Annotated in this window: 54 protein-coding genes, 1 pseudogene and 1 riboswitch (1 of these 56 only partly in view); of the genes and pseudogenes, 29 read left to right on the forward strand and 26 right to left on the reverse strand. The window is 70.6% G+C overall.

Translation table 11 applies throughout. The annotated features are described in order from the left end of the window. Positions 1-1,268: DUF222 domain-containing protein (locus ABZV93_RS27445; RefSeq protein WP_354941587.1), on the reverse strand; the 1,268-nt coding region annotated here is incomplete at its 3' end. A 103-nt stretch (positions 1,269-1,371) separates the two neighbouring features. Between ABZV93_RS27445 and ABZV93_RS27450 the strand changes: the two genes are divergently transcribed. The 5 genes from ABZV93_RS27450 (at position 1,372) to ABZV93_RS27470 (ending at position 7,712) form a co-directional block, all read left to right on the forward strand. Then, positions 1,372-2,322 (forward strand): nucleotidyltransferase domain-containing protein, encoded by a 951-nt coding sequence (locus ABZV93_RS27450; protein ID WP_354941589.1) that lies wholly within the window; start codon positions 1,372-1,374, stop codon positions 2,320-2,322. Between the two features lie 208 nt (positions 2,323-2,530). Continuing rightward, entirely contained in the window at positions 2,531-4,585 is a 2,055-nt protein-coding gene (locus ABZV93_RS27455; protein WP_354941591.1) for a beta-galactosidase, read from the forward strand. A gap of 63 nt (positions 4,586-4,648) precedes the next feature. Next, positions 4,649-5,677 carry an NAD(P)-dependent oxidoreductase gene (locus ABZV93_RS27460; protein ID WP_354941593.1) on the forward strand — a complete coding sequence of 343 codons (1,029 nt, stop codon included), beginning with the start codon at positions 4,649-4,651 and terminating at the stop codon, positions 5,675-5,677. After that, the gene (locus ABZV93_RS27465) at positions 5,674-6,546 is read left to right on the forward strand and encodes an aldolase/citrate lyase family protein (RefSeq protein ID WP_354941595.1); all 873 of its coding nucleotides are present in this window, start codon (positions 5,674-5,676) and stop codon (positions 6,544-6,546) included. Before ABZV93_RS27460 ends, ABZV93_RS27465 begins: the two co-directional genes overlap by 4 nt. Next, positions 6,543-7,712 carry an enolase C-terminal domain-like protein gene (locus ABZV93_RS27470; RefSeq protein ID WP_354941597.1) on the forward strand — a complete coding sequence of 390 codons (1,170 nt, stop codon included), beginning with the start codon at positions 6,543-6,545 and terminating at the stop codon, positions 7,710-7,712. Before ABZV93_RS27465 ends, ABZV93_RS27470 begins: the two co-directional genes overlap by 4 nt. Before the next feature lie 9 nt (positions 7,713-7,721). On the opposite strand, the gene ABZV93_RS27475 is transcribed toward ABZV93_RS27470, so the two are convergent. Then, a complete protein-coding gene (locus ABZV93_RS27475; RefSeq protein WP_354941599.1) occupies positions 7,722-8,330 on the reverse strand; it encodes a DinB family protein in 609 nt (202 codons plus the stop codon). Between the two features lie 365 nt (positions 8,331-8,695). Between ABZV93_RS27475 and ABZV93_RS27480 the strand changes: the two genes are divergently transcribed. The 5 genes from ABZV93_RS27480 to ABZV93_RS27500 all read left to right on the forward strand — a co-directional run bounded on the left by ABZV93_RS27480 (position 8,696) and on the right by ABZV93_RS27500 (position 13,690). Continuing rightward, a complete protein-coding gene (locus ABZV93_RS27480; RefSeq protein WP_354941601.1) occupies positions 8,696-9,748 on the forward strand; it encodes a glycosyltransferase family 4 protein in 1,053 nt (350 codons plus the stop codon). Positions 9,749-10,037: 289 nt separating this feature from the next. Then, positions 10,038-11,057, forward strand: a complete 1,020-nt coding sequence (locus tag ABZV93_RS27485; RefSeq protein ID WP_354941603.1) for a glycosyltransferase — start codon at positions 10,038-10,040, stop codon at positions 11,055-11,057. A 5-nt stretch (positions 11,058-11,062) separates the two neighbouring features. Continuing rightward, positions 11,063-12,067 carry a hypothetical protein gene (locus ABZV93_RS27490; protein ID WP_354941604.1) on the forward strand — a complete coding sequence of 335 codons (1,005 nt, stop codon included), beginning with the start codon at positions 11,063-11,065 and terminating at the stop codon, positions 12,065-12,067. Then, positions 12,064-13,536 carry a glycoside hydrolase family 130 protein gene (locus tag ABZV93_RS27495; protein ID WP_354941606.1) on the forward strand — a complete coding sequence of 491 codons (1,473 nt, stop codon included), beginning with the start codon at positions 12,064-12,066 and terminating at the stop codon, positions 13,534-13,536. Before ABZV93_RS27490 ends, ABZV93_RS27495 begins: the two co-directional genes overlap by 4 nt. 22 nt (positions 13,537-13,558) lie before the next feature. Beyond that, positions 13,559-13,690: a hypothetical protein gene (locus tag ABZV93_RS27500; protein WP_354941707.1), complete on the forward strand. Its 132-nt coding sequence runs from the start codon at positions 13,559-13,561 to the stop codon at positions 13,688-13,690. Between the two features lie 17 nt (positions 13,691-13,707). Here the strand turns inward: ABZV93_RS27500 and ABZV93_RS27505 are convergent. Beyond that, positions 13,708-13,923: pseudogene (locus tag ABZV93_RS27505) on the reverse strand (WhiB family transcriptional regulator); the annotation flags it as partial. 251 nt (positions 13,924-14,174) lie between these two features. Between ABZV93_RS27505 and ABZV93_RS27510 the strand changes: the two are divergent. Beyond that, positions 14,175-14,954 (forward strand): TetR/AcrR family transcriptional regulator C-terminal domain-containing protein, encoded by a 780-nt coding sequence (locus ABZV93_RS27510; protein WP_354941607.1) that lies wholly within the window; start codon positions 14,175-14,177, stop codon positions 14,952-14,954. A 23-nt stretch (positions 14,955-14,977) separates the two neighbouring features. Here the strand turns inward: ABZV93_RS27510 and ABZV93_RS27515 are convergent, their stop codons facing one another. The 7 genes from ABZV93_RS27515 to ABZV93_RS27545 all read right to left on the reverse strand — a co-directional run bounded on the left by ABZV93_RS27515 (position 14,978) and on the right by ABZV93_RS27545 (position 18,970). After that, positions 14,978-15,439 carry an MSMEG_6728 family protein gene (locus tag ABZV93_RS27515; protein ID WP_354941608.1) on the reverse strand — a complete coding sequence of 154 codons (462 nt, stop codon included), beginning with the start codon at positions 15,437-15,439 and terminating at the stop codon, positions 14,978-14,980. Between the two features lie 63 nt (positions 15,440-15,502). After that, the gene (locus ABZV93_RS27520; protein ID WP_354941609.1) at positions 15,503-16,081 is read right to left on the reverse strand and encodes a hypothetical protein; all 579 of its coding nucleotides are present in this window, start codon (positions 16,079-16,081) and stop codon (positions 15,503-15,505) included. Beyond that, the gene (locus tag ABZV93_RS27525; RefSeq protein ID WP_354941611.1) at positions 16,078-16,863 is read right to left on the reverse strand and encodes a hypothetical protein; all 786 of its coding nucleotides are present in this window, start codon (positions 16,861-16,863) and stop codon (positions 16,078-16,080) included. The genes ABZV93_RS27520 and ABZV93_RS27525 overlap by 4 nt, the downstream gene beginning before the upstream one ends. 71 nt (positions 16,864-16,934) lie before the next feature. Next, positions 16,935-17,495 carry a hypothetical protein gene (locus ABZV93_RS27530; protein ID WP_354941613.1) on the reverse strand — a complete coding sequence of 187 codons (561 nt, stop codon included), beginning with the start codon at positions 17,493-17,495 and terminating at the stop codon, positions 16,935-16,937. A 15-nt stretch (positions 17,496-17,510) separates the two neighbouring features. Next, positions 17,511-17,723 (reverse strand): hypothetical protein, encoded by a 213-nt coding sequence (locus tag ABZV93_RS27535; RefSeq protein WP_354941615.1) that lies wholly within the window; start codon positions 17,721-17,723, stop codon positions 17,511-17,513. Positions 17,724-17,729: 6 nt separating this feature from the next. Next, a complete protein-coding gene (locus tag ABZV93_RS27540) occupies positions 17,730-18,296 on the reverse strand; it encodes a hypothetical protein (RefSeq protein ID WP_354941617.1) in 567 nt (188 codons plus the stop codon). Then, on the reverse strand, positions 18,296-18,970 hold the full coding sequence (locus ABZV93_RS27545; protein WP_354941619.1) for a MauE/DoxX family redox-associated membrane protein: 675 nt from the start codon (positions 18,968-18,970) through the stop codon (positions 18,296-18,298). Before ABZV93_RS27545 ends, ABZV93_RS27540 begins: the two co-directional genes overlap by 1 nt. Positions 18,971-19,247: 277 nt before the next feature. On the opposite strand from ABZV93_RS27545, the gene ABZV93_RS27550 reads away from it, so the two are divergent. From ABZV93_RS27550 to ABZV93_RS27560, 3 genes are all read left to right on the forward strand, one after another. Next, entirely contained in the window at positions 19,248-20,069 is an 822-nt protein-coding gene (locus ABZV93_RS27550; RefSeq protein WP_354941621.1) for a phytanoyl-CoA dioxygenase family protein, read from the forward strand. Between the two features lie 115 nt (positions 20,070-20,184). After that, a complete protein-coding gene (locus ABZV93_RS27555; RefSeq protein ID WP_354941622.1) occupies positions 20,185-22,134 on the forward strand; it encodes an ABC transporter substrate-binding protein in 1,950 nt (649 codons plus the stop codon). Positions 22,135-22,216: 82 nt separating this feature from the next. Next, positions 22,217-24,154 (forward strand): multicopper oxidase domain-containing protein, encoded by a 1,938-nt coding sequence (locus ABZV93_RS27560; protein WP_354941624.1) that lies wholly within the window; start codon positions 22,217-22,219, stop codon positions 24,152-24,154. A 13-nt stretch (positions 24,155-24,167) separates the two neighbouring features. On the opposite strand, the gene ABZV93_RS27565 is transcribed toward ABZV93_RS27560, so the two are convergent. Beyond that, a complete protein-coding gene (locus ABZV93_RS27565) occupies positions 24,168-24,869 on the reverse strand; it encodes a DUF2267 domain-containing protein (protein ID WP_354941626.1) in 702 nt (233 codons plus the stop codon). Positions 24,870-25,062: 193 nt separating this feature from the next. Beyond that, positions 25,063-25,181: riboswitch (TPP riboswitch) on the forward strand. A 62-nt stretch (positions 25,182-25,243) separates the two neighbouring features. Next, positions 25,244-26,020: a DUF4118 domain-containing protein gene (locus tag ABZV93_RS27570; RefSeq protein WP_354941628.1), complete on the reverse strand. Its 777-nt coding sequence runs from the start codon at positions 26,018-26,020 to the stop codon at positions 25,244-25,246. A gap of 163 nt (positions 26,021-26,183) precedes the next feature. Here ABZV93_RS27570 and ABZV93_RS27575 point away from each other — a divergent pair, with 163 nt between their 5' ends. Together ABZV93_RS27575 and ABZV93_RS27580 are read left to right on the forward strand one after the other, a co-directional pair. Beyond that, positions 26,184-27,287 (forward strand): Gfo/Idh/MocA family oxidoreductase, encoded by a 1,104-nt coding sequence (locus ABZV93_RS27575; RefSeq protein WP_354941630.1) that lies wholly within the window; start codon positions 26,184-26,186, stop codon positions 27,285-27,287. A 141-nt stretch (positions 27,288-27,428) separates the two neighbouring features. Next, on the forward strand, positions 27,429-28,550 hold the full coding sequence (locus ABZV93_RS27580) for a Ku protein (RefSeq protein ID WP_354941632.1): 1,122 nt from the start codon (positions 27,429-27,431) through the stop codon (positions 28,548-28,550). Positions 28,551-28,625: 75 nt separating this feature from the next. On the opposite strand, the gene ABZV93_RS27585 is transcribed toward ABZV93_RS27580, so the two are convergent. Genes ABZV93_RS27585 through ABZV93_RS27605 form a run of 5 tightly spaced genes read right to left on the reverse strand, consistent with a single transcriptional unit; the run spans position 28,626 to position 33,308 of the window. Then, positions 28,626-29,159: a flavin reductase family protein gene (locus ABZV93_RS27585; RefSeq protein WP_354941634.1), complete on the reverse strand. Its 534-nt coding sequence runs from the start codon at positions 29,157-29,159 to the stop codon at positions 28,626-28,628. A gap of 22 nt (positions 29,160-29,181) precedes the next feature. Then, the gene (locus ABZV93_RS27590; RefSeq protein WP_354941636.1) at positions 29,182-30,552 is read right to left on the reverse strand and encodes an LLM class flavin-dependent oxidoreductase; all 1,371 of its coding nucleotides are present in this window, start codon (positions 30,550-30,552) and stop codon (positions 29,182-29,184) included. Continuing rightward, positions 30,549-31,334: an ABC transporter ATP-binding protein gene (locus ABZV93_RS27595; RefSeq protein WP_354941638.1), complete on the reverse strand. Its 786-nt coding sequence runs from the start codon at positions 31,332-31,334 to the stop codon at positions 30,549-30,551. The genes ABZV93_RS27590 and ABZV93_RS27595 overlap by 4 nt, the downstream gene beginning before the upstream one ends. After that, the gene (locus ABZV93_RS27600) at positions 31,310-32,152 is read right to left on the reverse strand and encodes an ABC transporter permease (protein WP_354941640.1); all 843 of its coding nucleotides are present in this window, start codon (positions 32,150-32,152) and stop codon (positions 31,310-31,312) included. The genes ABZV93_RS27595 and ABZV93_RS27600 overlap by 25 nt, the downstream gene beginning before the upstream one ends. Before the next feature lie 43 nt (positions 32,153-32,195). Then, the gene (locus ABZV93_RS27605) at positions 32,196-33,308 is read right to left on the reverse strand and encodes an ABC transporter substrate-binding protein (RefSeq protein ID WP_354941642.1); all 1,113 of its coding nucleotides are present in this window, start codon (positions 33,306-33,308) and stop codon (positions 32,196-32,198) included. 415 nt (positions 33,309-33,723) lie between these two features. Between ABZV93_RS27605 and ABZV93_RS27610 the strand changes: the two genes are divergently transcribed. The 3 genes from ABZV93_RS27610 to ABZV93_RS27620 all read left to right on the forward strand — a co-directional run bounded on the left by ABZV93_RS27610 (position 33,724) and on the right by ABZV93_RS27620 (position 38,016). After that, on the forward strand, positions 33,724-34,338 hold the full coding sequence (locus tag ABZV93_RS27610) for an NAD(P)H-dependent oxidoreductase (RefSeq protein WP_354941644.1): 615 nt from the start codon (positions 33,724-33,726) through the stop codon (positions 34,336-34,338). Positions 34,339-34,792: 454 nt separating this feature from the next. Then, positions 34,793-36,352 (forward strand): alpha-L-arabinofuranosidase C-terminal domain-containing protein, encoded by a 1,560-nt coding sequence (locus ABZV93_RS27615; RefSeq protein ID WP_354941646.1) that lies wholly within the window; start codon positions 34,793-34,795, stop codon positions 36,350-36,352. A gap of 92 nt (positions 36,353-36,444) precedes the next feature. After that, a complete protein-coding gene (locus tag ABZV93_RS27620; RefSeq protein ID WP_354941648.1) occupies positions 36,445-38,016 on the forward strand; it encodes a N,N-dimethylformamidase beta subunit family domain-containing protein in 1,572 nt (523 codons plus the stop codon). Positions 38,017-38,045: 29 nt separating this feature from the next. Here ABZV93_RS27620 and ABZV93_RS27625 read toward each other — a convergent pair whose 3' ends face one another. From ABZV93_RS27625 to ABZV93_RS27635, 3 genes are all read right to left on the reverse strand, one after another. Continuing rightward, positions 38,046-38,429, reverse strand: coding sequence for an SHOCT domain-containing protein (locus tag ABZV93_RS27625; protein ID WP_354941650.1), 384 nt, complete (start codon positions 38,427-38,429; stop codon positions 38,046-38,048). A 74-nt stretch (positions 38,430-38,503) separates the two neighbouring features. Beyond that, positions 38,504-41,152 carry a right-handed parallel beta-helix repeat-containing protein gene (locus ABZV93_RS27630; protein WP_354941652.1) on the reverse strand — a complete coding sequence of 883 codons (2,649 nt, stop codon included), beginning with the start codon at positions 41,150-41,152 and terminating at the stop codon, positions 38,504-38,506. 180 nt (positions 41,153-41,332) lie between these two features. Next, entirely contained in the window at positions 41,333-41,572 is a 240-nt protein-coding gene (locus tag ABZV93_RS27635) for a hypothetical protein (protein ID WP_354941654.1), read from the reverse strand. Between the two features lie 387 nt (positions 41,573-41,959). Between ABZV93_RS27635 and ABZV93_RS27640 the strand changes: the two genes are divergently transcribed. Together ABZV93_RS27640 and ABZV93_RS27645 are read left to right on the forward strand one after the other, a co-directional pair. Next, a complete protein-coding gene (locus ABZV93_RS27640) occupies positions 41,960-42,211 on the forward strand; it encodes a hypothetical protein (protein ID WP_354941656.1) in 252 nt (83 codons plus the stop codon). An 84-nt stretch (positions 42,212-42,295) separates the two neighbouring features. After that, complete coding sequence (locus ABZV93_RS27645) at positions 42,296-42,865, forward strand: hemerythrin domain-containing protein (protein WP_354941658.1); 570 nt, start codon at positions 42,296-42,298, stop codon at positions 42,863-42,865. A gap of 3 nt (positions 42,866-42,868) precedes the next feature. Here the strand turns inward: ABZV93_RS27645 and ABZV93_RS27650 are convergent, their stop codons facing one another. Then, positions 42,869-44,938: a heavy metal translocating P-type ATPase gene (locus tag ABZV93_RS27650; protein WP_354941659.1), complete on the reverse strand. Its 2,070-nt coding sequence runs from the start codon at positions 44,936-44,938 to the stop codon at positions 42,869-42,871. A gap of 59 nt (positions 44,939-44,997) precedes the next feature. Here ABZV93_RS27650 and ABZV93_RS27655 point away from each other — a divergent pair, with 59 nt between their 5' ends. Beyond that, positions 44,998-45,354, forward strand: coding sequence for a metalloregulator ArsR/SmtB family transcription factor (locus ABZV93_RS27655; RefSeq protein ID WP_354941661.1), 357 nt, complete (start codon positions 44,998-45,000; stop codon positions 45,352-45,354). 1 nt (position 45,355) lies between these two features. Here the strand turns inward: ABZV93_RS27655 and ABZV93_RS27660 are convergent, their stop codons facing one another. Further along, entirely contained in the window at positions 45,356-46,765 is a 1,410-nt protein-coding gene (locus ABZV93_RS27660; RefSeq protein ID WP_354941663.1) for an acyltransferase, read from the reverse strand. A 123-nt stretch (positions 46,766-46,888) separates the two neighbouring features. Here ABZV93_RS27660 and ABZV93_RS27665 point away from each other — a divergent pair, with 123 nt between their 5' ends. Then, positions 46,889-47,572: a hypothetical protein gene (locus ABZV93_RS27665; protein WP_354941665.1), complete on the forward strand. Its 684-nt coding sequence runs from the start codon at positions 46,889-46,891 to the stop codon at positions 47,570-47,572. 31 nt (positions 47,573-47,603) lie between these two features. Here the strand turns inward: ABZV93_RS27665 and ABZV93_RS27670 are convergent, their stop codons facing one another. Then, positions 47,604-48,011 carry a VOC family protein gene (locus ABZV93_RS27670; protein WP_354941667.1) on the reverse strand — a complete coding sequence of 136 codons (408 nt, stop codon included), beginning with the start codon at positions 48,009-48,011 and terminating at the stop codon, positions 47,604-47,606. 106 nt (positions 48,012-48,117) lie between these two features. Between ABZV93_RS27670 and ABZV93_RS27675 the strand changes: the two genes are divergently transcribed. Continuing rightward, entirely contained in the window at positions 48,118-48,618 is a 501-nt protein-coding gene (locus tag ABZV93_RS27675) for a GyrI-like domain-containing protein (protein WP_354941669.1), read from the forward strand. 11 nt (positions 48,619-48,629) lie between these two features. On the opposite strand, the gene ABZV93_RS27680 is transcribed toward ABZV93_RS27675, so the two are convergent. Beyond that, positions 48,630-49,622, reverse strand: a complete 993-nt coding sequence (locus tag ABZV93_RS27680) for a fructosamine kinase family protein (protein WP_354941671.1) — start codon at positions 49,620-49,622, stop codon at positions 48,630-48,632. A 106-nt stretch (positions 49,623-49,728) separates the two neighbouring features. Between ABZV93_RS27680 and ABZV93_RS27685 the strand changes: the two genes are divergently transcribed. From ABZV93_RS27685 to ABZV93_RS27695, 3 genes are all read left to right on the forward strand, one after another. Beyond that, positions 49,729-50,325, forward strand: coding sequence for a TIGR03086 family metal-binding protein (locus ABZV93_RS27685; protein ID WP_354941673.1), 597 nt, complete (start codon positions 49,729-49,731; stop codon positions 50,323-50,325). Positions 50,326-50,490: 165 nt separating this feature from the next. After that, positions 50,491-51,342, forward strand: a complete 852-nt coding sequence (locus ABZV93_RS27690) for a PHP domain-containing protein (protein ID WP_354941675.1) — start codon at positions 50,491-50,493, stop codon at positions 51,340-51,342. Positions 51,343-51,377: 35 nt separating this feature from the next. Then, entirely contained in the window at positions 51,378-51,896 is a 519-nt protein-coding gene (locus tag ABZV93_RS27695; protein ID WP_354941677.1) for a putative immunity protein, read from the forward strand. An 11-nt stretch (positions 51,897-51,907) separates the two neighbouring features. Here ABZV93_RS27695 and ABZV93_RS27700 read toward each other — a convergent pair whose 3' ends face one another. Together ABZV93_RS27700 and ABZV93_RS27705 are read right to left on the reverse strand one after the other, a co-directional pair. Beyond that, positions 51,908-52,903, reverse strand: coding sequence for a squalene cyclase (locus ABZV93_RS27700; protein WP_354941679.1), 996 nt, complete (start codon positions 52,901-52,903; stop codon positions 51,908-51,910). 444 nt (positions 52,904-53,347) lie between these two features. After that, positions 53,348-54,391, reverse strand: a complete 1,044-nt coding sequence (locus ABZV93_RS27705; RefSeq protein ID WP_354941681.1) for a hypothetical protein — start codon at positions 54,389-54,391, stop codon at positions 53,348-53,350. Positions 54,392-54,518: 127 nt separating this feature from the next. On the opposite strand from ABZV93_RS27705, the gene ABZV93_RS27710 reads away from it, so the two are divergent. Together ABZV93_RS27710 and ABZV93_RS27715 are read left to right on the forward strand one after the other, a co-directional pair. Continuing rightward, positions 54,519-55,082 carry a GNAT family N-acetyltransferase gene (locus ABZV93_RS27710; protein ID WP_354941683.1) on the forward strand — a complete coding sequence of 188 codons (564 nt, stop codon included), beginning with the start codon at positions 54,519-54,521 and terminating at the stop codon, positions 55,080-55,082. A gap of 127 nt (positions 55,083-55,209) precedes the next feature. Beyond that, positions 55,210-56,286, forward strand: partial view of a S8 family peptidase gene (locus ABZV93_RS27715; RefSeq protein ID WP_354941685.1) — the 5' end (the start) only. The gene runs 1,407 nt beyond the window's last position; the window shows 1,077 of its 2,484 coding nt (coding positions 1-1,077); its start codon is at positions 55,210-55,212; its stop codon lies beyond the right edge, outside the window.

Genomic DNA, 56,286 nt, shown 5'->3' on the forward strand with positions numbered 1-56,286 from the left:
CGCACGGTGGCGGCGGAGATGGGTGTGCCGTCGGTGCCGAGGTAGCGGGCTGATCCGCCGCCTCCGCATTTCGGGCACCCGTCGTGCGGGTCGATATTCGGTTGTGGGCTTTGGCCTGGTGTTCGGGGTGGTGGTATCCCGTCCCCGAGCGAACCTGTGTCGGGTGATGGCCGTTTCGGCTTACCTGCTTGTCCTCCTGGGCCTTCGTCTTGGCCTGCTGCCTCCCGCTGTGTCGGTTCACCGGCGTGGCCGGGGTTCTTGGCCGCGCTCTTGGCGGTTCTTGTCTCGTTGGTCTTGGGGGTTCCGTATTTGGGGTCGGTGCAGGGGCAGGTGCAGGGTCTGGGGCGGATGGGGGTGGCGGTGTCGTCGATGGTCCCCGCACCCGTGCCCTTCAGGAGGGTGTCGAGGGGGATGGTGACCGCGATCTGGGGTGGTCTGCCGCCGCGGACGGGTGCGGTGGAGGCGGCGGCGAGCAGGCCGAGCGCTTCGGCGAACGCGTCCCCGCGGCGCTGTTCGATGGGGCGTGTGTCGGGTTCTGGGCCTTTCTTGGGTTCGGCGAGGGGTTCGATGATCTTGCGGAGCAGTTCCATCTCCCACACCGGCAGCGTGATCCGCACCGACTCCGACTGCGCGATCCCGTTCGGGACGTAGCGAAGGGAGCGTTTCTGTTCGGCCTTGCGGTCCTTACGCTCCAGCTCCTCTCCCAGCAGCCGCTCGGCCTCTTCGGGCGCGATCCGTTCCAGCAGAGACTCGCCCAGCCTTCGCAGCTCGTCGGGGTTGTGGGTCCGGGCCGCCTCGATCAGGAACTCCTCACCCCGGTCCCGTTCATCGGCACCGACGTATCCGGGGAGTTTCTTGATCGCTTCGGCGATCACACCGGCCTGCCGGGCCGACACCACCCCCGCCGCAAGAGCCTCACCGGTCAGCCGGGCCTCCTTGTCCAGGACCCGGGCCAGCCCCACGGCAGCGGATGCTTCGCTTTGTGCGTACCGCTGTGCGGTGCGCAGGTAGACCGTGGCGTTCGGCGAGCCGGTCAGCTTCCCGATGTCACAGGCTTCGCCCTGGCGGACCAGGGCCAACTCCAGTGCTTCGAAGCGGGCCTTCTTCGCCCTCGCCCTGGCGAGCACCAACCCGCACTCCTCCGCAGTCAAAGAGCCCTTCGGGACCACCCACGCCTCATCCAGGAACGGGTCCACCGAGTCGAGCGCAGCCAGGATCCGATCGGCGGCACCGCCACCGGTCCAGGCACCCCACTCACTCGAAGACACGATCGAATGCTATCGGCCACCACCGACAACGCTTCTTCGTTCGCTCACGAGAACCCCTTACAGCCAACGTGATTCTGCGCACCGGCGCGGAGGCCCGAAGAGGATGCCCGAGATCGTGTGGACCGCACCGCGAGGAGAGTGGGAGGCTGCGTTCGTGAACGTACGCGAGGCAATGGCTCGGCGCGAGCAGGAGCGGACGCGGCTGACGGACCGGTTGACCCGGCTCCTGGCCGACGACCAGCGGGTGCTCGCCGGTTGGCTGCACGGCTCCGTCGGGCGTGGCGAGGCCGACGGGCTGAGCGATCTGGACGTCACCGTCGTGGTGGCCGACGATGCGATGGTGGCGACCACCGGAGGTCCCGGCCGGCCCACGACCTACGAGCAGGTGCGAACCTCCCCGCGTGGCCGGTTCGTGGCCGGCCTGGGACAGCCAACGCTGCTGACCGAGGCGCCGCAGAACGCGCCGGCCGGCGGTGCGTTCCTGTCGTCGTTCTTCTCCGGGGAGTACGGCCCGCACGGAATCGACGGGGAATGGATTCCCCGGTCCACCGCGGCACAGCCGGAGAACACGCTGCTCCTGCTCGACCGGCGCGGCACGACGGCGCCGGAGTCCCCGAGCCGGTCGGAACGCGGCTCCCACGAGCTGACCCCAGGACCGGCGCCACGGTCGCCCCTGGAGACGGCGGTCGCGGAGTACTGCTCGTTCTGGGCGATGCTGATGTGGGCCGGCAAGTACGCCGCACGCGCCGATCCGGACGGCTGCGCGACCCTGCTGGCGTACGCCGTTCGGTCGCTGGACGTGGTGACCCGGTTCGCCGGTGTCACGCCGCCCACCGCGCCCAGCGCCACCACCGGCCTCTCCGCGGCCGCGGTCGGCGAGCGGCTTCGGGCACAGGCCAGGTCACTGTGGCTGCTCGCCGACCGGATGGACGCACTCGCCCCGCGCCTGGACGAGCGTGACGTGGTTCTTCCCGAGGACGTGAGCTCGGCCGTCCGGCGGTACCTCCGTCTGGTCGAGGAGCTGGTCGGGGCGGGTGGTGGAGACGGCAGGTGAGACGGAGCGGGTGCTGTCCGAAGGCGGCCACCAGATCGGGACTCCCCGGAGCTGAGCACCGTTCCCCTGCGCGGGTTGAGGTTTCGCCGCCCACAGAAGCCGGAGCAACCGAAGGTTGACGTCCACCGGCCGATCGCGGTCTTTCCGTCGTACGAGGCGGGGATGGGAGGATGACCGCGATCGGCTCCACGGCGAAGGGATGGCAGGAATGGCGCAGGACGACGGCCACGTGGACGTGAACTTCGGTCAGGTCCTCTACGGCGCCGACTACAACCCCGAGCAGTGGCCGGACGACGTCTGGGACGAGGACGTCCGGCTGATGCGAGAGGCACACGTCACCACGGTGAGCGTGCCGGTCTTCGGCTGGGTGTCGCTGCAGCCGGACGAGGAGACGTTCACCTTCGAGTGGCTGGACCGCGTGCTGGACAAGCTCGATGCGCAGGGAGTGCGGGCCAATCTCGCCACCGCGACCGCGTCGGTCCCGGCCTGGGTGACCCGCCGCTACCCCGACGTGCTGGTCATGGACGAGGACGGCGTCCGCCGTCGGCACGGCAACCGGCACACGTTCTGCCCGTCCTCGCCGAACTTCCGCCGGTTGTCCACTGCTCTCGTCCGCGAGATCGCCACGCGGTACGCCGACCACCCGGCCCTGCAGCTGTGGCACATCGGCAACGAGTACGGCACGTTGTGCTACTGCGGCCTGTGCGCGGAAGCCTTCCGCGCATGGCTGCGCGAGCGGCACGGCAGTCTCGACCAGCTCAACCACAACTGGAACACCGCTTTCTGGGGGCACACCTTCACCGACTGGTCGCAGGTCGAACCCCCTGTCAGCAAGGGCGAACGCGCCGTTCAGGCGTTGCGCATCGACTGGCACCGGTTCGCCTCGGACGCTCTGCTGAACTGCCTGCGCGCCGAGGTCGCGGTGATCCGTGAGGTGACTCCGGACGTTCCGGTGACCACCAACCTGATGGGTGCGTTCTTCCCGCTCGACTACCACCGCTGGGCGCGCGAGCTCGACATCGTGTCGTGGGACAACTACCCGCGCCCGAACGACCCGCCGGAGACGGTGGCGTTCAACCACGCGCTGATGCGCGGCCTGCGGGAGGGGCAGCCGTTCCTGTTGATGGAGCAGAGCCCGTCCCAGCAGAACTGGCAGCCCTACAACTGGATCAAGCCGCCGGGCCTGCTGCGGCTGCAGTCCTACCAGGCGGTCGCCCAGGGCGCGGACTCGGTGATGTACTTCCAGTGGCGGCGTTCCCGCGGCGGCATCGAGAAGCTGCACGGCGCCGTGGTCGAGCACCACGGCCGCTCCGACGCCCGGGTCTTCCGCGAGGTGGCCGAGATCGGCCGGGAGCTGGAGGCCCTCGGCACTCGCACGACCGGCGGGCGGGTCGCCGCCCGGGCCGCGGTGCTGTTCGACTGGCCGACCTGGTGGAGTCTGCGGTTCTCCAGCGGCCCGAGCGTCGACCTGGACTACCTCGAGCAGTGCCGGTCGGCCTACACCGCCCTGCACCAGCTCGGCGTGCAGGCCGACGTGCTCGCACCGGACGCCGACCTCTCGGCGTACGACCTGATCGTGGCGCCGGTGCTCACCATGGTCGAGGAGCCGGTCGCCACCGCGATCGCCGACCGGGTACGCGCCGGGGCGACCTTCGTGGCCACGGCGTTCACCGGGCTGGTCGACGAGCACGAGCTCGTTCACCCCGGCGGCGCGCCCGGTCCGCTACGGGACGTTCTCGGACTGACCGTGGAGGAGACCGACGCGCTCCCGCCGGACCGGACGAACGCGGTCCGGCTCGGCGCCGATGTGGAAACGTTGCCGGCCGGCACCGAGCTACCCGCCGGGATCCTGTGCGAGCGGGTGTTCCTGGAGGGCGCGAAACCGGTCGGGGAGTACACCCGCGACTTCTACGCCGGCGAGCCCGCTCTCACCCGCAACTCCTACGGCCAGGGCCAGGCGTACTACCTGCCCACGCTGCTCACCGGCGACGGCCTGCGGCGTCTCCTCACCGCGCTGTGCACCGAGGTCGGTATCGGCTCCCCACTCGCCGGCGGCGCCCCGCCACCGGCCGGGGTGGAGGTGACCCGCCGGGTCGGTCCGTCCGGAGAGGGTGTGCTCTACCTGCTCAACCACGGCGCGACCGCCGGCAACGTGCGGTTGCGTCCGGGCGTGCACACCGATCTGCTCACCGGGCGGACGTACGAGGGTGAGGTGCCGGTGCCACACCGTGGCGTGCTGATCCTGGCCGAGCCGACCGGCTGACCGCTCGGCGCGAGGCGGTCGTGCCACGGGAGGTCACGGGAGCACGAGAGAAGGGGACGGGCGATGGCGTTCCGGGTCGGAATCACCCGCGACTTCCGCGCACCCGACGGGAGCATCGGCTGGGGTGACATCGGGCTGTCGGCGCTGGAACAGGTGCCCGGCGTGGAGTGGGAGTTCCTGCCCACCGAGACCGACGGGCTCGACGAACTCCCGGCCGAGGTGGTGGCGGCGTACGACGCCCTGCTGGTCCTCACCCCGCGGGTGACCGCCGCGTCGTTGACCGGCGCAAACCGGCTGCGGATCGTGGCGCGGTTCGGTGTCGGCTACGACAACGTGGACGTGGCCGCGTGCACCGACGCAGGCGTCGTGGTCACCATCACCCCTGACGGAGTACGCCGTCCGGTGGCGGTCTCCGCGCTCACTCTCCTGCTGGCGTTGACGCATCGGGTCCGGGTAAAAGACCAACTGGTGCGCACGGGGCGCTGGGAGGACAAGCTCGACCACCTCGGGGTCGGCGTCACCGGCCGCACCCTCGGCGTCGTCGGCTGGGGCAACATCGGCCAGGAGGTGTCCCGGGTCTGCTCCCCGCTGGGCATGCGCCGACTCGCGGCCGACCCGTACGCCGACGCGGCGGCAGCGGTTCGGGCCGGCGTCGAACTCGTCGACCTGGACGAGCTTCTGGACCACTCCGACTTCGTGATCCTCACCTGCGCCCTGACGCAGCACACGCGCGGCCTGATCGACGCCGAACGCCTGGCGAGGATGAAGCCGTCGGCGTTCCTGGTCAACGTCGCTCGCGGGCCGGTCGTCGACCAGCCGGCGTTGACGCGGGCGCTCGCGGAGCGGCGGATCGCCGGCGCCGCCCTGGACGTGTTCGACCCCGAGCCACCCTCGCCCGACGACGCGCTGCTCGCGCTGGACAACGTCCTGCTGGCTCCGCACGCGATCGCCTGGACCGACGAGCTCGCGCTCGGCAACGGCCGCAGCGCGGTGCAGGCGATCCTCGACGTGGCAGCCGGTCGCCGTCCCACCTACGTGGTCAACCCGCAGGCGTGGGCGCCGCCCGCCCCGAGCGAAGGAGCCGGCCGTTGAACCAGTCCGAGCACACCCAGCAGCATGAGACCGGGGCGCAGTCCGAGACCGGCGTGCACCGGGCGGTCCGCGCGGGGGAACTCGTGGTGGGCACCTTCGTGTTCGAGTTCGCCACTGCGGGCATCGGGCGGCTGGCGGCCGGCGCCGGCGCGTCGTTCGTCATCTACGACACCGAGCACACCGGGTGGACCTGGGAGACCATCGGCAGGCTGGTGGCCACGACGCGGGGCACCGGCGCCGACAGCTACGTCCGGGTGCCCACCACCGACCGGTCGGAGATCTCCCGGGCGCTGGACGTCGGCGCCCGGGGCGTGATGGTCCCGATGGTGGAGTCCGCCGACCAGGCGAGCACCATCGTGGCCTGGGCGAAGTACCCCCCGGTGGGGCAGCGCGGTGCGGCGTTCGGCCTGGCCCACGACGACTACGTACGCGGTGACGGCGCCGCCTACATGCGCCGGTCCAACGCCGACAACCTCGTGTTGACACAGATCGAGACCGCCGCCGGTCTGGCGGCCGTGGAGGAGATCGCCGCCGTCGAGGGCGTGGACGTCCTGTGGGTCGGGCAGTACGACCTGACCACCAGCATGGGCATCCCGGGGGAGTTCGGTCACCCCGACTACCTGGCGGCTCTGGATCGCGTCGCCGCGGCGGCCCGCAACCACGGCAAGGTGGCGGGCTTCATGGCCGGAAGCCCTGCCGAGGCGGCGATGCTGGCCGAACGCGGCTTCTCGATGTTCGCCTACAGCGGTGACCTGTGGATCTACCAGGATGCGCTCCGGGCCGGAATCCGCGAGCTGCGAGAGACGGCGCAAGCGCGGCTTGCGGGCGGGACTCGCGACGGCGAGACAGCCACCAGGGAAGCACCGTGAGGATCACCGACGTCCGGGTCGCCGAGGCACCGATCGGTTCCGGCTTCTCCAACGCCGTCATCGACTTCTCCTCGATGACCGTCTCGGTGGTGGCCGTGGAAACCGACCGGGTGGTCGACGGCGAACGCGTGGTCGGCTACGGATTCAACTCCAACGGCCGTTACGCCCAGACCGGCATCCTCACCGGGCGGTTGCTTCCGCGCCTGCGCGCGTGCCTACCCGAGCGGCTGGTCGACGCCGGCACCGGGCTGCTGGACCCAGCCGCCGCGAACGCGGTGATGCGGACGAACGAGAAGCCCGGCGGGCACGGTGACCGGGCCGTCGCGGTCGGCATCTTGGACATGGCGCTGTGGGACGCCGCGGCGAAGGCGGCCGGTCAGCCGCTGCACCGGTTGCTGCGGAGCCGCTACGGCCTGCCCACTCCGGAGGACGATTCGGTCTGGGTCTATGCCGCCGGCGGCTACTACTACCCCGACGGCACGGTCGGCTCCCTCCGGGAGGAGATCCGGCGCTACCTCGAGCTCGGCTACCGCGACGTCAAGATCAAGATCGGCGGTGCCTCGCTCGCCGAAGACGTCGAACGTGTCGAGGCGGTGCTCGACCTGCTGCCCGACGGTTGCCGGCTGGCCGTGGACGCCAACGGGAGGTTCGACCTGCCGACGGCGCTGGCCTACGCCGAGGCGCTGTCGGCGTACGACCTGAACTGGTACGAGGAGCCGCTGGACCCCTTGGACTACCTCGGCCACGCCGTGCTCGCCGAGGCCTACCCGGGCTCGCTGGCCACCGGCGAGAACCTCTTCGCGGTGCCGGAGGTCCGCAACCTCGCCCGCCACGCCGGCCTGCGCGCCGACCGTGACGTGCTGCAGATGGACCCGTCGCTGAGCTACGGCGTACCGGAGTACGCCGCGATGCTCTCCTGTCTGGACGGTGCCGGGTGGCCGCCGACGCGCTGCGTGCCGCACGGCGGCCACCTGTACAACCTCGCCGTGGCGGCGGCCTTCGGCCTCGGCGGGTGCGAGTCGTACCCGCGGGTCTTCGAGCCGTTCGGCGGCTTCGCCGACGACGCGCCGGTTGCCGGCGGCCGGGTCCGGCCGAGCGACCGCCCGGGCGTGGGCATCGAGGGCAAGGCCGACCTGCACCGTCTGGTGCGCGAGTTGTTCGACTGAAGCCCGCGGTCAGCCCATGCTCTTCGCGCCGTCCAGGGACTCCCGGATGATGTCGGCGTGTCCCGCGTGCTGGGTCGTCTCGGCGACGATGGCGAGCAGCGCCCTACGTGCGGACCACCGGGCGCCCGGCGCGAACCACGGCGCCTCCGGCAGTGGGTGCGAGGCGTCCAGGTCCGGCAGTGTCGCGATCAGTTCGTCGGTACGACGGGCGATCTCCGCGTAGTGGTCGAGCACGCCGGCCAGCGTCTCACCGGGCTGCATCCGGAACTCCTCAGACCACTGCGCGATGACCTCCTCGCTGTACTGCATGCTCGCCGGACCCTCGACGATGAACCGTGTCCAGTTCGCCTCCGACGAGGCCACGTGCTTGATCAGGCCGCCGAGGCACAGCACGCTCGCGGTGGTCCGCGTGGCTGCCTGCTCGTCGGTGAGGTCGCGGGTGGTGTAGCGCAGGAAGTGCCGGGCCTGGGCCAGGGCGGCCAGCAGGTCGGCCCGCTCGCCGGTGACGGACGCGGCGGAGGCGGCGGAGGCGGCTGCCGCAGCGGCGGATACAGCGTCGGAGGCAGAGGTGGAGGCGGAGCTGGAGGCGGAGGGCTGGCTGGTGGTCGAGGCGGTCATGGCGGCGATCCCTTCTTCGGTGGCGTTTGATCCCACGGTAGGAGCCCCACCGGCCACTTCCTGTCCTCAATCAGCGCGCTCCGGAAATCAGCTTCCGAGCGGGCCAGCCGACCTGGCCGATGTCACGAGGTGTCACCGTCGCCGCTCGGCCGAGGCTGGCGCCGCGCACAGCCGAACCATTGTTTGTGCCCTGCGGTACCGATGTCCAATCCACGTTCGGCCGAATTTTTGAATTGTGATTGCCGGGCACCGTCACGGCTTTTGTGGAACCCGCCTCGGGGCACTGCCCTGAACCCAGGGAAAGACCGCTTGACGCAGCCGGGAATTCCGCGGTGAGGGATCGCGGCGTACGTATTCTGTCCGCTATGCCTCTTCAGCCTCACCTTCACCAGCGCCCGTTGAAGGTCGCCGTTCTCGGCCCGGTGGCATGGCGGACACCGCCGCGTCATTACGGTCCCTGGGAACTCGTCACCAGCCTGCTCACCGAGGGGCTGGTCGCCCGCGGGCTCGACGTCACGTTGTTCGCCACCCTCGACTCGCAGACCACCGCCACGCTGGACGGGATCTGCCCGAACGGGTACGCGGAGGACCCCGGGCTCGACGGCCGGGTGTGGGAGGCGATGCACATCGCGTACGCCCTCGAACGCTCGGGAGAGTTCGACCTCGTGCACAGCCACCTGGACTGGCTGCCGCTGGCGTTCTCCGCCCACTGCCGGGCGCCGCTGCTCACCACCGTGCACGGCTTCTCCGGCCGCGGCATCCTGCCCGCCTACGCCCGTGCCCGGTCGTCGTACGTCTCGATCTCCGACGCCGACCGCGCGCCCGAGCTCGACTACGTGGCCACCATCCACCACGGCATCAACCTGACCGAACTCCCGTACTCACCCGACGGTGGCACCGGCCTGGTCGCGTTCGGCCGGATCCATCCGGACAAGGGAACCGCCGAGGCGATCGACGTCGCTCGCCGCGCCGACCTGCCGTTGACGATCTGCGGGATTGTTCAGGATGAGAGTTATTTCATCGAACGCGTCCGTCCGCACATCGACGGCGACCGGGTGCGCTACCTCGGTTCGGTGGGACCGAAGGACCGGGCGGAGATCCTCGGCAACAGCCTCGCGCTGCTGCATCCGATCTCCTTCGACGAGCCGTTCGGACTGTCGGTCGTGGAGGCGATGGCCTGCGGAACTCCCGTGGTGGCGTTCCGCCGGGGCTCGATGCCGGAGGTCGTCGACGACGGGGTGACCGGCTTTCTGGTGCACACCGTCGAGGAGGCCGTCCGGGCGGTGGGCGTGGTCGGCGCGCTGGACCGGGCGGCCTGCCGTAAACATGTGGAAGAACGCTTCGGAGTGGACCGGATGGTCGACGAATACGTGCGTGTCTACCGCGATATCGCCTCAACCGAGTTGAGCCCTTGGTAAATTCACAGGCGCCGAAGAGACCCGACCGGGTCCGGTGCAGGTTCGCGGAGGCCGATTTCGTAGGAAGGCGCCCCGCTGAACCCGTTTTTGTTGGCCTCGAGAAAGCCCGGGCCGGCTGGCGCCTTCCCCCGTGTGGCAGTAATTGCCGCCCGGGCGCATGAGCAGAAGGCACGGTATGGCTACCAGCTTTGGCTTCCTCAGTACCCACCCCCCGACGCAGTGCGGTCTGGCGACCTTCAACTGCTCACTCGCCGCCCAGCTCACAGCGGGTGGCGTCGGCGGTGGGATCGTGCGGGTTCTCACGGAGGGTGACGATCGTCGCGCCTCGCCGGGTGTCGTACACACCTGGTCGGCCGCCCACGCCACCGGCTGGCTGGGTGCTGCCTCGGCACTGAACCAGTTCGACGTGGCGGTGATCCAGCACGAGTACGGCATCTACCCCGGCCCCGACGGCCAGGACGTTCTGCCGCTGCTGCGACGACTGCGGGTTCCGAGCATCGTGGTGCTGCACAGCGTCCTGACCAACCCGAGCTTCCGGCAGCGGATCCTGCTCGAGCAGATCGGTTCGATGGCCGACGCGGTGGTCACCATGACGCAGGCCGCACGCGACCGCCTGGTGGCGGGGTACGCCGTGGACCCGGCGAAGGTGACGGTCATCCCGCACGGCGCGCCCGAGTACGTCACCCGGCCGACCGAGGCCCGGACGGCACCACACCTGCTCACCTGGGGCCTCATCGGGCCCGGCAAGGGCATCGAGTGGGCGTTGCAAGCGCTGCCACACCTGCGCGACCTCGACCCGCGGCCGACCTACACCGTGGCCGGCCGCACCCACCCGAAGATCCTGGAACGCGACGGCGAGGCCTACCGCCGCGGCCTGCAGCGGCTGGGCGAGGAGCTCGGCGTGGCCGACACCGTCACTTTCGACGCGGTCTACCGCGACACCGAGTCGCTGAACCGGCTGATCCGGTCCGCCGACGTGGTGGTGCTGCCCTACGACTCCCGCGAGCAGGTCACCTCCGGCGTACTCATCGAGGCGGTCGCGGCGGGCATCCCCGTGGTGGCGACGAGCTTCCCGCACGCGGTGGAACTGCTCGCCGACGGCGCCGGCCTGGTGGTTCCGCACCAGGACCCCGTGGCCCTGGCGGCGGCCGTCCGGCGGATCCTCACCGAGCCCGGACTGGCCGGCGGGATGGTCGGCGCGAGCACCACCTCGACGCTGAGCTGGCCGGCGGTGGCCGAACGGTACGACACCCTGGCCAACCGTCTCCTGGCCGCGCGGCGTTACACCGCGGCGGCGCTGCCGTCGTGATGTCCGTGATCGCGCCCGCGCCCTCGTTCAGCCACGTCATCCGGATGTCGGACGACACCGGGCTGTTCGAGCATTCTCGCAACGCCATCGTGCGCCGTGAGCACGGTTACTGCACCGACGACGTGTCCCGCGGGCTCGTCGTCACCAGCCGCGAGCCGGACCCCTCGGAGGAGGTGGTCCGGCTGGCGGAGATCTACCTCACGTTCCTCACCCACGCCCAGGACCACACCGGCGCGTTCCGCAACCGGCTGGGTCACGACCGGCGGTGGAGCGACCGGCCGGCCCTCGGAGACTGGTGGGGGCGGGCATTGTGGGGTCTCGGCACCGCCGCGGCCCGCAACCCCGCTCCATGGATCCGCAAGGAGGCCATGATCGCCTTCGACCTCGGGGCCACCAAGCGGTCCTGGGCGGTGCGCGCCATGGCGTTCGCCGGACTCGGCGCGGCCGAGGTGCTCCGCGCCCACCCTGACCACAAGGGTGCGGCGGCGCTGCTCGCGGACGCCGCCAAGGCCGTGGGCGGCCCGGGCGAGGACCCCGACTGGCCGTGGCCGCAGGAGCACCTCACCTATGCCAACGCCTCGCTGGCCGAGGTGGTCATCGCCGCCGGAAAGCTGGGCGGTGACCAGCGGGTGCTCGAGTCGGGGCTGCGGATGCTCGCCTGGCTGCACGACGTCCAGCGCAACGGCGACCGGCTGTCGGTGATCGCGGTGGGCGGATACCGCCGCAACGGTCCCCGGAACCGCCACGACCAGCAGCCGATCGAGGTGGCCAGCTTCGCCGACGCGTGCGCCACGGCGGCCGAGGCGACCGGCGACGAGTCCTGGGACGACGGGATCAGCCAGGCGGTGGCGTGGTTCCTCGGCGACAACGACCTGGGCACGCCCATGTGGGACTCCACCACCGGTGGCAGCTACGACGGGCTCACCCCGACCGGTCCCAACCCCAACCAGGGCGCGGAGTCGACCCTCGCGCTCGTGTCCACCCTGCAGCACGCCAGGCGCCTGTCGTGACGGCACCGGGCCTGGCCTCCCGGCTGGACCTGGTGCTGGCCCCCGACTCCCGTCGGGTGATCATCCGGCCGTTCGTGCCGGGGGAGGACGACGACCTCGTCCGCGCCCGGATCTCCGCACTGGTCGAGCGGGTCGTCCGCCTCGACGACGACGAGACCGGGCGGCTCCTGCAGCAGACGCTGCTGCACTTCGGGGAACGTCACCACGACCTGGAGATGACGTTCCTGCACCACTACGACCTCGTACGCCCGCGCATCGACCGGCACGCCGAGCTGTCACCCACGGCCCGGCTGCTGGTCGGTGCGTACTGCAGTCAGGAGTTCGCCGTCGAGGCGGCTGCGCTGTGCAACCCGTCGATGGTGCCCCACCCGGACCAGTCCGGCCTGTCCGCCGGCCAGTTGCGGGTGGCGCTGAGCCTGCGCCAGATCGGCGAGGGGCACCTGTCCTCGATCGGGTTCGCCACCGGCGTGATCGACCCCGGTCGTGGCCGCCTCGACGTGGCCGACCGGCGGGGTCCGCTGCTGGCCGGCCGGCGGGCCGGCACCCGGCACCGCCGGGACCTGTTCGCCTCGGGGCTGGAGGAGGACGGCTGGAACGACAAGGTGTCCGCGGCCGTCCTCGCCTCCCTGCCGGAGGGGTTCGACGACGAGGACTTCGACCGCGCGCTGTCCCACCTGCCGGCGGACCTGCTGGCCGGCGAGGAGGAGGCGGCCGCGGTGGACCGGCTCCGGTGGGCCGCCTCGGCCAGCTACGCCGTCACCTTCCCCGAGGAGGTGCCGCTGAGCCAGCGGGTGCTGTGGCCGCTGACCGCCACCGAGAGCAACGGCATGGAGGACGCGCGGTTCGTGCGGTTCGTGGCCGACGACGGTGAGGCGGCCTACCACGCGACCTACACGACGTACGACGGCAGGCACATCAGCGTGCGCATGCTGAGCACCGCGGATCTGCGCAACTTCGAGGTGACACCGGTGCGGGGGCCGGCCGCGCGCAACAAGGGGATGGCGTTGTTCCCGCGTACCGTCGGTGGCCGCCACTTCGCCCTGTGCCGCTCCGACGGGGAGACCATCGGGCTGAGTGCGCTGGACCGGCAGAACCGCTGGCAGCAGCCGGTGCCGCTGTACGTCCCCCGCCTCGGCTGGGAGCTCACCCAGGTCGGCAACTGCGGTTCACCGCTGGAGACCGAGGCGGGCTGGCTGGTGCTCACCCACGGGGTCGGGCCGATGCGGAGGTACGCCATCAGCGCGCTGCTGCTCGACCTGCACCGGCCCGAGCGGGTGATCGCCCAGCTGCCCGGAGTGCTCCTCGCGCCCCAGGACGAGGAGAGCGAGGGGTACGTGCCGAACGTCGTCTACTCCTGCGGCGGCGTGTTACACGCAGGAACACTGTGGTTGCCCTACGGCGCAAGCGACACCCGGGTCGGCTTCGCCACCGTCAACGTCGCCACCCTGCTCGCCGCGATGGGACAGTGACGACGCCTGGACCAGCACGGGCGTGCCGTTCGGGGTGGCGGACGCGGCGGCCCTCGTCCGTACCGGCGCGGGCACCGGCAGGGCGGAGGCGGTGATCCGCCCGCGTCGTACGGCGTTGCGGTTGGCCTCGGTGGTGCCACCCCACACGCCGTAGGTCTCCGGCAGTCCCAGCGCGTGGGAACGGCAGGGTTCGAGAACGGGGCAGGCCGCGCAGAACTCCAGCGCCCGGGCCTCGCGGGTCAGTCGCTGCGGAGGTTTCTCGCCCTCCGGTCCGTAGAACAGCCCGTCAGGTGCACGGACGCAGGCAGCCTCGTGGTGCCACGCCCGCGACCGGGCGGGCATCGGCTTCCTCCGGCCGCCCGGGACGGCAGCACGCCGTCGTGCCATGCGAGAACCCCATTCCGCTGCTTTCGTCCGGCTTGTGCCGGCCTCCCGCGCTCACCCCCGCGTTCTCGCGCCTTGCTCGAGCCCCTTCGTCCCCTGACATGGGCTCACGGTGGGCTTACGGTGTAAGCGACGCCGTTGCGCCAACCTTACGTTGTAAGCGGCCCTGCGCAAAGCACGCGTCGGACTCCGACGTGGTACGCAGGGGGGTGGACACGCCCAGGCCGGCGCCACGGCGAGACAGGAGCGTCCCCATGAATGCACCCGGGACACCGCAACCTTCAGGCGGTGACAGATCGACCCGGTCGACCGGCTCGACGCGCACCCACGACAACTCGGCCCCCGGGCGCGGCGGCCTCAACCGCGAGCTGATCGTCTCCGCGGCCATCGAGTACGTCGACGAGCACGGGCTGGCGATGCTCACCATGCGCCGCCTCGGCGAGCACCTGGGCGTGGAGGCGATGTCGCTCTACCGCTACGTGAACGGCCGGGAGGACCTGCTGGAGGAGATCGTCCGCCGGATGGTGGACGGCCTGCACGTGGACCGCGCCCGGCGCGAACTCCTCGCCGGCCCCGGCTGGCAGGCCTACCTCCAGTGGCTCGCGCACGCCGTCCGCCGGCTGGCCCGCCAGCATCCGCAGCTGTTCCCGCTGATCGCCACCCGGCACCCGGCTGCGCCCTGGCTGCGGCCGCCGCTGCGCAGCCTGGACGTGGTCGAGGACTTCCTGGCCACCCTCGTCGACCGCGGGTTCACCATGGAGGACGCCGTGATGGCCTACCGCGCGTTCACCAGCTACCTGCTCGGCTACCTCCTGCTGGAGGTGTCCACGCTGAGCGGCCGCACCGTCGCCGAGGACTCGCTGACCGAGGTGGCCAAGTCCCCACCGGCCTCACCGGTGCCACTGGACGGCTACCCCCACATCCAGCGGCTGGAGACGCTGCTGTCCCAGGACCACACCGACCTGGAGTTCGAGCTGTCCCTGGAGGACATGCTGGACCGCATCGAGCGGCTGCTGGCCAGCGACCGGTCCTGAGCCTCAGCGGTCGCACTCCAACCTCAGCGGTCGGACGCAGGCCAGACGTAGGGCAGATCGGGAGGTACGCCGGGGAAGAGGCCGGCGTACGTCGCGCTGTCCTTGCGGACCAGCGCGGACTGGTGACTGCGGTGGAAGTCCGGGTCGCCCAGCCACGGCGGCAGCTCGCCGGCGTCGGCGAGGGCGGACTGTTCGCGGATCTCCTCCCGCCCGGTGGCCTGGGCGAGGTCGGCCCGCATGGTGGCGGCGCAGGTGTCCCGGCGGCCGGTGCCCGTCCAGACCCGGCAGACCTCCAGCCCGTACCTCACCAGCGCCTCGGGGTAGCCGGTCCACATCCGCACCACCGGGTGGTGCCGCCAGCCGTGGCCGGGGACGGTGAGCCCGCGCAGCACCTGCAGGGTCTCGACCCGCTGCTTGCCCAGCCGGCGCTGGTCGAGGACCCGGGCGGAGGCGGCGAAGTCGGCGTACGGCAGGAACGTCTGCATCCTGCAGGGTTTCCCGACACCGCCCGGGCCAATCCCGACGGGTGCCGTTCGAGCTGGGCTGCCCTAGTCGTCGAGGAACTCCCGGCACGCGGACTTGTAGTGGTAGTCCGGCCCGCAGTCGTTCGTCACGTAGGTCTTGCCGTCCGAACAGATCACGCTCGGCAGGTCGCCGCCGGACTGTCCGCGCCGCCAGACCCAGGCGTTGATGACCTCGGTGTCGGCCAGGTTCCAGCACCGGAAGTCGATCCGGTAGTCCTCGTACTCGCACTCGTCGTGCCACCTGCCGTCGACGGCCGTGCGGTGGCGCCTGATGTTGGGCTTGCAGTAGCGCTGGCTGACCCGAGCGGCGTCGGGGTTGCACCACCGCCAGTCGGTACGCCGAGAGCTGGTGCTGTAGTCGTGGCAGTTGTTCCAGTACTCCCACGGGTCGCCGCCGTGCCGGCTGGCCTGCGCCTCGCGACCGCCGGGCAGCAGGTCCAGGGCGCTCAGGCCGAGCACCATGCCGGTGGTCAGGACCCCCTTGAGCAGGCTGCGGCGGTTGATGTGGTCGCGTTCGATCAGCTTGCGCACCGCGCTCGGTGTGGCGTTGGCGGGCGGCGAGCTCGCACTCGGGATCGGGATCGGGGTGGTGTCAGTGGTCATGACCATGCCTTCTTTCCGGTGCTCTTTCCGGTGTCCTCGCGTGGCCAGCACAGTTCGGTGACCCGGTGCAGGAACTCCACCCGCCGCTCACAGAGGTGTTTGTGGTCGCGTTCGCCGGCGAGGGTCGTGACGGTGGACGGGGTGGCGTGGATGACCACCATGTCCGAGGACCCCTGGTCCGCGGGGGAGACCTCCTCGGCCCACACCTCACCGGTGGGAACCGCCGCGCCCGACCACACCGGCACCAGCCGGTGCGCAAGGGCGGGTTGACGGATGTCGAGGTGGCCGACCCCGGGGATCCGCTTGCTGACCTCGAGCACCTCGACGTTGTGCGCGGCCGGCCGGCCCGCGGTCACCCGCAGGCCCTCCGGGCTGTCGTGGAAGCCGAGCCCGGCGAAGTAGCGGAGTACGTGCGAACCCGGCATCTTCGGGTCCGGCAGCCAGGTCGCCGCCTCGTGCCAGGGCCCCCGCCACACCGCGAGTCCCTGGTCGGCCTGGTCGCTGTGGCCGATCATGCACTGGCCGCCCTGCATCTGGACGACGTTGCTCCAGTGCCCGTCGATGACGCGTTCGAGGACGTGGTCGTAGTTGCCGGCCCTGGCGATGTGCAGCTGGCGCAGGTCGAGGCCTTCCGGCGTACCCGCGTAGGGCCGGTTGGTCGTGATGCGGACCGAGGCCGACCACGGCTCGGTCAGGTCGTATCCGGGCGCGCACAGCGTCACCCGGCCGCCGTCCGCGGACCGGAAGTGCGTACGTGCGGAGGCGTGCTGGTCGTCGTGCACCGTGGCTCCTGTCGTCGTGTGGTGATCGGGCGGGTTGGTGGGGCCGGTCGGTCAGCCGGCCGGTCTGGCGGTCAGCCGGTTCCGGTGGCGGCCAGCAGGACCACGGCGAGGACGCAGCAGCAGGCGAACGTCAGCAGCAGGCGCAGGGTCCGGTCGTACGCCGCGAGTCGGCCGTCCCAGTGGCCGTCGTCTCGATGGGCATGCCGGGCCAGCACCATGGCGGCCCGGCCGGCACCGAACGCCAGGCCCGCGGCCAGTCCCTGCGGCCAGGTCGCGCACAACGCCACGGCCAGTACCAGCACGTGGGGAAGGCCCGTGGTCATGTACGTACGCACACCGGTGCCCATCTCGAAGCCGAAGTGCAGGGCGCCGTAGCGAGGTCCGTCGTCGCCGATCGACTCCGGAACCTGCCTGCCGTTCTGCGGCAGCCGCAGCCGCAGGAGGCCGAACTCGTTCAGGCCGACCAGGACGGCGACCGCCACGACCGCGACCGCGGCCGGGACCGGGCGTACGACCGGCCGCACCAGCAGGCCGAGCGCCACCGCGACCACCGCGCTGGTGAGGCCACCGGCCAGCAGGCCGGCACTGAACCACCACCGGGAACGTTCTCGCCAGACTGACGAGACCAGCATCGCCGAATTGTGGCTTCATACCGAGCCCGAGATGGAGTACCCCGCGGCCAGTGCCAGCACGACCCAGGCGAGCAGGACCGGGGCGGTGGCGAACGCCCACCACCGGGCCAGCGCCGGCACGGCCAGGGCGGCCAGGAGCAGCGCGGCAGCGGGTGCCAGCGGATGGGTGAGGTGCCGGCGAGAGCGGGGCGAGCGGGTCCCGCCCACGGTGTCTGCCCGGATCGACATGTGTCGTCAGCCGTTCTGGCCGGGGTTGGACGTCGCGGAGGCCTCGGCCAGCGCCTCGGCGTCGGTGACCACCGCGTCGACGACCTTCTTCGAGCCGGCCGGCTCCCGGGTCACCATGGCGCCGGCCCGGTCCAGGACCACGATCGCCGGCCGCCACCCCGGATCCAGCAGGTGGCAGGCGGCCGGGTCCGCGACGAACCTCGCGCCGGTGAGTCCGGCGAACTTCGCCACCTGCGTACGGGCTAGCACCACGAAGTCCAGCGCCGCCGACGATCCGTTCGCCCGGTCGTCGAAGTACGGCGCGACCTCCGCGCACACCGGGCAGTTGTCGTCGACCAGCAGGACGACGGCGCACATCGCGTCGTCTCGTGGGCGCACCGACAGCGGGGTCTCCGGGGTGTGCGGGATCGTTCCCACACTGCCCGCCCCGCCGTCCGCCGCGACGGTCACGCCGACCGCTGCGGCCACGCCGGCCTGCAGGTCGCGAAGCTGGCGCAGCATCCCGGCCATCGCGAAGGCGAGGAGCGCCAACGCCAACCAGGCGAGGACGACCGCGCCGACAAGAGCTTGCATCAGTTCCTCCGGAACGAGGTGGTTGGAGACGACGGCTGGGCGCACCGGTGTTTCGCGGGTGCAGTCGCCGGAGTCGAAGGGTGCGCAAGGACCGCCTGCGTCGTACGGAACGAGGCGGGCACCAACGCCGTGAGAACGGCGAGGACGAGTGCCGGTACGAGGACGGACACCGACGCGAGCCGGCCAGTCCCGGTAAGGCTTTCGACGAAAGGTGTGGGACCGGTGGAAAGACTCGCGGCGACCGCGGCCGCGACGGCGAACCCTCCGGCCCGCACCAGCACAGGTAACCGGAGCGGCCCGTCGCCGCGCAGGCACCCACACGGTGCGTCCGGACGGGTGCGGCGCAACGCCGTCAGGTACGTCAGAAACCCTGTGTAGACAACCGCCTCGCCCACCATCGCAGGCAGGACGAGCCTGCTCGGCAGTGCCGAGGTCGTACGCAACGACGACAGCGCACCACCGACGACGGCCCCGCCCACGCCGACTTCGGCCACCACCAGCGCGACCGCGCCGGCACGACGTCCTCGGCCGGGCAGCAGACCGTGCACCAGAAGAGTGGCCCGGAGCCGGTCGAAGGCCCGGGCGTGGCCGAGGCCGGCCCACAGCAGGAGAAGGCCACCGGCCACAGCGACGGCCGAGCAGACCAGCTCCGCGACGGACCGCACTGCAGCCACCGAGTCCCCTCCTGGATCTGGCCGTCGGCCCTTTGTGTCCGGCCGCCTCGTGTCCGGACGGTTTGTGTCCGGCGCAGCCGGCGAACCCATGTGGCGCGGTGCGCTCGCGGGTTCTCGTGCTGCCAACTGCTGGTTTCCCAACCCGGACGCGGACGCCAAACGGGTCCGGCGTCGGTTGATTGCTGACCGTGGGCGGTCAGTTGTTTGACGGCCCCCACCCCGCCTGTTAGGCAGAAGTCGTCTTTGTGCGTGCAGTGCTCCGGCCGAGGAGATCCGCATGTCGAAACTTCGTCGCCGCATCGACGAACAGGGTTACGTCGTGGTCCCGGGCGTGGTCCCCAGGAAGAACGTGGACGCCGTCGTGGCCGACATCTGGCGGCACACCGGCGCCGACCCGAACGACCGGACCACGTGGTACGCCCCGGACCGGATCGGACCGGCCGGCATGGTGGAGATGTATCACTACCAGTCGATGTGGGACACCCGTCAGGACGAGCGGGTGCACGAGGTGTTCGCGGAGATCTTCGGCAGCGAACGGCTGTGGGTGAGCATCGACCGTACGAACCTCAAGCCGCCGTCGGTCCCGGAGTATCCCGACTACCACCATCGCGGTTTCCTGCACTGGGACACCGATCTGGAACGGTATCCGGACATCCCGTTCGGAGTGCAGGGCGTGCTTGCCCTGGCCGACACCACCGAGGACATGGGTGGCTTCCAGTGCGTCCCGAGCATCTACCAGAACCTCCCCGCCTACCTGGAGAAGTACGGCCGGTCCCGGCAGGCCGACCTGACCGAACACTCTCCGGTGCAGGTGCCGCTGCGGGCCGGTGACATGGTCATCTGGACCTCGTTGCTGGCACATGGCAACGGCGACAACCACACCGACCGGCCCCGGCTGGCGCAGTACATCTCGATGAACCCCGCACGGGAGAACGACGAGCAGACCAGGCAGGCACGCATCGCCGCCTGGCAGGAGAACCGCCCGCTCGCGCACCACCGTGCGTTTCCCGGCGACCCGCGGGGCATCGAGGCGGCGCGCGGCCGGCCGGCCGCGCTCACGTCCCTGGGCCGGCGCCTGCTGGGCCTGGATCGCTGGTAGCCCCTGACGCGGGCCGCGTCGCGGACCCGACCGGCGGCGGAGGCCGGTCGATCCAAGGGGAGTGTGAACGCACGTGTGTGCGGGGGTGGTGTGAGCCGGAGCCTAGGAGGCGGACATGGCAGAAGCGGTGACCCGGCGGGACGTCCTGCGGGTGGGTGGTGTCGCCGTGACGGTCGCGGTGACCGGAAGCGCGTGCAGCTTCCTGTCCACCAAGCCCAGTGGCAGCGACGCAGACGCCGGTTCGGCGAAGAAGACCAAGGAACCACCCGCGCTGGCCGCGAAGGTCAAGGCCGGGAAGCTGCCGGCTGTCAAGGACAGGTTGCCGGCCAAACCGCTGGTGGTGAAGCCGAACGAGAAGATGGGACGGTACGGCGGGGCCTGGCACCTGCGGCTCAAGGGTGAGGCCTACGGCGACGCCGCGACGATCTACTCCTTCGCCGGATACGAGAACCTCGTGCGCTGGGACCCGACGTTCAAGAAGGTCGTCCCGGACATCGCCACCAGCTACCAGGTCAACGCCGACAGCACAGAGTATGTCTTCGTGCTCCGGGAGGGCATGCGCTGGTCGGACGGCAAGCCGTTCGGTCCCGACGACGTGGTCTTCGCCGTCCAGGACATCCTGATGGACAAGCGCATCACCTCGATCCCGCCGTTCGGTGACATGAAGGCCGCCAAGGTGGACGACCACACCGTCAAGGTCACCTTCACCAAGCCCAACGGCACGTTCGTCAACTACCTCGCCACCCGGCGGGGTGCGGCGCTGACCGACTACCCCCGCCACTACCTCGAGAAGTTCCACCCGAAGTACAACCCCCAGCACGCCGCGGAGGCCAAGAAGATCGGCTTCAAGGACGGCATCACCTTGCTGCAGGACGTCGGCGGGACGTGGAGCTTCGGCCGCAACCCGGACAAGCCGACGTTGTACGCGTGGGTGCTCACCACCTCTTCCGACCAGAAGTCCCAGGTGGTGGTGGAACGCAACCCGTACTACTGGAAGGTCGACCCGGAGGGCAGCCAGCTGCCCTACATCGACCGGATCGTCTTCTCGGTGGTGGGAGACGACGAGGCCGCGCTGCTCAAGACGCTCAACGGCGAGATCGACGTGTCCACGCCGCAGCTGAAGGACAAGCCGGTCGTGGCGAAGTACCGCGAACGCGGCGACTTCCGGTTGTTCGACGTCGTGCCCGAGGCGATGAACGTCGCCTGCATCTACCCCAACCTCACCCACGACGACCCGGTCAAGCGGGAGATCTTCAACAACCGCAACTTCCGGGTCGGGCTGTCGCACGCGATCAACCGGCAGGAGATCATCACGGCGGTGTTCCAGCGGCAGGGCGAACCCTGGCAGGTGGCACCGCGCAAGGAGTCGACCTACCTCGACAAGGAGATGGCCAAGCAGTACACCGAGTACGACGTGGCGACGGCCAACGAGATCCTGGACAAGGAATACCCGAAGAAGGACGCCAGGGGAGTACGCCTGGGGCCGGACGGCAAGCCCATCTCGTTCCTCGTCGACGTGGCCACGATCGTCCCCACGTGGGCGGACGTGCTGTCGCTGGTGGTCGGCTTCTGGCAGAAGGTCGGCATCGACGCCCACGTCAACTCCGGCAGCCCGGAGATCGTGGTCGAGCGCGGCTCGGCCAACAAGCACGACTTCTCGGTGTGGGCGGGCGAGGGCGGGCTGGACGGCGTGGTCCTGCTGAACCCCTACAACTACCTGCCGTTGCTCAACCCGTACTCGTTCTTCGGCGTGAAGTGGGCGGAGTGGTACAACACGAAGGGCAAGACCGGCGAACGCCCGCCGGCCGACGTCCGGCAGCAGATGGCGTTGTACGACAAGGTGAACGCGACCTCGGACATGGACCAGCAGGCCCGGCTGATGAAGGAGATCCTGGCGATCGCCAAGCAGCGCTTCCACGCCATCGGGATCGCGGCGCTCCCCAACGGCTACGGCACGGTGGCGAACAAGATCGGCAACTGGCCGAAGTTCACCACCGAGGGCGCCTGGGTCTACATGTCACCCGCACCGACGAATCCCTGCCAGTACTACATCAAGCCGAGCTGACCACTCGGTAGGCCGAGATTCCAGGGCGCGTCGAACCTGACCGCCCGTTTGCCGGGAGCGTGTCCGCGGGCACATTCCCGGCATGGTCACGCGTAGGCGTCTGCTGGCCAACGGTGCGGCCGCAGGTGCGTCGGTCTTCCTTCCCAGGTTGACGAACAGGGCGGCCGAACGGGGTGGTCAGCCGTGTCCCGCGCCGCCGCTGGATCCACTGTCGATACCGAAGTACACGACGTCGTTGGTGATTCCGCCCGCGATGCCCACCGTCACACCGCGGCGGCCGGACGGCGTGGACCACTACCTGATCGGTGTCCGGCAGTTCCGCCAGCATGTCCTGCCGCCGTGCCTGCCGTCCACCACGGTGTGGGGCTACGGCTCGGTCCGGGACCCGCGGACGTTCAACTACCCGTCGTACACCATCAACGCCCGGGTCGACCGGCCGGTGCAGGTCACCTGGGTCAACCAGCTCGTCGGCCGCGGCGGCAGGTATCTGCCCCACCTGCTGGCGGTCGACCCGACGTTGCACTGGGCGAATCCTCCCGGCGGCGTGGCCGGTCGCGACTCCATGCCCGAGTTCGAGTCCACGCCGGGCCCCTACGAGGGGCCGGTAGCGATCGTGACGCACCTGCACGGCGGGCACACCCGGCCGGACAGCGACGGCTATCCGGAGGCGTGGTACCTGCCGGTCGCGCGTGACATCCCGGCCGGTTTCGCCGGAGTGGGTACGTTCTACCGGCAGTACCGCGACAGCTTCGAGGAACGGTACGGCGTCAGGTGGCGTCCCGGCACCGCGACGTTCCGGTACGCCAACGACCAGCGGGCGGCCGCGTTGTGGTTCCACGACCACGCCCTAGGCATGACCCGGGTGAACGTCTACGCCGGCCCGGCGGGCTTCTACCTGTTGCGTGGCGGCGAGTCCGACCTGCCGCCGGGTGTGCTGCCGGGCCCGTCGCCCGCGCTCGGAGACCGGCCGGGCACGGCGTACCACGAGATCCCGATCGTGGTGCAGGACCGCTCGTTCGCCGCCGACGGCGCGCTGGCCTACCCCACGAGCCGGTTCGACTTCGACGGCTACCCCGGGCCGTACATCCCGGTGACGAACATCCCGCCGATCTGGAACCCGGAGGTGTTCGGTGACACGATCGTCGCGAACGGCCGCACCTGGCCGGTGCTCGAGGTGGAGCGCCGCAGGTATCGCCTGCGGCTGCTGAACGCGTGCGGGTCGCGAACTCTGATCCTGCGGATCGGGTGCCGCCGCGCCAGCGGTTCGGACGACGTGGCACTGCCGCTGTGGCTGATCGGCACCGACGGTGGCTTCCTGCCCCGGCCGGTGGTCTACGAGCACCTCCTCATGGCCCCTGCTCAGCGCCGGGACGTCATCGTCGACTTCTGCGACGTACCGGAGGGTACTGTTCTGTACCTGCGCAACGACGGACCCGATGAGCCGTACCGGGGCGGCCCGCCCGGATCGGACTTCGAACCGGCGGACCCGGAGACCACCGGCCAGGTGATGAAGTTCGTCGTCCGGGCGCGGGTGGGCAGGGACACCAGCGTGCCGCCCGAGGACCTCGTGCTGCCGCCGTGCCCACCGCTCGGGCCGGCGGTGAAGGTGCGCCCGCTCGCGCTCCTCGAACAGGAGTCCGAGCTGCCCGACGACGGGCCGGTCACCGCTCTGCTCGGAACCACCGGCCCGGACGGCACGCCGATCCCGCAGCGATGGTCGGCTCCGGTGACCGAGACGCCGAAGCTCGGGACGACCGAGATCTGGGAGTTCCGCAACGACACCGAAGACGCCCACCCCATCCACCTTCACCAGGTGCAGTTCCAGGTCGTCGGGCGCGGACCGGACGGCACCGTCCCGCCGTCTCGGGCCGAGAGCGGCTACATGGACACGGTGATCGCGCTTCCCGGGGACCTCACCCGGATCAGGGCACACTTCGACCTGCCGGGCAGGTACGTCTGGCACTGCCACATCGTCGAGCACGAGGACAACGAGATGATGCGGCCGTTCGTCGTACGCTGACCGGCCGCGGGTGTCACACCTCCCGGCCGGCGGCGAGCAGCAGCTGGTGCGCCCGGCGCGCGGCCCGCGCGGCCCGGTGGGAGGACGGCTCGTCGACGGGAACCTCCTCCATCCCGACGGCGAGCGCCCGGACCGCCTCGGTGAGTGCCTGCAGGTGGCCTTCGAGGTCTGCCAACCTGTCGTTGACAGCGGCGTCGGCACGGTTGCGCTGGCTGGGAACGCGTTCGCCCCCCTGCTCGCCCCGGTCGGGTGCCTGTCCGTGTGCCCGTCCGTCACCACCGGGCGCGCGGTCGGGGTCGGGTTCGAACAACGCCCGCAGGCGGACCGGCAGGTTGGCGAAGGTCGTGTCCAGCTGGCCGGGGGAGAACTGCTCGCGCATCGCCACGGTGACCGCGGCGGCCACCTGGTGCACGTCGGCGAGCGGGATCATCCCCTCGTGCGCGAAGCGTTCGGCGGTCTCCTCCGCGTCCGCCCTGGTCGGCACCCTGCTGGGCGACCACCCGTCGTAGAAGACGCCACGCAGCAGTTCCGGCAGCTGGGCGGCCAGGTGAGCGGCACTTTCCACCGTGAGCCGGTCCCGCAGACAGTGCAGCCACGTTCGCACCGCGCGGAAGGTGAACTCCGGGTCGTCACTGCCCAGCTCCTGCGCCACCGTGTGCAGCCAGGCATGGGTGGTGTTCTCCGCACGGGCCAGGGCGTGTGGGCGGATCGTCATCGTCGCCTCCGGGGAAACGTGCCGGCAGTGGAAGGTGGTATCCCTCCACGCTCGACGACCGTGCCCCGGCGAGCCAGGGGCGAACGGCCCGGCCGGACGGCCCGGTCGGCGGGATGTCCGGCGTACGGGCCAGTGGGGACCTTCTGCCCTACGTGGCCACCGGGCACGTGCGAGAGGTTGGCATCAAGGCCTGTGGAGCAAGCGAGGGAGCCCGAGAGGGCTGAGAGGCCCGGACGGTCGAGAGATCGTCTGGACGACCCCCAGCTACCTGATCCGGACAATGCCGGCGAAGGGAAATTGTTCTACAGGTCTCCAACTGTGCCCGTGGACGGTGGACGCCGCGGGTTACGCCGGGCGGTGTCCAGAGGTTTGCGTCACGATTGGGCGCTGGGCTTGGACAGCGCCGCACCGAGCTGGCTGGCGAGGGTGGCCGCCACCTGGCGCTGTTCCAGCGTCGGATGCACCACCTCGGTGGCCGCGACGAGCAGGAACCGACCGTGCACGACCCCGCCGCTGCGGACGACGAGCGCGGTCTCGGCGTCGGTGGGCAGGCCGTACCTGTCCACGTCCACCGGGCGGCCGTGCCGGGTCACGTGACCGTCGCTGTCCATCGTCGCCAGGCCGTCGCCGCCGTTCGCGCCGTTGGCACCGGTTCGGTCGAAGCGGCAGTCGTCGATCCGCAGGACCTCGGTGATCTGGTCGGCGACGTGCGAGGTGAGCGTGTCCGGCGACTCCCGTCCGGCGGCGACCGCCGCGGACGTACGGACCACACCGGACAGGTACCCCTCCTGCCGGCTGGCGCGCGCCTGCTGGCGGCGTCCCCAGTGGGCGATCTCGGAGACCGCGACGCCGACGATGACCAGGAGCACGGCGGTCTCCACGTCCTCCCGGTTGGCGATCGTGAGCTGGTGGTACGGCCGGGTGAGGAAGAAGTCGAACCACACGGCGCTGGAGACCGCGGCGACGACCCCGGCCCAGCGGACGCCGGTGGAGGCCGCGGCCACGATCAGCAGCACCAGGGCCAGGGCGACGTCGGTGTTGGCCACGCTCTCCCGGAACGGCGCCAGCGCCGCGCAGGCGACCAGCGGAAGCACGGCGGCCACGACGCCGACCCAGGTGCGGTGTGCCTGCAGGAACGACTCCGCGCGCATGGCTCCATCAAAGCGCCCACGCAACCTCCGCGTCGGCGCGTCGGCGACACCGGTGGGACGCGGGTAATCTGCCCCGTGTCGGGCGCCCGGACCGGGTTTCGAGGGGTTTCGCCGGTTTCGCTCTCGCCCGGCAGTGGGTTGCGCTGACGAAAGGGAGCAGGCGATGACCGGTGCGGCGACGTTCGGGGTCGTCGGCGGCGCCGGCTTCCGGGCGCAGTACTTCCTGCGCATCGCGCAGGCACTGCCCGAGCGGTTCCGGGTGGCCGGGCTGGTCGTGCGCGACCCCGACCGCGGCCGGGAGATGGAGCGCCGCTGGGACGTCCCGACGTTTCGTACCCTCGACGAGTTCCTGGCCCACACGCGGCCGGAGCTCCCCGACTTCATGGTGGTGTCGGTGCCCGCGGCCGCCGGTGCCGACTACATCCGCGACCTCGCCGGCCGCGGCGTACCCGTCCTGGCCGAGACCCCGCCCGCTCCCGACCTCGACGGGCTGCGCCGGTTGTACGCCGACCTCGCCGGCTCCGGCGCCCGGGTCCAGGTGGCCGAGCAGTACCACCTGCACCCGGTCAACCAGGCGCGGTCGGCGTTGATCGAGGAGGGGCGGCTGGGCCCGGTCACCCAGGCCACGGTGTCGTTCTCGCACCTGTACCACGCCGTCAGCCTGCTGCGGCTCTTCCTCCGCGCGGGGTACGACGACGCGGTGATCCGCGGCATGCGGTTCGAGTCGCCGTGGGTGGCCGGGCCGACCCGCGAGGGACCGCCGCGCGAGGACGTCCTGGTCACCTCCGAACGCGACCTCGCCTGGCTGGACTTCGGGGACCGGCTCGGCTGCTACGACTTCACCGCCAACCAGCACCGATCCTGGATCAGGTCCAATCACGTGTCGGTGCGGGGCCACCGCGGTGAGATCTTCGACCGGCGGGTCCGCGTCCAGGAGCCGTCCGGAACGCCGCTGGACTTCGAGCTAACCCGGGTCAACCGTGGGGAGTGGGAGAACGCCGAGGGCTACTTCCTGCAGGGCATCATGGCCGGCGACCGTTGGGTCTACCAGAACCCGTTCGCGCCGGCCAGGCTGTACGACGACGAGATCGCCATCGCGACCTGCCTGGCGAGGATGGCCGAGCACGCGGCCGGCGGCCCGGGCTTCTACGGGCTCGCCGAGGCCTGCCAGGACCACTACCTCGGCATGATGATCGCCCAAGCCGTACGCACCGGCGAGACCGTACGCACCGAGCGGCAGCCCTGGGCGCCCGCACCCGGGGGATAGCGCCCGCACCCAGGGGTACACGACCATCGACCCGACATCCCGCCCCGACATCCCGACCCGACATCCCGACCCGACATCCCACCCCGACATCCCACCCCGACATCCGACCTCGAACTCCACGCAGCACGTGAGGTGAACGACATGGCACGTCCGATTTGGAACGGATCGCTGAGCTTCGGGCTGGTAAACGTCCCGGTGAGGCTGCTGAGCGCGACCGAACAGAAGGACGTGTCCTTCCACCAGCGAGAGGCCGGCTCGAACGCCCGGGTGCGCTACAAGCGCGTGGCGGAGGGCACCGACCGCGAGGTCGAGTACAAGGACGTGGTGAAGGGGTACGAGCTGCCCGGGGACAAGTTCGTCACGCTGACCCAGGAGGAGGTCGACTCGGCCAGCCTGGGCAGGTCCCGGTCGCTGGAGATCTCCGACTTCGTCGACCTCGCCGAGATCGACCCCGTCTACTACGAGAAGAGCTACTACCTCGCGCCACGGGAGGAGAGCGCGCACGAGGCGTACGCCCTGCTGCGCGACGCGATGGAGCAGTCCGGCCTGGCCGGGGTGGGCTCGTTCGTGATGCGCGGCAAGGAGTACCTCGCGGTGATCCGGCCCTGGAAGCAGGTGCTGGTGCTGGAGACGTTGCTGTTCGCCGACGAGGTGCGCGACCCGCAGGAGGTGGTCGGCACCCTGCCCTCGAGCAGCCGCGGCAACTCGCGCGAGGTCAAGGCCGCCGTCAACCTGATCGAGCAGCTCACCACGCCGTGGAAGCCGGAGCAGTACCACGACTCCTACCGCGAACGCCTGCTGTCCATCGTGAAGGACAAGGCCAAGGGCAAGGAGATCGAGGTCGAGGAGTACGAGCCGGAGGAGAGTAACGTCGTCGACCTGATGGACGCGTTGCGCCGCAGCGTCGAGGAGGCCAGGAGCGGCCGGTCCGGGCGCGCGGGCTCCGGAGGCTCGGGCGGGGCTGCGAAGAAGGCCGCGAAGTCTGGTGCCGCGAAGTCGTCGACGGCGAAGAAGGCCGCGAAGTCGGCCGGTGCGAAGAAGACCGCCAAGTCGGCCGGTGCCAGGAAGGCCGCGAAGTCCGGTGCCGGCGGCTCGGGTACGCGGAAGGCGGCGGGCAACGGCTCGGGTGGGCGCTCCAGGTCGGCCGACGTCGCCGAGCTCAGCAAGCAGGACCTGTACGACCGGGCCACCAAGCTCGGCATCGAGGGCCGGTCGAAGATGACCAGGGCCCAACTGCAGAAGGCGGTTCAGAAGGCCTCCTGAGAGCCGGACACCTGCGCACCTGCGCCCCGCCCGTGGTCGGCCACGGGCGGGGCGTTCGGGTGCTCCGAAGGTGTCTCAGCCTGGAGCGGACGTCGTTGTCGTCGGCCCCACCGTGGCGTACGTCCCGGCGTGGTAGACCAGCGGCGCGTGCTGCCTGGTGGCCGCCGCGGTGACCTCGGCGACCACGAGGTGGTGGTCCCCGACCGGGTAGCGGTAGTCGATCCGCCCGCGCAGGTGGCCCGCGGCCTCGTCCAGCACCGGCTCGCCGGTGTGCAGCCGCGACCACCTTGTGGGACTGGCGAAACGGTCGATCCCGCTGGTCGCGAACCTCGCCGCGAGCCTGTGGTCGTGCGCCCCGACGAAGTTGACCACCACACTTTCCGCCGCGGCGATGGTGGGCCAGCTCGACGCGTTGGTGGACAGGGCGAACGACACCAGCGGCGGGTCGAGGGAGATCGACGCCAGCGACGTCGCGGTGAAGCCCACCGGGCCGAAGCCGGCGTCCGCGGTGACGATGACGACGCCCGCGGCGTACCGGCGGAAGACCGCGCGGTAGAGGTCGGGGGTGATGCCGGTGGGTGCTTCCAGAGCTTCCAGGTACGTGGTCATCAGATCCTCCGTGGACACCGGCTCAGGCGCCGAGCAGGTCGAGGTGGTGGACGTGGTCGCCGCTCCTGGCGAAGGTGCTGGCCGGGCGGTCCAGTCCGTAGTGGTCGCGCAGCGTCGTGCCGGTGTACTCGGTACGGAAGAGCCCGCGCCGGCGCAGGATGGGCACCACGTGGTCGACGAACTCCGACAGTCCGCTCGGCAGCACCGCCGGCATCACGTTGAACCCGTCCGCCGCACCGCCCGCGTGCCAGTCCGCGAGCGCGTCGGCCACCTGTTCGGGCGTACCGCTGAACGTCCGGTGCCCGCGGCCGCCGCCGAGCCGCCCGATCAGCTGCCGTACGGTCAGCCGCTCCCGGCGGGCCAGGGTCACGATGAGGGTGTAGCGGCTCTTGGCGCCCTCGATCTCGTCCTCCTCCGGCAGGTCCGCGGGTAGCTCCCGGTCCAGCGGCAGGTCCTCCGGGTCGACCCGGAGGGTGCGGGCCAGCTGCGCCCGGGCGTACTCCGGCACGATCAACTGGTCCAGTTCCTCCTCCCGGGCCCGGGCCTCGGCCTCGGTCGCCCCAAGCACGGGCACGATGCCCGGAAGGATCTTCACCCCGTCCGGGTCGCGGCCGGCCCGGGCCACCCGGGCCTTCAGGTCGGCGTAGAACGCCTGCGCGTCGGCGAGGGTCTGCTGCGCGGTGAACACCGCCTCGGCGTACTCCGCGGCGAGGTCCTTGCCGTCCTCGGACGACCCGGCCTGGACGAGGACCGGATGTGCCTGCGGCGAGCGGGGCACGTTGAGCGGCCCGCGTACGCGGAAGTACGGGCCGGCGTGGTCGACGCGGTGGACGCGCGACGCGTCCGCCCACACCCCGCTCTCCTTGTCGGCGAGGGCCGCGTCGTCGTCCCAGCTGTCCCACAGCCGCCGGGCGACCTCCAGGAACTCAGCCGCCCGCGCGTAACGGTCGCGGTGGCTCGGCAGCTCGTCGAGGCCGAAGTTGCGGGCGGCGTCCACCGACGCGGTGGTGACGACGTTCCAGCCCGCGCGGCCGCCGCTCACGTGGTCGACCGAGGCGAACCTGCGGGCCAGGTTGTACGGGTCGTTGTACGTGGTGGACGCGGTGGCGATCAGGCCGATGCGTTCGGTGGCGGCCGCGATCGCGGTGAGCAGGACGGTCGGCTCCAGCGACCCCGACGGCCGCCGGCCCACGTCGCCGAACAGCGCGGGGCTGTCGGCGAAGAAGACCGAGTCGAAGGTGCCGCGCTCGGCGATCCGGGCCAGCTCGCGGTAGTGCTCGACGTCGGTGTTGGCGTAGGGGTTGCTCTCCGGCAGTCGCCACGACGCCTCGTGGTGGCCTGTGCTCATCAAGAACGCGTTCAGGTGCAGGGGTTTGCGGGTGGGCGTACTCATGCGGAGACCTCTTCGGGTCGGCGGGAGGAAACCTCGGGCTGGGCGGTCTGCAAGCCGCCGTTGACGATGCCCAGATGGGCGAGCAGGCGGGAACGGAGCTCGGCGAAGCGTGGGTCGGACGGGTCGCGCGGCGCGTCGATCGCCACCTCGACCTCGGTGTCGACCCGGCCCTCTGTGAGCACCAGCACCCGGTCCGCGAGAGCGATTGCCTCGTCGACGTCGTGGGTGACCAGCAGCACCGCGGGTCGATGCCGCTCGCACAGCTGGCGGAGCAGGCCGTGCATGCGGATCCGGGTGAGAGCGTCCAGGCTGCCGAACGGTTCGTCGGCCAGCAGCAGCTCCGGCTCGCGCACCAGTGAGCGGGCCAGTGCGACCCGCTGTTGTTCACCGCCGGACAGCTGGTTGGGCCAGGCGTGCTCCCGGCCGGCCAGCCCGACCTCGGCCAGGCTCTCCCGGCCCCTGTCGTCGGTGCCCGGTCCGGACAGGCCGAGCGTCACGTTGTCAAGGACGCGTTGCCACGGCAGCAGGCGGGAGTCCTGGAAGACCACAGAGACGTTTCGTGGCACCTCGACCTGGCCGGTGCCCTCGACGTCGTGGTCCAGCCCGGCCAGTGCGCGGAGCAACGTGCTCTTGCCCGAGCCGCTGCGCCCCAGCAGGGCGACGAACTCTCCCGGCGCGATCGCCAGGTCCAGGTGGTCGAGGATGGTACGGTCGTCGAAGCTCCGGACGAGTGAGTCGACGCGCACCGCGGGCTCGGTCAGTCGGCCAGCGTACGTCGCCATGTCAGCGCCTTCCTCTGCACGAGTCGGACGGCGCCGTCGGAGGCCAGCCCGAGAATTCCGTAGACCACCAGGCCGACGACGATGATGTCGGTCTGGCCGTAGGTGCGGGCCAGCTCCATCATGTAGCCGATTCCGCTGGTGGCGTTGATCTGTTCCACGACCACCAGGGCCAGCCAGGCGCCCACCACGGCGAAGCGCAACCCGAGCAGGAAGCCCGGGAGCGCACCGGGGAGGACGACCTTGCGGACGAACTGCCAGCGGCCAAGGCCGACCGTCTGCGCGAGCTCGACGTACCGGCTGTCGATGGTGCGCAGGCCGTTGTGGGTGTGGATGTAGACCGGAACGAGTACGCCGAGGGTGATGGTGACGACCTTCATCGTCTCCCCGATGCCGAACCACAGGATCAGCAGCGGCAACAGGGCCAGCGACGGTATCGCGCGCTTGATCTGGATCGGGCCGTCGATCAGTGCCTCGCCCAGCCGGCTCAGGCCGGAGGCCAGCGCGAGCACGGTGCCGACCGCGATTCCGATGGCCAGGCCGAGGAAGGCCCGCTGGGCGGAGACGGCCAGGTTGGCCGGCAGCCGGCCGTCGTTCACCAGGTCGATGGTCGTGATCACCACCGTCCAGGGAGCGGACAGGATCCGTGGGTCGATCAGGCCGGTCGCCGAGCCGGCCGACCACACGGCGAGCAGCAGCAGCGGGCCGACGGCGGATCCGAACCGGAGGGGCCGTCCCGGGCCGAGCCGGCGAGCACGCCGGACCGGCGCGGTGGTGGTCGCCCGCGCCGGTATCCGGACGGGCGGTGCGGTGGTGGTCATCGGTTCGTCAGCCCCCTCGTCGATGTCGTGGCTGTCCCGGTGGTCATGGCGCTTCGTTCTTGATGGCGTCGGCGGCGACCGGCGCGAACCGCTGGTCGAAGAGGTCCGCGGCCTTCAGCTTCGGCTTGTCGGTCTCGCGGGCGAGCAGGTCGATGGTCTGTTGCTGGCGGGCGATCGCGGACTTCCAGTCGGCGGGGATGTCGGGGTGGCCGGACGTCTTCACCAGCCACCTCCCGTCCTCCTCGGACAGGCCCTGGTCCTTCACGTAGTAGCCGGCGATCCACTCCTGCGGGTGCTTGTCCATCCAGATCTGGGCGCGGGCCCAGTACTGCACGTACGCACGGATCGCGGCCGCCTTCGCCGGGTCCTCCAGCGTTGAGACCTGGGTGTAGAGGTGGCCGGGATCGTCGCGCAGCCCGTGCGGGATCGTGGTGCCGCCGTCCTTGGCGTACTTGCTGAGATACCGCTTGATGGCCACGCCGCCGATCGGCGCGACGTCGACCTGCTTGCCGGCAAGGGCGTTGGGGTAGACGTCACCGGTGCTCGGCAGCTCCACCAGGGTCACGTCGGACTTCGTGAGCCCGGCCTTGTGCAGGACGCGGAGGACCAGCGCGCCCTGTGCCTGGCCGGGGCTGTAGGCAATCTTCTTCCCGCGTAGGTCCGCCAGCGAGCGCACCTTCACTCCTGGTGCGATGCCGAGCTGGTAGATCGGGTGGTGAACGGGGTCCACGCGGAACTTCGCGGCGACGATCCGTACGTGCAGCCCGGTCCAGGTCGCGTGGATCGGCGGGATGTCGGCGACGGAGCCGACGTCGAGGGCGCCGGCGCGGAAGGCCTCGGTGGTCTGCGGGCCGCCGCTGATGTTGGCCCACTTCACCTTGAACGGCAGCTTGTCGATCTGCCCGGACAGCTCCAGGGCCTTCTGTGTGGTGGGGTCGCCGATGGTGAGCGTCGTCCCCTTGGGCACCGAGGTCGGCAGCGGTGCGTTCAGCGCCAGCTTCTTGCCGGACCCGTCGGAGCCGCTCGCGCCTCCGGTGTCATCGGTGCCATTGGAGTCGGCCTTGCTCAGGCCGCATCCGGTCAGCAGGACGAGACCGGTGAGGAGGGCGAGACCGGCACGCAGGGTGCGGCGGGTACGCGGGACAGGCGAGGACATGGCAGAACTCCTTGCGGTGTGGGGATCCAGCCGGTCGCGGACACGACGGATCCGGACGCGGCGGGGAAGCGGTGGGGTGATTCGGCGATGAATCACCCGGCCGGGACGGTCGGCCGGGACGGGCCCACAGGTCCTGGGCGGCCGGGATCACCGTGCCGGACGCCTGCGAGGGCAGGCGAGACGCGGATGAGACGGTGCGCGATGGTGCGGGGAGAGAAGGGCTCGCCGAGCGAACCCGTCCGGACGTCAGCGACAGGTCGCGCTGGCGACGTGCATCAGATCGATCTCACGCCGTTGGGTGAGGAGGAGTGCTGCCCACATGACAATCACCATAGCGACTAATTCCTACTGGATTACTATGGTATCCGAAACCTGAGACGACTTGTTCTCGTACCGAGACCACCGCGGAGGACCCATGACCCCCTCACCCGTCGCCGGCCCGGCCGCCCACCCGCTCCCGGAGCGGACATCGGTGGAGGCCCGCGACCCAGCCGCGTCCGTGGTCGCCCTGATCGGCAACCCGCGCCGGAACTCCCGTACCCGCGAGCTGACCGAACACCTCGCCTCCCGGCTGGTGGAGGATCTCGGCCTGCCCGGCACGGCCCTGCAGGTGGTCGACCTGGCGGAGTTCGGCGGCGCGGTCCTCGACGGCGGCCCGGCGGTCGACGAGGCGCTGGCGACGGTCACCTCCGCCTCGGTGCTGGTGGTGGCCACGCCCGTGTACAAGGCGAGCTACACCGGGCTGCTCAAGTCGTTCCTCGACCGCCTCGGCGGCGGCGCCCTGCGTGGGGTGGCGGCGGTGCCGATGACCGTGGCGGGCGCCGCGATCCACCGGCTGGTCGCCGACGTCCACCTGCGTCCGCTGCTGGTGGAGCTGGGTGCGAGCACACCCACCCGGGCCTTCGCGGTCGAGGAGGCGGTGCTGGCCGACCCGGCCGCGACGGTGGAGGAGTGGGTACGCGCCGAGGCGCCGACCCTCACGAGGCTGCTCCGCCCGGTCGAGAGTACGGCGCTTGCCGCCGCTCGCTGACAATGCGAGGTTGACGAGGTGTGCGAGGCCGGTCTGCTCGGCACCGCGGAGAGCCTGGTGACTTCCCACGCCGGGTCACCGTCGGCTGACGGACCCTCGGCTCTGCGCACCCGGGCTCGGGGGTGCGGACACTGGGAGACACCGGCGCGGGTGCCGCGGTGGCACGGCCGTACGTCCGGGGCGGTCGTGGTCCGGAGGTGTCGATGAGTTCGGGCGAAGAGTCGGGTGAACGCCCGGGCCCGCGCTCGGACGAACGCCGGACCGAGCTTCCGGACCAGCGTTCGGAAGCTCCGAAGGCCGACCGGACGTCGGAGCCGGACCGGCCGACCGCGCCTGAGGAGTCGGCCTCGCCATCCCCGCAGGCGAGGAAGGCGAGCGTGAGGACGGTCCGGCGGTGCCGGAGACGGCCACGACCAAGGAGTAATCATCAGATGTCTAGTCGATAGGCTGCACCATGCCTACGCGACGCACCGCCCGCGCCGTTGTCAACGTCGACCTGCCCGGGCCCCAGATCAGCAGACATCTCTACGGGCACTTCGCCGAGCATCTCGGCCGCTGCGTCTACGGCGGCTTCTACGTCGGGCCGGACTCCGCCATCCCCAACGAGGCGGGCATCCGTCTCGACGTGGTGGAGGCGCTGCGCGCGCTGAACATCCCCAACCTGCGGTGGCCCGGCGGCTGTTTCGCCGACGAGTACCACTGGAAGGACGGCATCGGCCCCAAGGACCAGCGGCCGGCGATGGTCAACACCAACTGGGGCGACGTCGAGGAGAACAACCACTTCGGCACGCACGAGTTCATGGCACTGTGTGAGTTGCTCGGTGCGGAGCCGTACGTCAACGGCAACGTCGGCAGCGGCACCGTCCGCGAGATGAGCGAATGGGTGGAGTACCTCACCCGCGACGGCGACAGCCCGATGGTGCGCCTGCGCAAGGAGAACGGACGCGAGGCCCCGTGGCGGGTGCCGTTCTGGGGAATCGGCAACGAGGCCTGGGGTTGCGGCGGCAACATGCGGGCCGAGCACTACGCCGACCTCGCCCGCCGGTACGCCACGTACTGCCGCGACCAGGCCGGCAACAAGCTCTACCGGATCGCCGCCGGCGCCCACGACCGCGACTACGCCTGGACCGAGGCGCTGATGAAGGCGCTCAACCCGCTGGGCTGCACCAACCGGCCGCGGGGTTATTACCAGGGCGTCTCGCTGCACTACTACACGCTGGCCGGGCCGTGGCACGCCAAGGGAAGCGCCACCGACTTCAGCGAGGACGACTACTACCGCACGCTCGCCGCCGCCCGCGCGATGGACGAGATCATCGCCGGGCACTCCCGGGTGATGGACTGCTACGACGCGGGCGCCCAGGTCGGCCTGGTGGTCGACGAGTGGGGCACCTGGTGGGACGTCGAGCCCGGCACCAATCCGGGCTTCCTGTTCCAGCAGAACACTCTGCGCGACGCGCTGGTCGCCAGCGTGACGTTCGACATCTTCCACCAGCACGCCCGCCGGGTGGTGATGGCCAACATCGCGCAGACCGTCAACGTGTTGCAGGCGATGTTGCTCACCGACGGGAACCAACTCGTCCGCACTCCGACCTACCACGTGTTCGAGATGAACAAGGGGCACCAGGACGCCCACAACCTTCCGGTACACCTGTCGACGGAGGGGACGTCACGGGCGTACGGCGAGGGCGAGCCGGCGGGCGAGCTCGAGACGGTGTCGGTGTCGGCGAGCGTCAAGGACGGCGACCTGCTGGTGTCGTTGACGAACCTCGACGCCACCGAGTCCGTCACTGTCAACTTCGACCTGCGGGGCGGCTCCGTCGCCGAGCTGACCGGCCGGATCCTCACCTCCTCCGCGCTCAACGGTCACAACCGCCCCGGGGAGCCGGACGCCGTGGTACCGACAACGTTCGACGGCTTCACCGTGGCCGACCGGGACGCCGGCGCGTTCGGTGTCGGTGTGACGGTCGAGGTGCCGCCGCACTCGTTCGTCACGCTCGCCGGACGAATTGGCTGACCCTGTTCGGCCGACGGGTGAGCACCGCGCGGAGTGGGTATCGACGCGATGAGTGATCTTCGGGTGGTGGCTGGCGAGCGGGGGCGGCTTCGGTGGCTGTGCGGTGTCGGCGAACCGGACGGGCCGTTGCCTGGCTGACGCTCGCCCTCGCCCTGGTGACGACGGGGTGTTCGGGACCGGGCGGCGCCCCGGCCGCCCCGAAGGCCTCGCCGTTGCTCACCCGGAACGCCTCGGCGAAGCCCACCCCCGCGCGCCCCGCGGTCGAGGTGGAGAACTCCCGGCGCGGCACGACGCAATGGAAGCTTGACAGGAAGGGACCGAACGCGGCGATCGAGGGGTACGCCGACAAGGTCGCGGTCCGTTCGGGCGAACCGTTCCGGCTGTTCGTCTCCACGACGGCCGACGGCTACCGGGCCGTGGCGTACAGGATCGGATGGTACGGCGGCACCGGCGGCCGGGAGGTGTGGCGGTCGCCGGCGATGGGAGGGCGCCGGCAACCGAAGCCGGTGGTGACGCGCCCGCTCAACACCGTGACCGCCGCGGCGTGGTCACCGTCCATGACGGTCCGGACGACCGGATGGCCGGAGGGCGACTATCTGGTCAAGCTGACCTCGACCGCGGGGTACGAGCGCTACGTCCCCGTCACGGTCCGCTCCACCGACACGCACGGGAAGGCGGTGCTGGTCAACGCCGTCACCACCTGGCAGGCCTACAACCTGTGGGGCGGCTACGACCTCTATCAGGGACCGACCGGGTTCGCGGACCGGTCGCGGGCGGTGAGTTTCGACCGGCCCTACGACGATGCCGGCATCTCGCGCTTCCTGACCACCGAGCGGGCCGCGGTCGTGTTCGCGGAGCGGATGAAGCTCCCGCTCGCCTACATCACCGACGTGGAGCTCTCGACGCGGCCGGGCCTGCTCGCCGGTGCGCGGGCGATCATCAGCCTCGGACACGACGAGTACTGGTCGAAGGCGATGCGGGACAACGCGATCCGGGCCCGTGACGCCGGCACCAACCTCGCGTTCCTGGGCGCGAACGCCGTCTACCGGCACATCCGTTTCGCCAGTACGCCGCACGGTCCGAACCGGTTGGTGGTCTGCTACAAGTCCGTCTCGGAGGACCCGATGCGGCGCCGGGATTCGACCGAGACGACCCAGGACTGGCGGCTGCCACCGAACCCACGTCCGGAGAGCGAACTCACCGGCCTGGCCTACGACTGTTTCCCGGCCGACGCCGCGTTCGTGGTCGTCAACCCGAAGAACTGGTTGTTCGCCGGGACCGGCGTACGGAAGGGAACGCGGTTCGCGAGCCTCGTGGGCGTGGAGTCCGACCGGCTGGACCTCAGCTATCCGACCCCACGGCCGATCGAGATCCTCTCCAACTCGCCCGTCCAGTGCGGTACCAAGGGAAGTACCTGGGCCAACTCCTCCTACTACACCGATGACTCGGGAGCGGGTGTGTTCGACACCGGCACCATGCGATGGGTTCCGGCGCTGGCACGCTCCAGGCGCTTCGACGCCCGCACCTGGCGGTTCGTCGAACGTGTCACAGCCAACCTGCTCAGGGTGTTCGCGGCGGGCCCGGCCAGACACAGACACCCCGCCCACGACAACGCCGACAAGTACACACACGGGGGCGGCCGGTGGGGAAGCCCGCCGGACTGAACCCTGCGATCACCCGCCGCCGCGCCAGGTCAGGTGAGGATCTTCGACTTCGCCTGCTGGAACTCCGCCTCGGAGATGTCGCCGTGGTCGCGTAGCTGGGCGAGCTTGCTCAGCTCGTCAGCCTGGCTCGGCACCCGCGCCGTCGTGCGTACGTACTCCTGGACCGCCTGTTCCTGCTTCTGGGCACGGGCCAGCTCGCGCTCGTTCATCGAGCTGCCGCGCGCGATGAGATACACGAACACGCCGAGGAACGGCAGGACGATGACGAACAGCGTCCAGCCCGCCTTTGCCCAGCCGCCCATGTCGTGGCTGCGGAAGATGTCGCTGATCACCTTCACCAGCAGGAAGATCCACAGGATCCACAGGAACAGCCAGAACATGGTGAGGAATACGTTGAGAAGTGGGTAATCCATGACGTTCCCCCGAACGTGACCCGTGCGCGCACGGCTCCTTCCATGGTAGGCATCCGTGCGCGCTTTCGGGTATGTCAACTGATCTGCAGGTGGTCGATGTGCTCGCGCTGGCCGGCGGAGATGTCCACCGCCGGCCCGCCGGCTCCGGTGACCGTGTTGTCGCGTACTTCCAGCCGGGCCAGGTCGGCGAGTTTGGTCCCGATCGGCGTCGGTCCGCCGACCCAGATTCCGGCGTACGGCGTCCGCCGGATCGTGTTGCCGGCAAGGAGAACGTCCGCACTGGTACGGCCGCGCTGCAGGCTGTGCACCGCGATCGCGCCCGGGGTGTGGGAGAGCCGGCCCGTGCTGGTGTCGGAGAGGTCGTTGCCGGTTACCTCCACCCGTCCGGGCGGGAAGTTGCCGCAGCGGGAGTAGAGGTAGACCCCGGCGAGGTAGCTCCGGGACACCACGTTGTCGGCGACGCTCACGTGGTCGCCGCCGATGAGCGCCACTCCGGCACCTTCGGAGGTGGTGGTCACCTGGTTGCCGGAGATCCGGACGTACTGCGGCGCGCACGCGATGCTGCCGAGCCAGCCGAGGAAGATTCCGTGGTCGCGTGCTCCGGTCACGGTGCACCTGTCAACGAACACTTGACGGCTGGCGGCGATCTCGATCCCGTGGGTTCCGGCTCGATCCACGCGGGTGCGGCGTACGGCGACCGAACGCGAGGAGTCCACCAGGACACCCGGCCCGCTGGAGCCGACGACCGTCACGTCCTCGACCACCGAGTCGCGGACCGCGGACAGTTCCACCAGGGCGCGGTTGTGACGAAGCGGCGGACGGACGGGCAGTTCGAGCCGAACGCCGGTGAGGGCGGCCCGCTCACAGTCGACGAACCGGATGCCCTGGTGGTTGGCACTGGTGAACACCAGCACCGAGTCCTCTCCCGCGCCCTCGACGCGGATGTCGTCGCGGCCCGCGACCAGCAGGTGGTGGCGGATCTGCGTGTCCGGGTAGGCGTCCCGGCCGGCCGCAGGGCGCAGGACGTAGCGGCCTGCCGGTATCCGCAGCACTCCGCCGGAGGACGGAAGGCTGCGCAGGGCGCGTTCGAACGCGGGCAGGTCGTTGACCCGGCCGTTGCCGAGGGCGCCGAACCGCCGCACGTCGGCGACCGGCGTAGCAGGCGTGACCTTGGGCCCGCTCGGTGGCTGTGACCAGCCGCTCTCGTCCGCGGCCACCCGGAAGCCGTGGTAGGCGTCGCGGTAGCGAGGTTGGTCCTCGACGACGGTGAACCCGTCGAAGTCTCCGTGGACCGTGCCGGTCACCGAAGGCGACGTGCTCACCTCGTTGTCCGCGGTGGTGACGTGGGTGAGAGTTCCCTCGACGGACACGCTCGCCGTGCCGGTGTCCAGGATCTCGTTCCCCGCTAGGCGAATCCGGTCCGCGGTCGCGGTCTGGACGAACCGGATGCCGGTGCCGAGGGGTCGTTCCACGATGTTGCGGTCGACCACGACGTCGGTGCCGTCGAAGGGCCGCCACCCCTCGATCCCGAACGTCATCCCGTGGACGCCGGAGCCGGCGATCCGGTTCCGCTCGATGCGCATCCCGCGAACCTCGTCGCGTACGCTGATCGCACCCTGGTAGCCGCCGGTTCCGTAACGGTAGAAGGCATTGTCCTCCCGCTGGGCGAGGTTCGTGCGGACCAGGGTGTTGTCCTGTGCGGCCGCGTCGTACAGCGGTGCGTCCGGCGCGCCCTCGAAGATGCCGACGTCGGTGTAGATGCCGGCCTCCACCTGCGCCTCGACCCAGTTGTGGTCGATCCGCTGCCGCGAACCGCCGAAGGTCAGGCCGCGTCCCCAGCCCACGAAGACGACTGTGTTGTAGGCGAACCGCACGTCGCCGATCTTGGCGGGGTCCGGGGTTTCCGCGGTGTTGGTGAAGTTGGCGAGCGCGTCGTCGTTGGCGTTCTCCACGTAGTTGTACGCACCGACCGAGCGGGTGGCGCCCTGGAAGTGGATCGCGTCGGAGGCGGTGTTGCGGACCACGCAGTCCACCACCCACTTGTCCCGCCCGCCGGGGATCCAGATGCCGGGCTGACCGCCGTCGACGTGCACACCGAGGAACTGCGCGCCCTCACCGCCGTCCATGACGATCGCGTACCACGGCCGGCCGTCGCGCATCTGCGACAGCGGTGTCCAGGTGAGCGAGAGTGCCCGCAAGGACACGTTGACGACGTTCGGGAACGCCCATGCCTGGGTGAAGGTGTACCTCGGCGCGTAGTCGTTCGGACCCGCGATCCCGGGTTGCTCGAACACCACGACCGACGACTCGCCCTCGCCGACGAAGTGGATGTTGGTGAGGTCCCGCAGCCAGTAGTGCGGCGTCGGGGGAGGCGGCGGCTGGAAGAGGTAGCGGCCCGGTGGCAGGTACACGACGCCGCCGCCCTTCGCCTGCAGGGCGTCGACGGCGGCGTCGAACGCGGCCCGGTCCGACGTACGCCCGTCACCGCGTGCTCCGTGGTCGCGGACGTTCTCCACCGGCATCGACTCGTAGTCGATCCGCGGCATGCCTTCCAGACCGGGCCGGTCGTACCAGGAAGGGGGCAGGTTGCGGATGGCCGGCGGTGCCGCCGACGCCGGTCCGGCGGGCAGCACCCCTGCTGCCGCCGCGGCGAATCCGGTGCCTACCAGGCCGGCATCTCGCAGGAGTTCCCGGCGTGTACGCCACGGACGGTGCGGGTCCATGAGTGTCTCCCCGAAGCGGTGGCCGGCCGGGCGCGTGCCGGCCGGTCTGGCGACGTGCGGTGCTCGGGAAGCTAGTGAAGCGGCATACCGGGGTCAATCGGTATGAACCAGTCAGGCCGTCCGTTCCGGACAAGGTTGTATGCGGTCAGCGCCGGGTGGAGCCCTGAACCGGTCGCGAGTTCAGCGGCGGCGGCGAAAGCTGACCGTCCCCGCGAGCAGGCCGAGCACCCAGGCGATGAGGAGGGCGCCCCACAACGGCATCGACACCTCCGGCACGAGCAGGCGAACCGTCGTCGTGGCGGTGTTCTCGAAGATGAAGACCAGCGCGATCACGGCGACGACGGCGAACCTCGCCGCCCGCCGGACGCTCGGCCGTGACCAGAATCCCTGTCGTTCCTGACCTGGCTGTGTACTGTTCACGAGACCCCCCGACGACAGCGGTTGAACGCCTGTCTCCAGCCTGCGCGCACTCCTCCGATGCGACAGGAGATCAGCGGATGACGACCGGCCGAGGGGTGTGGAGTCACCCGGCCCGGGTAGGTGTGACCAATTGTGTGCACTCTGAAGCCGCGCCCGGGCTTCGGCCCGCTCGAGTGCGCCGCGCGACCCATCCGTGACCAGGCGCGTCGACGCCGGGACCGCGCGATTGGTCCCGGTCGGAGTGGGTATGTAGGGGTCGGTTGAGCAGCAGCCGCGATGAGATGTACGGGGGAATCGGCTGTGGCAGATCTTGCCGCCACCAACCATCCAGAGCCGGCTCCGGAGCCGGCTTCCGACAGACCTGGTGACCATGCAAGCGGCCGGGACGTGCCGCGCCCGGCGGTCACCGAGCCACATCTGACCGGCCGGCGGGTTGTCCTCATCGACGTGGACGAGGAGAACGAGACCGCCCGCTATACCCATGGGCACCGGGCGGCGTCGGACGTGCTGGTCGACCCGAAGGGCGTCCCCGTCGTCCAGGTCGCACCCGAACGCAGCTGGCAGGCGTGGAGGAAGAGCGGGACCGGGCGGTGCCCGGAGACGTTCCCGTGGCCGGCCGACCTGGTGTGGGTCGCCTGAGGTCGAGTAACCGCGAGTTCCGTTTGGCCGGCGGTGCCGGTGGTACGCAATCCAAAGATCCCGACACGAATGAGGACGAACGCCATGACCGACACCAGGCAACAGAATGTCGTCGACCTGCTGCTGGAGCAGCACGAGCAGATCCGCGAACTTTTCGCGAAGGTGCAGAACGCCCGCGGCAAGCGCAAGGAGGAGTTGTTCTTGGACCTGGTGCGGCTGCTCGCGGTGCACGAGACCGCCGAGGAGGAGATCGTCCACCCGGCCTCTCGGGAGAAGATCCCGTCCGGTGAGAAGGTCGTCGCCGGCCGGCTGAAGGAGGAGTCGGAGGCGAAGCAGGAGCTGTCCGCCCTCTACGACCTCGGAGTGGAGCACCCGGAGTTCGACGAGAAGCTGGCCGAGCTGGCCGAGGCGGTCACCGCGCACGCCGACCACGAGGAGCGGGAGGAGTTCTCCCAGCTTCGCAAGGTGCTGTCGGAGGAGGACCTGCGCAAGATGGCCGGAGCGGTGCGTGCCGCCGAGGCGATCGCGCCGACCCGTCCGCACCCCGCGGCCGGTGAGTCCGCGGTGGGAAACATGGTGCTCGGCCCGCCGGTCGCGATGTTCGACCGGATGCGGGACGCGGTGCGCGACTGGAGCCGCTCGAACAAGGGCTGACGTTCAGCTCGCCTGGGCGCCGCCGCGCAGCGCACGCTGCCAGGCGGCGCCCCGCAACAGCCGCAGGCCGTTCAGGCCGACGATCACGGTCGATCCCTCGTGGCCCGCGACACCGAGCGGCAGCGGTAGATCGCCGAGCAGGTCCCAGGCCACCAGCACGGCGATGAACGTCGCGGCGATGACGAGGTTGGCGACCACCAGCCGGCGGGCCCGCCGGGCCAACGCGATCACCGCGGGCACGCCGGCGAGTTCGTCCCGGGTGACCACAGCGTCGGCGGTGTCCAGCGCGAGGTCCGATCCGCTACGTCCCATCGCGATGCCCGTGTGCGCGGTCGCCAGCGCGGGTGCGTCGTTCACGCCGTCGCCGACCAGACCGATCCGGGTGCCGTCGGCCTGCAGCTCGCGAACCTCGGCCACCTTGTCGGCCGGCAGCAGGTCCGCGCGGACGTCGGTGATTCCCACCTCCCCGGCCAGCCGGCCCGCGGCCCGGGCGTTGTCGCCGGTCAGCAACACCGGCGCTGCCCCGTTCAGCTCGGTGAGGCGGCTGACCGCATCGGCCGCACCGGGACGCATCCGATCCGCCAGGGCGAGTACGCCGGCGGGCTCGTCGTTCACGCGTACGACCACCGCGGTGTGCCCCGCGCCCTGGAGTTCGGTCACGACGGCGTGCAGGTCGCTGGGCCCGGATCGCTCCCCGGCGGCCGCGAGATGAGCGGGGCTGCTCACCTCGACCGGCACCCCGTCCACCCGCGCGCGGACGCCGCGACCGGGCTCGGAGGTGAAGTCCGCCAGGTGCCCCAACGGGAGTTTCGCCGCGTGCGCGGCCCGCACGACGGCCGTGCCCAGCGGGTGTTCGGAGTACTGCTCGGCAGTGGCCGCCAACGCCAGCAGGCGTTCCTCGGACAGGTCGGCGCCGGGCAGAACACGTACGTCGGTCAGGTGCGGACGCCCCTCGGTCAGCGTTCCGGTCTTGTCGAACGCGACCCGGGTGACGGTGCCGAGCTGTTCCATCACCACCGCCGATTTCACCAGCACACCGTGCCGCCCGGCGGTGGCGATGGCCGCCAGCAGCGGCGGCATCGTGGCCAGCACCACCGCGCAGGGTGAGGCGACGATCATGAACGTCATCGCGCGGAGCAGGCTGTCCTGCAGCGCGACGCCCCACAGCAGGGGCAGCGCGAACAACGCCACCGTGGCCGCGACCATCGCGACGGAGTAGCGCTGCTCCACCTTCTCGATGAACAGCTGGGTGCGCGCCTTGGTGGCGCTGGCCTGCTCGACCATCGTGACGATGCGCGCGATCACGGTCTCCGCCGCCGGCCGGTCCACGCGGACGTGCAGGGCGCCGGTGCCGTTCGACGTACCGGCGAAGACCTCGTCTCCGGGACCCTTGTCCACCGGGATGCTCTCGCCGGTGATGCTCGCCTGGTCGACCGCGCTGGCGCCGGCGACGACCCGGCCGTCCGCGCCGATCCGCTCGCCCGGGCGGACCAGGATCACGTCGCCCACCTCCAGCCCGGCCGCCTCGACCTGTTCCTCCACGGCGTCGTCGAACGCGGCAGCGGTGCCCTCGCCGTCCTCGGGGAGCTCCGGCAGCCGCAGCCGGGTGGCCCGCTCGGGGGTGAGGTCCAGCAGTCCGCGTACTGAGTCCTCGGTGCGCTTGGTGGCCACCGCCTCCAGCGCACCAGAGGTGGCGAAGATGACGATCAGCAACGCTCCGTCGAAGACCTGCCCGATCGAGGCGGCGCCGATCGCCGCGGCGACCATCAGCAGGTCGACGTCCAGGGTCTTCTCCCGCAGCGCGCGGAGCCCGGCCAGGCCCGGCTCCCAGCCGCCGGCGGCGTAACAGGCGAGGTACAGCGCCCACCACAGCCAGGCCGGCGTGCCGGCCAGCTGGCAGATCCCGCCGACGGCGAACAGCGCGGTCGCGATCACCGCCCAGCGCACCTCCGGCAGCGACCAGGTGCCGTGCCACCAGCGCGACGACGGGCGTACCGCCCGGGCCTCCGCGACGTCGTGCGAGCCGGTTGCCGCGGAGGAGCCGGTGGGGGAGGAGTTCAGGTCGACGGTCACCGCGGCAGCATACCTGCGCATACACGCAGGTATGCAGGTACGGGGTTAGGGTGGGCGCCATGCACGAGTCGCTGCCGGACTTCGACATGCCCAACGACGAGCAGGTACACCTGGCCGCGGAGTCGTTCCGGTTGCTGTCCGATCCGACCCGGATCAGGATCCTGTGGGCGCTTCTGCAGGGTGAGTCGTCGGTCGCCTGCCTCGCCGAACTCGCCGACGCCACCCCGACCGCGGTCAGCCAGCACCTGGCCAAGCTCCGCCTCGCCGGGCTGGTGCGAGGGCGCCGCGAAGGCACGTTCGTCTACTACACCGCCGCCGACGAGCACGTACGCCGGCTGCTCACCCAGGGCCTCTTCCACGCCGACCACCTCGACCGCGAAATGCCCGCGGGCGGGGCCGGCCACATCACGGGCTGAGTCACCGCGGACTCTGCTCCGGGCGGTCGTTCCCGCGTTCCCCGGCAGCGACCGGGCGTGGGATCGAGCGGAGCAGTCGGAGTATGCCGGCGCCGAGCAGGTAGCAGAGGAACCCGCCCGCGGGCATGCCGAGCAGGTAGGAGCCGGTGCTCGGCGCGAGGCTGTTGGCGAGCAGTCCGAGCATGACCGCCAGGTACGCGCCGACGGCGAGGACGAGGCGCGGTGCCGGGCGGTTCACCGTACGCACCACACCGTTCGGAAGCCCGCGCGGGACCTCCGTCGGGCGGGGGCGTGCCCGGGTCTCCAGCCGGCCGAAGACCGCGACCAGCAGGGCCAGTGAGGCCGACAGCATGAGCAGCCACGGCAGCCGCCACAGCCACCACGAGGTGGTGACCACCGCCGGAGTCGGCAGGAGGTCCGCAGCGGCGAGGACGCCGACGAGCAGCACCACCGCGCTCATGTGCCACAGGAAGATCGTCAGCACCACGGAGTTCACCGCCACCACCGCGAGCCACGGGTTCGGCCGGTGCAACCAGCGTTCGGCGGGCACGCGCAGCATGAGAACGATGCCGAACTGCATGGTTGCCGCGGCGAGCAGGGCGAGCGTGGGCGGAGACGCGTTGTGTGGTTGCTGTCCGGTCACGTCGATCATGCTGATCGCGTACGGGCCGACCAGGGTCAGCAGCGCCAGTGCCCCGAGACCGCCCACCAGCAAGGGGATCCACACCCGGGGGGTGTCGGGCAGCTGCCCGTCCCGCCAGAAGAACCCCAACTGGTGGATCGCCAGCCAGCCGAAGAGGAAGTTGCCGGCGGCCACCCACTCAGAGGCCTCCAGCCGCGCCACGTCGCCCACGGCGACGAGCAGCACCAGGACGAGGACGACCCGGATACCGAACCGCCGGTGCAGGCGATACATCACCGGCGCCAGCAGGACCACCAGCAGGTACGCGGTGAGGAACCACAGTGGGATCGATGCCACCCACACCCCGAACCGCACCAGCCCGGGGGACAGACCCAGCAATCGGACTCCGGCCACGTTGGCCACCAGGCCGACGGCGGCGAGCGTCACCAGCAGCCCGGTGGTCGGCCCGACCAGCCGCCCGGTGCGGCCGAGCAACCAGTCGGTCGCGTTCTCGCCCTTCCGGCGATGTGTTTGCAGGGACGCGGCGTTGGCGTACCCGCCGACCACGAAGAAGATCGGCATCACCTGGGCCACCCAGGTGAGCGGGTACGCCCAGGTCATCGAGTCCAGCGCGGAGCGGCCGGTGAGCCGTCCGTGGGCGTCGTAGGTGATGGCGCTGAGCAGCCAGTGCCCGAGCACCACCGCCGTGATCGCGAGCGCACGCAGCAGATCCACGTACCGCTCACGCGATGCCGGCGTCCGGTCGGCGAGCTCGCGCAGCCTGGCCACACCCCGACCCTAGGGTGTGTTCGCAGCACACCCCAGGTCTGCCATCCGGTGGGAGACACCGCTGGAGCAGACTTGGGGGCGAATCGGTTGTTTCAGGTTGCACGTACGACAGAAGGAGCTGCCGTGGCCGTCATCCACCGGGCCGAGATCCGTCCGACGAAGCTGGAACTTCTCGGCGAGTGGCTCCCGAAGCAGTCGTGGTGCACCGGTGAGCCTGGCGTGGCGCCGACCTCGGTGGGCGCGTACCGGTTCGACGACCCGCGGGGCGAGGTGGGCATCGAGACGCTGCTGGTCCGTACGGCTGACGGCCAGGTGATGCAGGTCCCGCTGACCTACCGGGGCGCACCACTCGCCGGCGGCGAGGCGTTCCTGGTGGGCACGATGGAGCACTCGGTCCTGGGCCGGCGCTGGGTGTACGACGGGTGCGGTGATCCGGTCTACCTGTCCGCCCTGGCCGCGGTGATTCTCGGGGACGCGGTGCAGGCGGAGGAACTCGTCGAGGGCAAGGGCGCGGACGGCCCGCAGCGGCGTACCCCCACCGTCTCGGTCGTGGGCACGGGTACCAGGGGCGCGGCGGTCCCGGCCGTGGAGGCCGTCGAGGAGCTGACCGACTCGGCCGAGGACGGGCGCACGGTCGTGCGGACCGCTGGACTGGAGCTCACGATCGTTCGCGTGGTGGAGCTTCCGGCAGTGGACTCCGGCAGCGACGCCCCCGAGGGCGATGGTGGCGACGAGGGCGGTGCCCTGCTCGGCGCGTGGACCGACCAGACCCGCCCGGTTCGGTTGGCGACGGCGCGGCGAATCTGACGCCGGCCGCGTTCCGACGTCTGTCCGGCGCTCAGCAGGGGTGCGGCCCGAGCGGAGAGCGGTCGCCCACCAGCCACCGGTGCCCGAACGGGTCGAAGAAGCCGCCCTGCCGGTGCGTGCCCCACGGCATCTCGTGGTCGCGTACGGGATCGTCGTTGTCCGCCCCCGCGTCGACCGCGCGGGCGACGAAGCTGTCCGGGTCGTCCACGAAGACCTCCACCCGGACGGTCGTCGTGCCCACCTCGCCGGGACTTGCCCAGCCGTTCTTCTCCGGCTCGCCGAGGAAGAACTGCGCGCCCTCGATCTCCAGGCCGATGACCGAGCCGAGGTTCCACAGCTCACGGGCACCGACGGCCCGGGCGTACCATCGCGCGGCGGCGGGAGCGTCCGGCACGGCCAGCATGAGAGAGACGACGGGTCCGTGGTCCGGCGACGGCATGGGTCCTCCCAGCAGAGTTTCCCGGCATCGTAGACCCGGCAGCGGTCGGTCTGGTTTGCTTCCGGTCTCAGCAGAGTTCGGGGAAGTCGCCGGAGGAGGTCCGACCGTGAAGACCAGTGAGCCCACGATCGTCGAACGAGCCGCGCAGCCCTACGTCGCGATCACGGCGTCGGTCCCGATGACCCGGATGGCAAGCACCCTCCCGCCACTGAACGGTGAGGTCTTCGGCTGGCTCGAGGCGCGCGGCATCGCTCCCGCAGGCGCGCCGTTGTGGAAGTACAACGTCATCGACATGGACCGCGAGCTGGAGATCGAGGTCGGCGTGCCGGTGGCGGAGAAGATCGCCGGTGACGACCGGGTCCGGTGCGGGGTGCTTCCGGCCGGCCGGTACGCCACCCTGCGGCATGTCGGGCATCCCGACGAACTGGTCGACGCCACCGGGTCGCTGCTGAGGTGGGCCGACGGGCAGGGGCTTCGCTGGGACGTCGCGGACAAGCCGGGCGGTGAGCGCTGGGCCGCTCGTGTGGAGTTCTACCTGACCGATCCCGCGGACGAGCCGGACCTGAACAAGTGGGAGACCGACCTGGCGTTCAAGCTCGCCGACTGAGCGGCGCGCTGCTATCGATAGCGGCGTACGGAGGACGCCAGCCGGTCGACGAACGCACGCCCGAACGCCGAGCTGCCGTCGACCGTGATCACGGCGAGGTAGGCGAAGACCCGCCACAGTTCGCGGCGCTGCGCGAAGCCCGGGTCGATCGGGGTGATCTCGCGGTAGCCGTCGAAGACCGCCTCCGGCACCGGTGCGAAGTAGTCGACCAGCGCGAGGTCGACCTCCGGGTGCCCGTACGACGGCGCGGGATCGAGCAGCAAGGCTCCGGCATCGGCCGCGGCTTCGGCCGCGGCTTCGGCTGTGGCTTCGATGGCAGGTGTCAGGAAGTTGTTCTGCTGGGCGTCCCCGTGCAGCAGCGTCGGCTTGGGCTCGGGCCCGCACAGCGCGGGGAACCGTCCGACGAGGCGTTCGACGTCCCGGGCCAGGTCCTTCGCAAGGTGTCCGCTGTCGACCGCCTGCCGCAGGCGGGGCAGCACGCGGCGTTCGGCGTAGAAGTCCGGCCAGGAGCTGGTGCCTGAGTCGGTGCCGACCGGACGGTTGTCCTGCCGCAGCGGGCCGAAGAACCCGTCGAACTCGGCGAGGCCGAACCGCTGCCCGTGCACCTGGTGCACCGTCGCGAGTGCCCGGCCGATCGACTGCCACTGCTCGGTCGAGCGCGCTTCCGGGAGGACCTCCGGAATCGCTTCCAGCAACAGCAACGAGCCGGTGTCAATCCGTACTTGCCCAGCGGCGACCGGTGTGGGAGTGACCACTCCGGCAAGGCGCCGCAGCAGCTCCAGACCACGCAGCTCCGCGGTGAACTGCTCACTGCCCGCGGTCGTACGGTCCAGCTTGACGAACACCGAGAACGGCTCGCCCCGGAAGATCCCGCACGGATGGGACGCACGGTCGTCCAGGTCGGCGAAGCCGGTCGCCGCCCAGGGGCGGCCGAGGTGGGCCGACGCGGCGGCCTCGACCGCGCGCAGGGTCGATGTGGCGGTGAGCGGGTGTGTCGTGGCCATCGACCGGAGCGTACAGCCACCGTCTTGTCGGGGGGTCTGCCCTAGATTGTCGAGCACATCGTCGTACTCGTCGTTCCTCGTCGTTTCTGATCAGGAAGGAGCCCGAATGAACCCGGCGGCAGATCTTGGGTCCCTGCGGACGGCAGGCGAGGTGACCAGCCGGATCGTGGCCGGCATCGGTGCGGACCAGTGGGACGCTCCGACCCCGTGCTCGGAGTGGAACGTCCGGATGCTGCTCAACCACGTCGTCGCCGGCAACCTCCTCGCCGCGGCGGTCCTGGGAGGTGTCGAGTTCCCGGCACCGGAGGAACGCGCCCGGCTGGGCCAGGTCGACCGGCTCGGCACCGATCCGCTCGCGGCCACTCGGCAGTCCGTCGACGACCTGGTCAAGGCGTTCGAACAGCCAAGAGTGCTCGAGCATGTCCATCCCTCGCCGGTGGGCCAGGTCCCCGGTGCCGCTCTCGTGCACCTGCGGACCACCGAACTCCTGGTCCACGGTTGGGACCTCGCCCGGGCTACCGGGCAGCCGGCGGACTACCCCGACGCTCTGGTCGAGCAGGAGCTGGCGTTCACGAAGGCGAACGTCGGCAGGGCCAGGACCGGGCCGGGCGGTCCGTTCGGTGCGTCGCAGCCGGTTGCCGAGGACGCCCCGGCGCTCGACCGGCTGGCCGCACTGCTCGGCCGGAGTGTGGCGTCTCGCTGACGCACCCCCCCGGACCCTGCGCCGGTAACATGTGGCACTTGTGTGATGCGGTTCCGAGTGACGGCGACCGACTTCACCACCGGCGTGGGTGGCCCACCGAGACGATCGGCAAGGGACGGTTGTCGTACTGGTCCGGTGCTGCGGCCGGCCGTGCCATAGTTGACCATGGCGCTTCCGGCAGACACCCATGTGCACAGCGAGTACTCCTGGGACACCGGCGGTCCGGACTCGGCAGCAGCCGGAACCATGGAGCAGACCTGCGAACGCGCGGCGCGGATCGGGCTTCCGGCGGTCGTGTTCACCGAGCACCTCGACTTCGTCGGCTGGGAGGCGGACCCGGGGGACGAGAGCGACCTGGTGCGGAGGCTGATGGACGCCGACGGGACGCTGGTCCCTCCTCCGCTGGACGTCGACGGCTACCTCGAGGCGATCGAGTGCTGCCGCCACAGCTTCCCCGACGTCCAGATCCTGACCGGAGTGGAGTTCGGGCAGCCGCACCTGGACGAGGAGGCAGCCTCGCGCGTACTCGACGTGTCGAAGCTGGATCGTGTCAACGGCTCCTTGCACACGCTGGTGGTCGACGGCCGGCGTCACGAACCACCCACCCTGTACCGGATGTGGCCGGCGGACAAGGTGATCTGGGAGTACCTCGCGGAGGTACCCCGCATGGTCGAGGGCTCGGAGACGTTCGAGGTGCTCACCCACATCGACTACGCCGTTCGCTACTGGCCGAGGGAGAAGAACGGCCCGTTCGACCCGAAGCGGTTCGAGGACGGCTTCCGGCAGGCGATGCGTGCGCTGGCCGGCAGTGGACGTGCGCTGGAGATGAACGTCGGTGGTCAGCTGCGTCCGTGGATCCCGCAGTGGTGGAGCGAGGAGGGCGGACGGGCAGTCAGCTTCGGCAGCGATGCACACGAGCCGCGTGCGCTCGCGAACAACTTCCCCGAGGCCGTCGCCATGGTGGAGCACTACGGTTTCCGGCCGGGCCACCGGCCGGCGGACTTCTGGACCCGGTGACGATGGCGGGGGAGTCCGCGAGGATCGAGCTCAGTATGGCCGACCTCCGGGCGGTCGTGGGCTATGCGGTGGCCTGTGCGCGGCCGGTGTTGGCGATCTTCGAACGCGAACGACCCGACGACGAGCGGCCGCAAGCCGCGGTTGACGCGGCGCTGGCGTTCGCGCAGGGAGCCGAGCGGACCAAGGTGCTGCGCGACAATGCCTGGGCGGCCCAGCGGGCGGCGACCGAGGCGCGGGACGCGGGGCAGGTCGCGGCGAGTGAGGCCGCGCGTGCGGCGCTCGCCGCGGCTGGTGCGGCGTTCCTCCACCCGCTGGCGAAGGCCACACAGGTCAAGCACATTCTCGGGTCGGCCGCCCATGCCGTCCGGGCGTTCGAGCTGGTCGCCGGCGACGATCCGGCTGCCGTCGCCGACCACCTCGCGCGGGCCCGGTCTCTCGCGAGCCCCGTCGTGGTGGACGTACTCCGGCGTTATCCGCCCGCCCCGAACGCCGGTGGCCGGATCGGAGAACTGATCCGTCACCTTGACGCGGCACTTCGCGCAGGTCCCGGCTGAGGCGAGGCGTGTCAGCCGCGGGCGTCCCACCAGCGGAGTACGCGCGACGCCCGCAGCGTGTTCCATCTGCTCGGGCGGCCGTCGCCGTCCTCCAGCCGGAAGTGCACGGCGCCGGGGTGGGTGTTCTCCAGCAGCCAGGTGCCGTCGGCCTGACGCCTGGACCGTAGGAGCTCGATCGGCTCGTCGAGCCGCGGGTCCCTGACGTTGGCCGAGCGGAAGTACTCGAGCCCACGCAGGACGTCGTAGCGCCATCTGGTTGGGAAGGAGAACCTCAGCCAGGTGTCGACGGCCACCTCGCCCGTGCTCTTCCGGCGGAAGAGTGAACGATCGAGCAGGTACTCCTCACCGGCGCGGCGGGCAGCCTCGGATTCGGCCGACCCGCCGGTGGCGCGTTCGTACTCCAGCAGTCCCTCCAGCACGCAGATCGTCGAGTGGAACGACGACACGGCGGCGCCCTTCTCCGTCCAGCAGTTCCACCCACCGTCGGCGAGCTGGTCGGTGAGCAGGCGGGTGACGAGCCGGTCCACGTCGGCCCCGAAGTACGCGCCGAGGGTCACGGTGCGGCCGTTGATGCACGGCTCGACCTCACCGTCGAAGAACGGGCCGCCGTTGTACTCCCATCGGCAGTGAGCGGCGACCAGCGAGGTCATCTCGCGCGCGGTCCGGGACGCCGGGTCGAGTCCGAAGTCGTACAGCTCCATCATGGCCGGCAGGGTCGCCGTCCACGGTTGGCCGCCCTGCGCCGGTTGCTCGCCGCGCCCGCGGCCCGGGAAGCACGCTCCACCCATCCACTGGCCGTCCCGGTCGCGGGCGGCCAGCAACCGCGCGCCCCAGCCCTCCTCCGCCACCCGGGCACGCTCCACGGCCACGGCGTCGGCGGGCGCGGCGGTCAGGTCCCGCAGGACCTGCCAGCGCAGCGCCGGGTCGGAGTCGAGCAGCCAGTCGATCGGGGGCTCTCCCGCGACGTGCGGTGCGCGAGGAGTATCGGCCGGTGCGCTGTCGTTCATGCCGGCCAAGCTATCGCCTGTTCCGGACGACCGGCTGCCGCAACCAGCGGAGATTTCCTCGAACCCGATCCGTCCTCCGGCGGCCGGGCAGGCGACGCTGGACGCGCTGCAGGAACTGCCCGACATCGGCCCGGACGCACCGATCGGCTACGCCGGCGGCGTGTCCTTGGGCACCGCGATCGGGGTTCCGTTGACCGCGGCCGAACCCAGGATCGCCGCAGCCGTCTTCGGAGGCGGTACCGATCCAGTTTCTGCTGCCGTGGGACGACGAGTACGTCGACCGTCAATCCGCTCTTGCGTTGTTCGACGCCTTCGCCTCGGGGAAGAAGACGTTGCACGCCAACCCCGGCGATCACCGCCGCATTCGCTGGGTCGGGCTGGACAAGGAGTTCCTGGCCCGGCACCTGGGACCACGCTGGCCACGCCGGCCCCGCGGGAGGTTCGTCAGCGCTCGGGATCTCGCAGTGAGGTGGGGGAGAGGAACGACTGGAGCAGGTCGTCACCGACGTCCGATGTCCGCCGCGCGATCCCGGCCAGGAGGTCGGCGACCTGGACCCGCGGATCGTCGCGGGAGTCGACGGTCACCAGCCCGGCGAACGGCGAGTCCCTGGCCGACAGTTCCTCGCCCTCGCTCGCGTCGGCGGCCGGCGGGTCGGCCCCGTACGCAAGCATCTGCTGGAGTCGCCGCAACCGTCCGGCCGTGAGGGCGCTCTGCTCGTCGTGGATCACCAGCACCCGTCGACGGCCGCCACTCCAGAACAGGACGGTCTCGGCCAGCGCCGGCAGCATCGGTTCCAGCGGCGGCGGGATCGAGCGGTCCTCGTGGGCCAGCCTTATCAGGATCTCCCACACCCGCGCGGGAGTGAGCCCGTCGAGGACCGCTTCGGCGTCCGCGCCGAGCCCTGCTCCGGCGAGTGAGTCGCGCGCCTGGAAGAAGCCTTCCATCGCGCTGCGGTCGGGCTGGTGCTTCCTCTTCGTACGGACCAGGTTGACGAAGGCCGTGAGGAAGGCACTCCACTCGCGAACCCCCGTCCGCCCTGCCCGCCCCGCCCGGTACAGCGCGAGGGCGGCCGGGCGGTTCGCCTGGCTCAGCCGGGTGCCCGCCGCGTAGGTCGGCTCGACCAGGAACAGGTCGACGATGCGGGTAACGAGGAAGTACTCCTTGTCGACCAGGTGGACGTGGGCCCGGCCACTCAGCTTCATCAGAAGCCATTCCAGGGCTTCACCCGACCGCGCACTCCGCAGGAATCTCCCGCTCTTGAACTCGTTGAGTGACCACCTGGACCCCGATCGCAGCGACCGGAGAAGGTCGTCGGCCTCCTCGACCCTCAGGTCCACGCTGGCGTGGGTGAACAGCGGGGTGACCGTGTCCAGCAGGTTGGTGCCGGAGAACCCGGACTCGTCGCAGGCGATCTCCACGACGGCGCCGCCGACCTCCTCGGCCGGCGGCAGCCCGCCCTGTGGGGGCAGCCTCTGGTCCTTCAGCACGGGCCCATGCTCGCGCGCGCCCGGGCTTCGCACCACCCGGTTTGTGTTCCACCCCGATGTCGTCCGGATTCTGTGCGACTCTGCACGGCGTACGGTGACCGCCTGACCGAGACCGTGAGGACCCCTCATGGGCGAGTACGTGATCAGCCCGCTCGACCCGGACACCTGGGACGGGTTCGCCCGGATGGTGGAGCGGCACAACGGTGTGTTCGGCGGCTGCTGGTGCACGTGGTTCCACACCATGAGTGCCGACAAGGAACGCACCTATGAGGCCAACCGGTCCCTCAAGCGTCTACTCGTCGACGAGGGACGGGCCCATTCGGCGCTGGTGTACGACGACGCCGAGGTGGTCGCATGGTGCCAGTTCGGAACCCCGGCGGATCTGCCGAACATCTACCACCGCAAGCAGTACGACGCCGAACTCGACGTCGTTCCCGACTACCGGATCACCTGTATCTTCGTGGACAAGCGCTACCGGCGCCGTGGGCTCTCGGCGGTCGCCCTGCAAGGGGCCCTCGACCTGATCGCGGTGTCGGGCGGCGGAGTGGTCGAGGGATACCCGCACCACACCGGCGGGGCGAAGAAGTCGGTGCTCTACAACGGCACCCGGGCACTGTTCGAACGGGCGGGTTTCGAGTACGTCCGCAGCAAGGGCGTCGGAAACTGCGTCATGCGCCGCGCCGTGCCCTGAACCCCGCGCCGACAACCGCGTCCGGACTCTGGATCGACGCCGGTCCTGGTAGTACCGTTCGAGGGCACATTGCAGTTCCTTGGTGGTTTCGTGGGAGAACGATGACCGCACTGGCCGGTAGGAACCTGTGTGCGGTGCCGACGACTCGCCCGCCGGCGCGGCCACAGTGAGCAAGCTCGACCCGACCCTGCTCGGCATCCTCGCGCGCAGACGGGACGCGACGAGGCGGCCACGCGCTGCGCGAGCGGCGGAGGAGGAGTCCTTCGAGCCGCGGCAGACACCGGACACGGTGCACGTCATGGTGAAGTTCACCGGTGACGTGGACGACCTGCGTGCGCTCGGGTTCGAGCCCCTGAGCCTGAGGACCCACCCGACCGAGGGCTGGACGATCGCCGCCGGCCCCATGCCCACCGACCGGCTCCCCGACCTCGACGACCTCGACCACGTGGTCAAGGTCGAGGCGTCCCGGCCGATGCGCCCCGAGCTGGACCGGAGCGTTCCCGAGATCCGAGCCAAGCAGCTCCACGACGGATCCCCGTCGTTCACCGGCGCGGGTGTCGTCGTCGGTGTCATCGACTCGGGCATCGATTGGTTTCACCACAGCTTCCGCAAGCCGGACGGCACCAGCCGCATCCTCGGTATCTGGGACCAGACGCTGGTCGCCCAGGCCGGGGAGAGCGCGCCCGCCGCATTCCCCGGAATGGGTGTGGAGTACACCAAGGCCCACATCGACGCGGCGCTCGCCGGCACGGGAACCGTCCGTACGAAGGACAAGGACGACGGTCACGGCACCCACGTCGCGGGCATCGCCGCGGGGGACGGCTCCCAGTCCGGCAACTGCTCGGGCGCGTTCACGTACGTCGGTGTCGCTCCGGGGGCCGACATCATCATCGTCGTCAACACCGCGGAGACCGACGCGCTCGGGGAGTCGGTCAACCTCGTTCACGCCCTGGACTTCATCTGGGACCACCCCGGCGTGGCCGGACGCCCCGTTGTCATCAACCTCAGCCAGGGCGACAACCTGGGCGCGCACGACGGCACCGCCCTCGTCGAGCAGATGATCGACCTGGACCTCCTACTCCACGACGGGCACATGGTGGTCAAGTCGGCGGGCAACGAGGGAGAGGCCGACCACCACGCCCAGGTCACGATCGCGGCCGGTGCAAGCACGGACGTGCCGGTGCACATGCCCTCAGGTGACCGT

Origin of the sequence: Actinopolymorpha sp. NPDC004070, assembly GCF_040610475.1 — a bacterium.
Taxonomy (GTDB): Bacteria; Actinomycetota; Actinomycetes; order Propionibacteriales; family Actinopolymorphaceae; genus Actinopolymorpha.

Coding starts and splice junctions, on each gene's coding strand:
- ABZV93_RS27670 (WP_354941667.1), bottom strand. CDS start 48,011: ATGCCGTCGCCGGACCACGGACCCGTCGTCTCTCTCATGCTGGCCGTG.
- ABZV93_RS27680 (WP_354941671.1), bottom strand. CDS start 49,622: ATGGCCACGACACACCCGCTCACCGCCACATCGACCCTGCGCGCGGTC.
- ABZV93_RS27590 (WP_354941636.1), bottom strand. CDS start 30,552: ATGAGTACGCCCACCCGCAAACCCCTGCACCTGAACGCGTTCTTGATG.
- ABZV93_RS27510 (WP_354941607.1), top strand. CDS start 14,175: ATGAATGCACCCGGGACACCGCAACCTTCAGGCGGTGACAGATCGACC.
- ABZV93_RS27615 (WP_354941646.1), top strand. CDS start 34,793: ATGCCTACGCGACGCACCGCCCGCGCCGTTGTCAACGTCGACCTGCCC.
- ABZV93_RS27630 (WP_354941652.1), bottom strand. CDS start 41,152: ATGGACCCGCACCGTCCGTGGCGTACACGCCGGGAACTCCTGCGAGAT.
- ABZV93_RS27550 (WP_354941621.1), top strand. CDS start 19,248: ATGTCGAAACTTCGTCGCCGCATCGACGAACAGGGTTACGTCGTGGTC.
- ABZV93_RS27535 (WP_354941615.1), bottom strand. CDS start 17,723: ATGTCGATCCGGGCAGACACCGTGGGCGGGACCCGCTCGCCCCGCTCT.
- ABZV93_RS27475 (WP_354941599.1), bottom strand. CDS start 8,330: ATGACCGCCTCGACCACCAGCCAGCCCTCCGCCTCCAGCTCCGCCTCC.
- ABZV93_RS27460 (WP_354941593.1), top strand. CDS start 4,649: ATGGCGTTCCGGGTCGGAATCACCCGCGACTTCCGCGCACCCGACGGG.
- ABZV93_RS27580 (WP_354941632.1), top strand. CDS start 27,429: ATGGCACGTCCGATTTGGAACGGATCGCTGAGCTTCGGGCTGGTAAAC.
- ABZV93_RS27690 (WP_354941675.1), top strand. CDS start 50,491: ATGGCGCTTCCGGCAGACACCCATGTGCACAGCGAGTACTCCTGGGAC.
- ABZV93_RS27565 (WP_354941626.1), bottom strand. CDS start 24,869: ATGACGATCCGCCCACACGCCCTGGCCCGTGCGGAGAACACCACCCAT.
- ABZV93_RS27520 (WP_354941609.1), bottom strand. CDS start 16,081: ATGACCACTGACACCACCCCGATCCCGATCCCGAGTGCGAGCTCGCCG.
- ABZV93_RS27455 (WP_354941591.1), top strand. CDS start 2,531: ATGGCGCAGGACGACGGCCACGTGGACGTGAACTTCGGTCAGGTCCTC.
- ABZV93_RS27610 (WP_354941644.1), top strand. CDS start 33,724: ATGACCCCCTCACCCGTCGCCGGCCCGGCCGCCCACCCGCTCCCGGAG.
- ABZV93_RS27585 (WP_354941634.1), bottom strand. CDS start 29,159: ATGACCACGTACCTGGAAGCTCTGGAAGCACCCACCGGCATCACCCCC.
- ABZV93_RS27685 (WP_354941673.1), top strand. CDS start 49,729: ATGAACCCGGCGGCAGATCTTGGGTCCCTGCGGACGGCAGGCGAGGTG.
- ABZV93_RS27575 (WP_354941630.1), top strand. CDS start 26,184: ATGACCGGTGCGGCGACGTTCGGGGTCGTCGGCGGCGCCGGCTTCCGG.
- ABZV93_RS27515 (WP_354941608.1), bottom strand. CDS start 15,439: ATGCAGACGTTCCTGCCGTACGCCGACTTCGCCGCCTCCGCCCGGGTC.
- ABZV93_RS27655 (WP_354941661.1), top strand. CDS start 44,998: ATGCACGAGTCGCTGCCGGACTTCGACATGCCCAACGACGAGCAGGTA.
- ABZV93_RS27595 (WP_354941638.1), bottom strand. CDS start 31,334: ATGGCGACGTACGCTGGCCGACTGACCGAGCCCGCGGTGCGCGTCGAC.
- ABZV93_RS27570 (WP_354941628.1), bottom strand. CDS start 26,020: ATGCGCGCGGAGTCGTTCCTGCAGGCACACCGCACCTGGGTCGGCGTC.
- ABZV93_RS27450 (WP_354941589.1), top strand. CDS start 1,372: ATGCCCGAGATCGTGTGGACCGCACCGCGAGGAGAGTGGGAGGCTGCG.
- ABZV93_RS27600 (WP_354941640.1), bottom strand. CDS start 32,152: ATGACCACCACCGCACCGCCCGTCCGGATACCGGCGCGGGCGACCACC.
- ABZV93_RS27560 (WP_354941624.1), top strand. CDS start 22,217: ATGGTCACGCGTAGGCGTCTGCTGGCCAACGGTGCGGCCGCAGGTGCG.
- ABZV93_RS27555 (WP_354941622.1), top strand. CDS start 20,185: ATGGCAGAAGCGGTGACCCGGCGGGACGTCCTGCGGGTGGGTGGTGTC.
- ABZV93_RS27700 (WP_354941679.1), bottom strand. CDS start 52,903: ATGAACGACAGCGCACCGGCCGATACTCCTCGCGCACCGCACGTCGCG.
- ABZV93_RS27605 (WP_354941642.1), bottom strand. CDS start 33,308: ATGTCCTCGCCTGTCCCGCGTACCCGCCGCACCCTGCGTGCCGGTCTC.
- ABZV93_RS27695 (WP_354941677.1), top strand. CDS start 51,378: ATGGCCGACCTCCGGGCGGTCGTGGGCTATGCGGTGGCCTGTGCGCGG.
- ABZV93_RS27710 (WP_354941683.1), top strand. CDS start 54,519: ATGGGCGAGTACGTGATCAGCCCGCTCGACCCGGACACCTGGGACGGG.
- ABZV93_RS27480 (WP_354941601.1), top strand. CDS start 8,696: ATGCCTCTTCAGCCTCACCTTCACCAGCGCCCGTTGAAGGTCGCCGTT.
- ABZV93_RS27530 (WP_354941613.1), bottom strand. CDS start 17,495: ATGCTGGTCTCGTCAGTCTGGCGAGAACGTTCCCGGTGGTGGTTCAGT.
- ABZV93_RS27645 (WP_354941658.1), top strand. CDS start 42,296: ATGACCGACACCAGGCAACAGAATGTCGTCGACCTGCTGCTGGAGCAG.
- ABZV93_RS27625 (WP_354941650.1), bottom strand. CDS start 38,429: ATGGATTACCCACTTCTCAACGTATTCCTCACCATGTTCTGGCTGTTC.
- ABZV93_RS27540 (WP_354941617.1), bottom strand. CDS start 18,296: ATGCAAGCTCTTGTCGGCGCGGTCGTCCTCGCCTGGTTGGCGTTGGCG.